General features: G+C 42.1%; 63 protein-coding genes, 1 pseudogene, 2 riboswitches and 1 other annotated feature (1 of these 67 only partly in view). Of the genes and pseudogenes, 56 read left to right on the top strand and 8 right to left on the bottom strand.

All coding sequences use genetic code 11. The annotated features are described in order from the left end of the window. Nucleotides 1-104 precede the first annotated feature (104 nt). The 11 genes from FKZ59_RS00885 (at nt 105) to FKZ59_RS00840 (ending at nt 11207) form a co-directional block, all read left to right on the top strand. Complete coding sequence (locus FKZ59_RS00885) at nt 105-716, top strand: superoxide dismutase (RefSeq protein ID WP_141600847.1); 612 nt, start codon at nt 105-107, stop codon at nt 714-716. Nucleotides 717-842: 126 nt separating this feature from the next. Then, nucleotides 843-1016: a hypothetical protein gene (locus FKZ59_RS14585; protein WP_181733118.1), complete on the top strand. Its 174-nt coding sequence runs from the start codon at nt 843-845 to the stop codon at nt 1014-1016. A 151-nt stretch (nt 1017-1167) separates the two neighbouring features. Continuing rightward, complete coding sequence (locus tag FKZ59_RS00880; protein ID WP_141600846.1) at nt 1168-2052, top strand: patatin-like phospholipase family protein; 885 nt, start codon at nt 1168-1170, stop codon at nt 2050-2052. A 63-nt stretch (nt 2053-2115) separates the two neighbouring features. Then, nucleotides 2116-2535, top strand: coding sequence for a pyridoxamine 5'-phosphate oxidase family protein (locus tag FKZ59_RS00875; RefSeq protein WP_141600845.1), 420 nt, complete (start codon nt 2116-2118; stop codon nt 2533-2535). Nucleotides 2536-2715: 180 nt separating this feature from the next. Beyond that, nucleotides 2716-4911 carry a peptidoglycan D,D-transpeptidase FtsI family protein gene (locus FKZ59_RS00870; RefSeq protein ID WP_141600844.1) on the top strand — a complete coding sequence of 732 codons (2196 nt, stop codon included), beginning with the start codon at nt 2716-2718 and terminating at the stop codon, nt 4909-4911. 202 nt (nt 4912-5113) lie between these two features. After that, on the top strand, nt 5114-6079 hold the full coding sequence (locus FKZ59_RS00865; RefSeq protein ID WP_141600843.1) for a PstS family phosphate ABC transporter substrate-binding protein: 966 nt from the start codon (nt 5114-5116) through the stop codon (nt 6077-6079). 63 nt (nt 6080-6142) lie between these two features. Continuing rightward, complete coding sequence (gene pstC / locus FKZ59_RS00860) at nt 6143-7087, top strand: phosphate ABC transporter permease subunit PstC (protein ID WP_141600842.1); 945 nt, start codon at nt 6143-6145, stop codon at nt 7085-7087. Between the two features lie 4 nt (nt 7088-7091). Continuing rightward, on the top strand, nt 7092-7970 hold the full coding sequence (pstA, locus tag FKZ59_RS00855; RefSeq protein WP_141600841.1) for a phosphate ABC transporter permease PstA: 879 nt from the start codon (nt 7092-7094) through the stop codon (nt 7968-7970). A gap of 12 nt (nt 7971-7982) precedes the next feature. Then, on the top strand, nt 7983-8828 hold the full coding sequence (gene pstB, locus FKZ59_RS00850; RefSeq protein ID WP_141600840.1) for a phosphate ABC transporter ATP-binding protein PstB: 846 nt from the start codon (nt 7983-7985) through the stop codon (nt 8826-8828). A 151-nt stretch (nt 8829-8979) separates the two neighbouring features. After that, nucleotides 8980-9193, top strand: a binding site (T-box leader). Between the two features lie 62 nt (nt 9194-9255). Next, entirely contained in the window at nt 9256-10641 is a 1386-nt protein-coding gene (gene trpE / locus FKZ59_RS00845) for an anthranilate synthase component I (protein WP_141600839.1), read from the top strand. Then, on the top strand, nt 10638-11207 hold the full coding sequence (locus tag FKZ59_RS00840) for an anthranilate synthase component II (RefSeq protein WP_141600838.1): 570 nt from the start codon (nt 10638-10640) through the stop codon (nt 11205-11207). Before trpE ends, FKZ59_RS00840 begins: the two co-directional genes overlap by 4 nt. Before the next feature lie 50 nt (nt 11208-11257). On the opposite strand, the gene FKZ59_RS00835 is transcribed toward FKZ59_RS00840, so the two are convergent. Next, entirely contained in the window at nt 11258-12487 is a 1230-nt protein-coding gene (locus FKZ59_RS00835; RefSeq protein WP_141600837.1) for an MFS transporter, read from the bottom strand. Nucleotides 12488-12630: 143 nt separating this feature from the next. On the opposite strand from FKZ59_RS00835, the pseudogene FKZ59_RS00830 reads away from it, so the two are divergent. Next, a pseudogene (locus FKZ59_RS00830) lies at nt 12631-12963 on the top strand (nitrilotriacetate monooxygenase); the annotation flags it as partial. Nucleotides 12964-13053: 90 nt separating this feature from the next. Here the strand turns inward: FKZ59_RS00830 and FKZ59_RS00825 are convergent. Both FKZ59_RS00825 and FKZ59_RS00820 read right to left on the bottom strand, forming a co-directional pair. Next, a complete protein-coding gene (locus FKZ59_RS00825) occupies nt 13054-13521 on the bottom strand; it encodes an endolytic transglycosylase MltG (RefSeq protein ID WP_141600835.1) in 468 nt (155 codons plus the stop codon). Continuing rightward, entirely contained in the window at nt 13518-13895 is a 378-nt protein-coding gene (locus FKZ59_RS00820; protein ID WP_141600834.1) for a hypothetical protein, read from the bottom strand. The genes FKZ59_RS00825 and FKZ59_RS00820 overlap by 4 nt, the downstream gene beginning before the upstream one ends. A gap of 167 nt (nt 13896-14062) precedes the next feature. Between FKZ59_RS00820 and rpmG the strand changes: the two genes are divergently transcribed. The 4 genes from rpmG to FKZ59_RS00800 all read left to right on the top strand — a co-directional run bounded on the left by rpmG (nt 14063) and on the right by FKZ59_RS00800 (nt 17284). Beyond that, complete coding sequence (gene rpmG, locus FKZ59_RS00815; protein WP_141600833.1) at nt 14063-14212, top strand: 50S ribosomal protein L33; 150 nt, start codon at nt 14063-14065, stop codon at nt 14210-14212. A 62-nt stretch (nt 14213-14274) separates the two neighbouring features. Continuing rightward, complete coding sequence (locus FKZ59_RS00810; RefSeq protein ID WP_141600832.1) at nt 14275-14853, top strand: 5-formyltetrahydrofolate cyclo-ligase; 579 nt, start codon at nt 14275-14277, stop codon at nt 14851-14853. Between the two features lie 4 nt (nt 14854-14857). Continuing rightward, complete coding sequence (locus FKZ59_RS00805; RefSeq protein ID WP_141600831.1) at nt 14858-15076, top strand: YqgQ family protein; 219 nt, start codon at nt 14858-14860, stop codon at nt 15074-15076. A 312-nt stretch (nt 15077-15388) separates the two neighbouring features. Then, nucleotides 15389-17284 carry an LTA synthase family protein gene (locus FKZ59_RS00800; RefSeq protein WP_141600830.1) on the top strand — a complete coding sequence of 632 codons (1896 nt, stop codon included), beginning with the start codon at nt 15389-15391 and terminating at the stop codon, nt 17282-17284. 110 nt (nt 17285-17394) lie between these two features. Here the strand turns inward: FKZ59_RS00800 and FKZ59_RS00795 are convergent, their stop codons facing one another. Continuing rightward, nucleotides 17395-17571: a DUF2759 domain-containing protein gene (locus tag FKZ59_RS00795; protein WP_141600829.1), complete on the bottom strand. Its 177-nt coding sequence runs from the start codon at nt 17569-17571 to the stop codon at nt 17395-17397. Nucleotides 17572-17769: 198 nt separating this feature from the next. Between FKZ59_RS00795 and FKZ59_RS00790 the strand changes: the two genes are divergently transcribed. Then, nucleotides 17770-18414, top strand: coding sequence for an MBL fold metallo-hydrolase (locus tag FKZ59_RS00790; protein WP_408057406.1), 645 nt, complete (start codon nt 17770-17772; stop codon nt 18412-18414). A 63-nt stretch (nt 18415-18477) separates the two neighbouring features. Here FKZ59_RS00790 and FKZ59_RS00785 read toward each other — a convergent pair whose 3' ends face one another. Both FKZ59_RS00785 and FKZ59_RS00780 read right to left on the bottom strand, forming a co-directional pair. Next, a complete protein-coding gene (locus FKZ59_RS00785; RefSeq protein WP_141600827.1) occupies nt 18478-18720 on the bottom strand; it encodes a DUF2626 family protein in 243 nt (80 codons plus the stop codon). Nucleotides 18721-18835: 115 nt separating this feature from the next. Then, nucleotides 18836-19537: a helix-turn-helix transcriptional regulator gene (locus tag FKZ59_RS00780; protein ID WP_141600826.1), complete on the bottom strand. Its 702-nt coding sequence runs from the start codon at nt 19535-19537 to the stop codon at nt 18836-18838. 264 nt (nt 19538-19801) lie between these two features. On the opposite strand from FKZ59_RS00780, the gene comGA reads away from it, so the two are divergent. The 10 genes from comGA to gcvPB all read left to right on the top strand — a co-directional run bounded on the left by comGA (nt 19802) and on the right by gcvPB (nt 28348). Further along, nucleotides 19802-20809 carry a competence type IV pilus ATPase ComGA gene (gene comGA / locus FKZ59_RS00775; protein ID WP_328215456.1) on the top strand — a complete coding sequence of 336 codons (1008 nt, stop codon included), beginning with the start codon at nt 19802-19804 and terminating at the stop codon, nt 20807-20809. Beyond that, nucleotides 20790-21857 (top strand): competence type IV pilus assembly protein ComGB, encoded by a 1068-nt coding sequence (comGB, locus tag FKZ59_RS00770; protein WP_141600824.1) that lies wholly within the window; start codon nt 20790-20792, stop codon nt 21855-21857. The genes comGA and comGB overlap by 20 nt, the downstream gene beginning before the upstream one ends. Before the next feature lie 14 nt (nt 21858-21871). Beyond that, nucleotides 21872-22177: a competence type IV pilus major pilin ComGC gene (comGC, locus tag FKZ59_RS00765; RefSeq protein ID WP_141600823.1), complete on the top strand. Its 306-nt coding sequence runs from the start codon at nt 21872-21874 to the stop codon at nt 22175-22177. A gap of 12 nt (nt 22178-22189) precedes the next feature. Beyond that, complete coding sequence (gene comGD, locus FKZ59_RS00760) at nt 22190-22618, top strand: competence type IV pilus minor pilin ComGD (RefSeq protein WP_141600822.1); 429 nt, start codon at nt 22190-22192, stop codon at nt 22616-22618. Beyond that, complete coding sequence (locus FKZ59_RS00755) at nt 22608-22943, top strand: hypothetical protein (protein ID WP_141600821.1); 336 nt, start codon at nt 22608-22610, stop codon at nt 22941-22943. The genes comGD and FKZ59_RS00755 overlap by 11 nt, the downstream gene beginning before the upstream one ends. Then, nucleotides 22892-23344, top strand: a complete 453-nt coding sequence (gene comGF / locus FKZ59_RS00750; protein WP_141600820.1) for a competence type IV pilus minor pilin ComGF — start codon at nt 22892-22894, stop codon at nt 23342-23344. Before FKZ59_RS00755 ends, comGF begins: the two co-directional genes overlap by 52 nt. Nucleotides 23345-23532: 188 nt before the next feature. Further along, complete coding sequence (locus FKZ59_RS00745) at nt 23533-24045, top strand: shikimate kinase (protein ID WP_141600819.1); 513 nt, start codon at nt 23533-23535, stop codon at nt 24043-24045. Between the two features lie 127 nt (nt 24046-24172). Beyond that, a riboswitch (glycine riboswitch) is annotated at nt 24173-24266 on the top strand. A gap of 3 nt (nt 24267-24269) precedes the next feature. Then, nucleotides 24270-24355: riboswitch (glycine riboswitch) on the top strand. Nucleotides 24356-24427: 72 nt separating this feature from the next. Then, on the top strand, nt 24428-25528 hold the full coding sequence (gcvT, locus tag FKZ59_RS00740; protein ID WP_141600818.1) for a glycine cleavage system aminomethyltransferase GcvT: 1101 nt from the start codon (nt 24428-24430) through the stop codon (nt 25526-25528). A gap of 17 nt (nt 25529-25545) precedes the next feature. Next, nucleotides 25546-26892, top strand: coding sequence for an aminomethyl-transferring glycine dehydrogenase subunit GcvPA (gene gcvPA, locus FKZ59_RS00735; protein WP_141600817.1), 1347 nt, complete (start codon nt 25546-25548; stop codon nt 26890-26892). Beyond that, entirely contained in the window at nt 26885-28348 is a 1464-nt protein-coding gene (gene gcvPB / locus FKZ59_RS00730; protein ID WP_141600816.1) for an aminomethyl-transferring glycine dehydrogenase subunit GcvPB, read from the top strand. Before gcvPA ends, gcvPB begins: the two co-directional genes overlap by 8 nt. An 89-nt stretch (nt 28349-28437) precedes the next feature. Here gcvPB and FKZ59_RS00725 read toward each other — a convergent pair whose 3' ends face one another. After that, a complete protein-coding gene (locus FKZ59_RS00725; protein WP_141600815.1) occupies nt 28438-28824 on the bottom strand; it encodes a rhodanese-like domain-containing protein in 387 nt (128 codons plus the stop codon). A 734-nt stretch (nt 28825-29558) separates the two neighbouring features. Here FKZ59_RS00725 and FKZ59_RS00720 point away from each other — a divergent pair. The 3 genes from FKZ59_RS00720 to FKZ59_RS00710 all read left to right on the top strand — a co-directional run bounded on the left by FKZ59_RS00720 (nt 29559) and on the right by FKZ59_RS00710 (nt 34832). After that, entirely contained in the window at nt 29559-30392 is an 834-nt protein-coding gene (locus FKZ59_RS00720) for a lipoate--protein ligase family protein (protein ID WP_141600814.1), read from the top strand. A 252-nt stretch (nt 30393-30644) separates the two neighbouring features. Beyond that, nucleotides 30645-33212 (top strand): vitamin B12-dependent ribonucleotide reductase, encoded by a 2568-nt coding sequence (locus FKZ59_RS00715; RefSeq protein WP_141600813.1) that lies wholly within the window; start codon nt 30645-30647, stop codon nt 33210-33212. Nucleotides 33213-33461: 249 nt separating this feature from the next. Next, nucleotides 33462-34832 (top strand): FAD-binding oxidoreductase, encoded by a 1371-nt coding sequence (locus tag FKZ59_RS00710; RefSeq protein WP_141600812.1) that lies wholly within the window; start codon nt 33462-33464, stop codon nt 34830-34832. A gap of 82 nt (nt 34833-34914) precedes the next feature. On the opposite strand, the gene FKZ59_RS00705 is transcribed toward FKZ59_RS00710, so the two are convergent. Then, complete coding sequence (locus FKZ59_RS00705) at nt 34915-35844, bottom strand: DUF1385 domain-containing protein (protein WP_141600811.1); 930 nt, start codon at nt 35842-35844, stop codon at nt 34915-34917. Nucleotides 35845-35977: 133 nt separating this feature from the next. Here FKZ59_RS00705 and FKZ59_RS00700 point away from each other — a divergent pair, with 133 nt between their 5' ends. The 26 genes from FKZ59_RS00700 to FKZ59_RS00575 form a co-directional block, all read left to right on the top strand. Continuing rightward, on the top strand, nt 35978-36430 hold the full coding sequence (locus FKZ59_RS00700) for a hypothetical protein (RefSeq protein WP_141600810.1): 453 nt from the start codon (nt 35978-35980) through the stop codon (nt 36428-36430). Nucleotides 36431-36470: 40 nt separating this feature from the next. Then, nucleotides 36471-36899 carry a type II 3-dehydroquinate dehydratase gene (aroQ, locus tag FKZ59_RS00695; RefSeq protein ID WP_141600809.1) on the top strand — a complete coding sequence of 143 codons (429 nt, stop codon included), beginning with the start codon at nt 36471-36473 and terminating at the stop codon, nt 36897-36899. 15 nt (nt 36900-36914) lie between these two features. Further along, entirely contained in the window at nt 36915-37976 is a 1062-nt protein-coding gene (locus FKZ59_RS00690; RefSeq protein ID WP_141600808.1) for a M24 family metallopeptidase, read from the top strand. A 16-nt stretch (nt 37977-37992) separates the two neighbouring features. Further along, nucleotides 37993-38553 (top strand): elongation factor P, encoded by a 561-nt coding sequence (gene efp, locus FKZ59_RS00685; RefSeq protein ID WP_141600807.1) that lies wholly within the window; start codon nt 37993-37995, stop codon nt 38551-38553. Between the two features lie 118 nt (nt 38554-38671). After that, nucleotides 38672-38875: a hypothetical protein gene (locus FKZ59_RS00680; RefSeq protein ID WP_016837737.1), complete on the top strand. Its 204-nt coding sequence runs from the start codon at nt 38672-38674 to the stop codon at nt 38873-38875. Between the two features lie 3 nt (nt 38876-38878). After that, complete coding sequence (locus tag FKZ59_RS00675) at nt 38879-39256, top strand: hypothetical protein (RefSeq protein ID WP_141600806.1); 378 nt, start codon at nt 38879-38881, stop codon at nt 39254-39256. Nucleotides 39257-39268: 12 nt separating this feature from the next. Then, nucleotides 39269-40180, top strand: coding sequence for a stage III sporulation protein AE (locus tag FKZ59_RS00670; RefSeq protein WP_141600805.1), 912 nt, complete (start codon nt 39269-39271; stop codon nt 40178-40180). Continuing rightward, on the top strand, nt 40177-40314 hold the full coding sequence (locus FKZ59_RS14580; RefSeq protein ID WP_181733117.1) for a hypothetical protein: 138 nt from the start codon (nt 40177-40179) through the stop codon (nt 40312-40314). The genes FKZ59_RS00670 and FKZ59_RS14580 overlap by 4 nt, the downstream gene beginning before the upstream one ends. A gap of 71 nt (nt 40315-40385) precedes the next feature. Then, the gene (locus FKZ59_RS00665) at nt 40386-40784 is read left to right on the top strand and encodes a hypothetical protein (protein ID WP_141600804.1); all 399 of its coding nucleotides are present in this window, start codon (nt 40386-40388) and stop codon (nt 40782-40784) included. Beyond that, on the top strand, nt 40781-41323 hold the full coding sequence (locus FKZ59_RS00660) for a SpoIIIAH-like family protein (protein ID WP_141600803.1): 543 nt from the start codon (nt 40781-40783) through the stop codon (nt 41321-41323). The genes FKZ59_RS00665 and FKZ59_RS00660 overlap by 4 nt, the downstream gene beginning before the upstream one ends. A 178-nt stretch (nt 41324-41501) precedes the next feature. Further along, on the top strand, nt 41502-42047 hold the full coding sequence (gene accB, locus FKZ59_RS00655) for an acetyl-CoA carboxylase biotin carboxyl carrier protein (RefSeq protein ID WP_141601062.1): 546 nt from the start codon (nt 41502-41504) through the stop codon (nt 42045-42047). Nucleotides 42048-42058: 11 nt separating this feature from the next. Beyond that, complete coding sequence (gene accC, locus FKZ59_RS00650) at nt 42059-43435, top strand: acetyl-CoA carboxylase biotin carboxylase subunit (protein WP_141600802.1); 1377 nt, start codon at nt 42059-42061, stop codon at nt 43433-43435. 144 nt (nt 43436-43579) lie between these two features. Then, a complete protein-coding gene (locus tag FKZ59_RS00645) occupies nt 43580-44581 on the top strand; it encodes an LLM class flavin-dependent oxidoreductase (RefSeq protein ID WP_141600801.1) in 1002 nt (333 codons plus the stop codon). Nucleotides 44582-44679: 98 nt separating this feature from the next. Then, the gene (locus FKZ59_RS00640; protein ID WP_141600800.1) at nt 44680-45084 is read left to right on the top strand and encodes an Asp23/Gls24 family envelope stress response protein; all 405 of its coding nucleotides are present in this window, start codon (nt 44680-44682) and stop codon (nt 45082-45084) included. A gap of 239 nt (nt 45085-45323) precedes the next feature. Next, entirely contained in the window at nt 45324-46814 is a 1491-nt protein-coding gene (glpK, locus tag FKZ59_RS00630) for a glycerol kinase GlpK (protein ID WP_141600799.1), read from the top strand. 72 nt (nt 46815-46886) lie between these two features. Next, on the top strand, nt 46887-47015 hold the full coding sequence (locus FKZ59_RS00625) for a YfhE family protein (protein WP_141600798.1): 129 nt from the start codon (nt 46887-46889) through the stop codon (nt 47013-47015). Between the two features lie 217 nt (nt 47016-47232). Further along, nucleotides 47233-47616 (top strand): transcription antitermination factor NusB, encoded by a 384-nt coding sequence (gene nusB, locus FKZ59_RS00620; RefSeq protein WP_141600797.1) that lies wholly within the window; start codon nt 47233-47235, stop codon nt 47614-47616. A gap of 42 nt (nt 47617-47658) precedes the next feature. After that, a complete protein-coding gene (gene folD / locus FKZ59_RS00615) occupies nt 47659-48516 on the top strand; it encodes a bifunctional methylenetetrahydrofolate dehydrogenase/methenyltetrahydrofolate cyclohydrolase FolD (RefSeq protein ID WP_141600796.1) in 858 nt (285 codons plus the stop codon). A gap of 111 nt (nt 48517-48627) precedes the next feature. Next, on the top strand, nt 48628-49983 hold the full coding sequence (gene xseA, locus FKZ59_RS00610) for an exodeoxyribonuclease VII large subunit (RefSeq protein WP_181733134.1): 1356 nt from the start codon (nt 48628-48630) through the stop codon (nt 49981-49983). Further along, a complete protein-coding gene (gene xseB / locus FKZ59_RS00605; RefSeq protein WP_141600794.1) occupies nt 49976-50206 on the top strand; it encodes an exodeoxyribonuclease VII small subunit in 231 nt (76 codons plus the stop codon). Before xseA ends, xseB begins: the two co-directional genes overlap by 8 nt. 3 nt (nt 50207-50209) lie before the next feature. Then, nucleotides 50210-51094 (top strand): polyprenyl synthetase family protein, encoded by an 885-nt coding sequence (locus tag FKZ59_RS00600; protein WP_141600793.1) that lies wholly within the window; start codon nt 50210-50212, stop codon nt 51092-51094. Nucleotides 51095-51188: 94 nt separating this feature from the next. After that, entirely contained in the window at nt 51189-53093 is a 1905-nt protein-coding gene (dxs, locus tag FKZ59_RS00595) for a 1-deoxy-D-xylulose-5-phosphate synthase (RefSeq protein WP_141600792.1), read from the top strand. Beyond that, the gene (locus FKZ59_RS00590; protein ID WP_141600791.1) at nt 53090-53908 is read left to right on the top strand and encodes a TlyA family RNA methyltransferase; all 819 of its coding nucleotides are present in this window, start codon (nt 53090-53092) and stop codon (nt 53906-53908) included. The genes dxs and FKZ59_RS00590 overlap by 4 nt, the downstream gene beginning before the upstream one ends. A gap of 104 nt (nt 53909-54012) precedes the next feature. After that, on the top strand, nt 54013-54462 hold the full coding sequence (gene ahrC, locus FKZ59_RS00585; protein WP_141600790.1) for a transcriptional regulator AhrC/ArgR: 450 nt from the start codon (nt 54013-54015) through the stop codon (nt 54460-54462). Between the two features lie 15 nt (nt 54463-54477). After that, a complete protein-coding gene (gene recN / locus FKZ59_RS00580) occupies nt 54478-56205 on the top strand; it encodes a DNA repair protein RecN (RefSeq protein WP_141600789.1) in 1728 nt (575 codons plus the stop codon). A 133-nt stretch (nt 56206-56338) separates the two neighbouring features. After that, on the top strand, nt 56339-56840 hold the 5' portion of the coding sequence (locus FKZ59_RS00575; protein ID WP_141600788.1) for a SpoIVB peptidase S55 domain-containing protein. Its footprint extends 449 nt past the window's final position; only the first 502 of its 951 coding nucleotides appear in the window; the start codon lies at nt 56339-56341; its stop codon lies beyond the right edge, outside the window.

Genomic DNA, 56840 nt, shown 5'->3' with positions numbered 1-56840 from the left:
AATCCTTTCAAACCGGTGCGAAATAATTGAATGGCTACTTTTATTCTGCTAACCTTATAGAAGAGGTAAGAAATTACTGATTTATATAAAAGGAGGAAACTCTCATGGTATTTGAATTACCAAAATTACCTTACGCATATGATGCATTGGAACCTTATATTGATGCACAAACAATGGAAATTCACCATACGAAACACCATAATACGTATGTAACAAATTTAAATGCGGCTGTGGAAGGTACAGAATTTGCAAATAAAGACATCATTGAATTGATTTCAAATCTTGACGCTGTACCAGAAGAAAAACGTACTGCAGTGCGCAACAACGGCGGTGGACATGCCAACCACACATTATTCTGGGAAGTATTGACTCCTGGCGGTGCCAAAGCTCCTGCCGGCGAACTCGCTGCTGCAATCGATGCGAAATTCGGCAGCTTCGATGCGTTCAAAGATGAATTCTCAAAAGCTGCCGCAGGCCGTTTCGGTTCCGGTTGGGCTTGGTTGGTAGTGGATAAAAACGGCGAATTAAAAGTTACATCCACACCAAACCAAGATTCTCCATACATGGAAGGCGAAACACCAATCCTTGGTTTGGATGTTTGGGAACATGCTTACTACTTGAAATATCAAAACCGTCGTCCTGAATACATTGCCGCATTCTGGAATGTTGTAAACTGGGACGTTGTGGCTGAAAAATACGCTGCTGCGAAAAAATAATCCGCTTCTATAAAATCAGGGTCCATACTTCATGTATGGCCCTGATTTTTTTAGGAGAAATTTTGGAGGAACTTCCGCATAAATCGTGGAACTTGAGGCAGATTAAGTTCCATGGAGGTGACCGTTATGGCAAAGAAAAAAGAGAAACCATTGGACAGGGAAGAATACGGCTATGGTTATGATTTGAGCCCTGATGATTTGGATGTCATCGGCCAAAATGAACAGGCAAAAAAAGCCAATCAAAATGAAAACAAAGGAAAACCGTCGAGCAAGCAAAACCCATCCATTTTAAACGAGTAAAATACCGCAAACAAAACCGCAAGCTTCAAGGAAAACGTTTTTCCGGAGCGCTTGCGGTTTTTTAAATTGTCAACAACTTTATGCATCAATAGTTCTAAAATCCCTTATTTTTTCTTAAAGTATACCAATGAAAAGATAAGGGAGAGAGTAGATGGAAATTGATGGCGTTTTTTCTGGCGGTGGAGTAAAAGCCTTTGCCTTTGTCGGCGCCTATCAGGTGCTTACGGAAAAAGGATACACCTTTAAAAGGGTTGCGGGAACGAGTGCCGGCTCCATTGTGGCAGCTTTTATTGCGGCAGGGTACAACGTAAAAGAAATGGAAAAGGCACTCGAAGAATTGGACACAAAATCATTGCTTGATCCACCGAAATGTTCGAAAACTCTTCCCTTGTTAAAATGGTTGAATTTATATTTCCGTTTAGGTTTATATAAAGGAAGGATCCTGGAGAAATGGCTTTGCAAGAAATTGGGCGAAAAGGGTGTCCGTACGTTTGGCGACTTGCCGGAGGGGGCGCTGAAAGTCGTGGCATCGGATTTGTCAAATGGCCGAATGATTGTCATCCCCGATGATCTGCATTTATATGGCCAAGATTGGCGCGAGTTTTCCATTGCCAAGGCGCTGAGAATGAGCTGCGGAATCCCTTTTTTCTTTGAACCGGTGAAATTAAATACTGAAAAAGGGGATTCCATTTTCGTCGATGGCGGGGTATTAAGCAATTTTCCCCTATGGATTTATGATAACGGGAAAAGGGTCCGGCCGTTGTTGGGACTGAAACTCAGCAGCCCAATAACGGAAATCCATCCCCACAAAATAGGTAATGGTCTGCATTTGTTTGAAGCCTTGATCAAAGCGATGATGAACGCCCATGATAACCGGTACATCTCAAGAAGACATGAAAAAAATATCATCTTTATTCCCGTAGAGCATTACAATGCCGCCCAATTTGACCTGGATGATGAAGCGAAAAAGCATTTAATCCAACTGGGCAGAACAAAAACCGAGGAATTTTTGCAAAATTGGAGGCCGGTTGTATGAAATGCTCATAACTGAACGATTTTTTGGAATACTAAATACAAAACAGCAAATGGAGTGTTTGTGATGCCGAAAACAGAAAGGGAAATTGCCGAAAAAATCTTGAACGACAACTTGGTAGGGACGATGGCAACCATTGAAGGAAACAAACCCCATTCCCGCTATATGACGTTTTACAATGATGATTTTACTTTGTACACGGTGACAAGCAAAAAGACCCATAAGGTGGAAGAACTGTCGAAAAACCCTTATACGCACATTTTGATTGGTTATGATGGAAAAGGGTTTGGAGATTCTTACCTGGAAATCGAGGGGAAAGTGGAAATATCATCCGATGAAGGTATGAAAGAAAAAGTGTGGAACAAAATGCTGAGATTCTGGTTTGAAGGACCGGACGACCCGAACATGGTGGTCTTAAAAATTGTTCCTACCCAAATCCGGTTGATGAATTCAAAAGGGAAAGAACCAAAAATTGTTCCGATTTAACAGGTTTTGAAAAATTATCATCCAAACATTGGATGATAATTTTTTATTGTTAAAAAGAGGGTTATTGAAACCTGGAATTTTAACGAAACGTTACAAAAAATGAAAGAGGAAATTCCTTTTTTATCGAATTTAATAGTGTTATACTAAAATTTATGAAATGAGGCAGAAAGGAGGGGACCTATGAGAAAAATAAAGAAAAAAAGCAATAAAGGTTTTTCCGGTGTCAGCCTTTCATTCCGAATGAACGTATTGTTTATTTCGATTTTTATTTTGTTTTCGTTGCTGATTTTGCGCTTAGGGTATTTGCAAATCGTCAAAGGCGAAGAATACGTCCGGGAAGTGCAGCGTCAGGAAGAAGTCACTGTCAATACAAGTGCTCCACGGGGACGAATTTATGACCGCTATGGAAGAATCCTTGTGGATAATGAGCCGCAAAATGCGATTACATATACAAGAATGCCAAAGACGTCGCAAGACGAAATGTTGGAAATCGCAAAAAAACTGGCAAAATTGATTGACATGCCGACAGACCGCATCACAATCCGCGATAAACAGGATTTCTGGATTTTAAATCATAAAGAAGAAGCCTATTCGAAAGTATCCAAGGCGGAAGAAAAAAGAATTTTTGAAAAATATGATGATGAAAAAGCGGCGCAGGCAGAGATTGATAAATTGGTGAGAGAACGCATTAGCGATCAGGAATTGGCGGAGCTTTCCGACTTTGATTTGGAAGTGTTGGCGATTTATCGTGAAATGACATCCGGTTACTTTTTATCTCCTCAAATCATTAAAAGCGAGAACGTAACCGACGAGGAATTTGCCCGCGTGTCTGAACGGCTTTATGAATTGCCGGGAGTCAATACGACAACCGATTGGAAGCGGGTGAAATTGACGCCTTTAGCCATTCTTGGAAGAACCACTGTTCCAAGCAAGGGGATCCCTGAATCCAAATTGAATTATTATTTGGCGCGCGATTATGCCCGAAATGACCGGGTGGGGGAAAGCTATTTTGAAGCTCAATACGAGGAGCTTTTGCAAGGCCGGAAATCCGTTGTAAAAAATGTCACGAACAAAAAAGGGGAAGTGATTGATACAATCACTACCTTTGCCGGAGAACCCGGAAAGGATTTGGTGACAACCATCGATATTGAATTGCAAAAAGCCGCCGAAGAAATTGTGGAAAAATATTTGCGGGAACTAAAAACCTATGGAGGTTCCTCCCTGTTGGACCGCGCCTTTTTCATCATGATGAATCCGAATACCGGTGAAATTCTCGCGATGGTCGGCAAAAAAATCGAAAAGGATCCGGAAACCGGAAAACAATATATTGCCGATTTTTCATACGGCGCTTTCACCACTTCCTATGAGGTAGGTTCCACAGTAAAAGCTGCCACTTTGTTGATGGCGTATAAAGAAGGAGTCATTGAACCAGGCACGGTTTTAATTGACCAGCCAATCAAACTTGCAGGTACAAATCCGAAAAGTTCCATCTTCAACAGGGGAGGGGCAATTCGGATGAACGATTTAGCAGCGCTGGAACGCTCTTCAAACTCTTACATGTTCCAGGTTGCTTTGAAATTGAATGGTACCAGCTATCGATATAACATGGGATTGAGATTAAAAGAAGATACATTGCAAAGAATGAGAAACGGCTATGCCGAATTTGGATTAGGCGTTCCTACCGGGATTGATTTGCCAAACGAGGTGGCCGGCTATAAAGGAATATTGGATAGACCAGGTAAAATTTTGGACTTGGCCATCGGACAGTTTGATACCTATACCCCATTGCAACTGGCTCAATACATTTCGACAATCGCCAACGGAGGCTATCGTGTGCAGCCGCGGCTGTTAAAAGAAATCCATGAACCTTCCGCGGACGGAAAAACATTGGGTCCTCTTGTTGAAGAAATTCAGCCGAAAATCCTGAACCGGATTTCCAATTCGGAAAAAGAAATCAATCATGTTAAACAGGGGCTTCGGAGAGTGTATATCGGCAGCCAAGGTACAGCCCGCGCATATTTTGCCAACGCCCCTTACACTGCTGCCGGGAAAACCGGGACAGCGGAAACGCATTATACCGGTCCAATAAAAGAAAGAATCGGCACGTATACAATCAATGTGGCCCATGTGGGATTTGCACCGTTCGATCATCCGGAAGTGGCTTATGCCGTGGTGATTCCTTGGGCGACGACAGGCGATCGGTATATTAATCAAAACAGCAAAATTGCTCGAGAAATATTAGATAAATATTTTGAGTTGAAATATAAATACGCCAGCAGCAATATCAGCGATCAGGCAGTCAATAAACAAATTTTGCTTCCAACTTCGGAGGAAAAAATAGATGAAAACACAAAAGAGCAAACAGTAAATGAGTAGTGGCCGCAGTACATTGATACTGCGTTTTTTTTTTCTTTAAGAAGACCTTAAAGTAAAACACTATGGCTTTCTATTTTTGTTTCCAACCGTGGAAGAATGAAATCTTTACATTTTCTTAACAAACCGTTTATATGCCATCAATAAATGAACTTTATAGTGGACATTGTAAGATAACTTACTATAGAAGATGGGGGAAACATAGATGAAAAAGTGGAAGTATTTATCAATGACAGCATTACTTGGCTCCACATTGTTAATTGGAGCATGCGGAGGGGAAACAAGCGGAGAAGGGACAAACTCCGGGAATGGGATGGAACAGACGGAAAATGGGGAAGCCCAATTGACAGGTTCTGTGTCAGGGGACGGTTCATCCACAGTTGCTCCGATTACTGAGGCTTTAGTCGAAGAATACAAGGCTGTACAGCCGAATGTACAAGTTTCCGTTGGGGTTTCCGGAACCGGCGGGGGATTTGAAAAATTCATTGCCGGAGAAACGGATTTCTCCAACGCTTCAAGAGAAATGAAGGAAGAGGAGGCAAGGGCTCTGGAGGAAGCCGGCATCGAATTTACAAAATTCGAAATCGCTTATGATGGCATTACAGTTGTCGTCAATGCGGAAAATGATTGGGCGAAGAATTTAACCATCGAACAATTAAAAGAAATTTGGATTGAAGATGGAAAAGCGAAAAAATGGTCGGATATTGATCCATCCTGGCCGGATGAAGAAATCGTTTATTATGCACCCGGAACAGATTCAGGAACATTCGACTATTTCGATGAAGTCGTTTTAGAAGGGGAAGATTTGGTCCGCTCTGCGCAATTATCGGAAGATGACAATGTGATTGTGCAAGGAGTCGCTTCCGATCCATACGCAATTGGCTTTTTTGGATATGCGTACTACCTGGAAAACAAAGACCGATTAAAAGCTGTGAAGGTAAACGGGGTGGAACCGACAAGGGAAGCCATAGAAAAAGGGGAGTATACTCCGCTTTCCCGACCGTTATTCGTATTTGTAAACAATGCAAAAATCAAGGACAGCGAAGCCTTTTATGATTTCATGAAATTTTTGTTGGAAAACGCGGGGGATATGGCTGAAGCTGTCGGGTATATCCGTTTGCCGGAAGAAAAATACGAAGAAGGTCTGAAAAAGTTGGATGCAATCAAATAAATTGTTGAATGTGCGGGGAGACCAGCCTCCTCGTTTTCTTCATCGGGAAGGGAGTTGACATGAATGGCTCAAGATATTGGGAGAGTACATGTGATCCGGCATTTGATAGAGAAATCCCGGGACAGAAAGATCAAAAAAATGATAGAGAAGATGATGCCAATCCTCTTAGTGCTCGCGGCGTCAGTATGTATCGCAACAACATTCGGCATTTTGTTTACGCTTGTTTTTGAGACTTTTGAATTTTTTCAAAGAGTATCCATTATTGAGTATTTCTTCGGAACAGAATGGTATCCCTTTTCAAGCGGCAACCCTTCCTTTGGGGTATTGCCGTTGATCATGGGAACTTTAAAAGTAACGATCATTGCAATGATTGTAGCCGTACCATTCGGTTTAGCCGTGGCAATTTATTTAAGTGAGTATGCATCCGGGAGGACAAGAAAATTTATCAAACCGGTTTTGGAAATATTGGCAGGTGTGCCGACAATCGTTTACGGTTTTTTTGCTTTGACTTTTGTCACTCCGATTTTGCAAATATTCATTCCATCCCTGAAATTATTCAACGCCATTAGTCCGGGAATTGTGGTGGGAATGATGATTTTGCCCAGCATCATTTCATTATCCGAAGACGCCATGAATGCCGTGCCAAACGCCATTCGGGAAGGCGCTCTTGCGCTGGGGGCGACAAAGCTGGAGGTTGCTTTAAAAGTCGTTCTTCCCGCAGCGTTTTCCGGAATCATTGCCTCCATTGTATTGGCGATTTCCAGGGCAATCGGAGAAACGATGATTGTAACTCTTGCCGGCGGCGCAATGCCAAGTTTTGATTTCAGTGTTACCGGATCGATTCAAACAATGACCGCCTATATTGTTCAAGTATCTTCGGGGGACGCCGGTTACGGTACAGTGATTTATTATTCGATGTACGCCGTCGGATTTACATTGTTTATATTCACTTTGCTGATGAATTTCATTGCCCATAAGATTTCGAAACGCTTCAGGGAGGAGTATTAACCGGATGAAATATATGGATGAAACGGCCGTATTAAAACAAATAAAGTCCCGCATCAGAAAAAATAACATTTGGAAAAGCGTTTTTTTCATCGCAACCATTTTAGCGTTGCTCGCACTGGCCATGTTGATTGGAAGAATTATTTCCCAAGGTGCAAGCTTCATAGATTGGGATTTTTTCACTAATTTCAGCTCCCGTTTCCCGGAAAAAGCCGGAATTAAGGCGGCTTTAGTCGGGTCGATTTATCTGATGTTGGTCGTGGCGCCGACATCCGTCATCCTTGGTGTGGCAACCGCCGTTTATTTGGAAGAGTATGCGAAGAAGAATCGTTTCAATGATTTCATACGCGCAAATATTTCCAACCTGGCCGGTGTGCCATCCGTTGTCTTTGGGCTTTTAGGCCTGACAATTTTTGTCCGGATGCTGGGTTTAGGGAAAAGTATATTGGCAGCGGGATTGACGATGAGTCTATTAATTTTGCCGGTGATTATTGTGGCCGCCCAAGAGGCGATTCGCACAGTCCCGAAAGAGCAGCGGGAAGCTTCCTACGCGATGGGGGCCACGAAATGGCAAACAGTCTTCTGTGTCGTGTTGCCTGCAGCCCTGCCCGGAATCCTGACAGGAAGCATCTTGGCTTTATCCAGGGCCATTGGGGAGACTGCTCCGCTGGCCGTCATGGGTATTCCGGTAATTATACATTTCTTGCCAGATGGATTGTTGAGCGAGTTTACCGCTTTGCCGATGCAAATCTATGATTGGGCAAAAAGGCCGCAGGAAGCGTTCCAATCCGTTGCGGCCGCGGGGATTATCGTCTTAATGATCATCCTTGTGTTGATGAACTCTGTTGCGGTGATGATCCGAAATAAATTCCAAAAACGATATTAAGGATGTGTGAAAATGGTTCAAACAATGAGTAATGGTGAATTAAAAATCGTAACTGTTGCCGAAAGGAATCCATATGGACTTAAAGAACCGCGGGCAAAAAAGAAAACATCTGTTTTCTCGGCGAGGAATTTTCAACTTTGGTATGGGGAACACCATGTGTTAAAAGATATCCAGTTAGATGTGAAGGAAAATGAAGTGACGGCCATCATCGGACCATCCGGATGCGGCAAATCCACATTTATTAAATCATTGAACCGCATGGTGGAACTTGTACCATCCGTGAAAACGAATGGCGAAATTATATATCGAGGACGCAATATTTTTGACGCCGATTTTGCTGTGGAGGAACTTCGCACAAAAGTGGGCATGGTTTTCCAAAAACCTAATCCATTTCCGAAATCCATTTACGATAATGTGGCATATGGGCCAAGAATCCATGGAATAAAAAATAAAAAACTGCTGGATGAGATTGTGGAAAAGTCTTTGAGAGGCGCGGCCATTTGGGACGAAGTGAAGGACCGGCTAAACGATCATGCATATCGTCTTTCCGGGGGGCAGCAGCAGCGGCTTTGCATCGCGCGGTGCTTGGCGATTGAACCGGACGTGATTTTAATGGACGAACCGACTTCCGCCCTGGATCCCATTTCGACATTAAAAGTGGAGGAACTCATACTGGAATTAAAGAAACAGTTTTCTATCATAATAGTGACCCATAATATGCAGCAAGCCGCCCGCATCTCGGAAAAAACCGCCTTTTTCCTAAATGGGGAAGTGGTGGAATTTGACCGCACAGATAAAATATTCTCGACTCCCCGCGACAAACGTACGGAAGATTATATTTCCGGACGCTTCGGCTGATGAAGGAAGAGGGGTTCATGAGCATTCGGGATAGGTTTGAATATGAATTGGAATCGTAACCTTATGGCACAGAAATTTGTATATAAATGCCTTTTTCATAGGTTTTTATTGAATTATCAAAAAGTTTATAATAAAATAATTTCAACCATATACGGAAGCAATGATGAAAAAGAGTAGCATGATGGATTTGCTGAAGAGAGCTAGCGGCTGGTGCGAGCTAGTGCAAACCATGATGTGAATGGGCTTTCTAGCTCCGGCGCTGAACTTTCAGTAGGCGTCGGCGTATGGTTGACGTTACAAACCTAAAGTGGACATAAGCATGTCTTATGTCAATAAAGGTGGTACCACGGCTCCCCGTCCTTTGCTGTTCGGGGAGCCTTTTTATTAGATTAGCTTAGAACAGAAGAGTTGAGAGGAGATAGTGGAGATGGCAGTGAAGACAGTGAATTATGCAATGAAAACATTACAGGGGGATATGATTACACCGATTTCTGCTTTTCTCAGTATTGCAGGAAAAAACAAAGTGTTGTTTGAATCTGCTGCAAAACATGAGGAAAGCGGCAGATATTCCTTTATCGCATCGAATCCGATTGCCGAATTGATCGGGGACAACAAAGGTTATTTGTTTAAGAAAGAAGGAAGGGAAGAGAAGGGGGAAGGAACAGTTTTCCAAAAATTAAGGGAGCTTCTTCCTGCTTCCAAGGAATCATTTCCATTTCCTTTCTTTGGTGGAGCCATCGGTTATTTCAGTTATGATACGGCTTTTTATCATGAGAATATTGGTGAAACATTGCCGGATGAATTAAATATGCCGGATGTTCATCTGATGTTTTACGATCGTTTTATCGTCATCGATCATTTATTGCAAAAAGTCACTATCGCATCCATTGACTTGTTTTCGGAGGGCAAAACTGAGGAAGAGCTGGAGGAGTCCATCCGCGAAATTGAAGAACAGTTGAAAAAAGGCTCTACCCTTGTAGACGTGGAACAAACCAAGATCGAATTTCGCCCATCCATCGAAAAAAGCACATTTATCCAAATGGTGGAAAAAGCCAAAAAATATATTGAACGTGGAGATATATTCCAAGTCGTTCCATCCCAACGGTTTACAGCCGATTTTGAAGGGAATCCCTTTTCCCTATACCGCAGTTTGAGAACGTCCAATCCTTCGCCTTATATGTATTATTTGGAGTTTGACGATTGTGCCATTTTAGGTACATCTCCGGAAAGTTTAGTGAAAGTCAAAGACGGAATCATTAAAACGAACCCGATTGCCGGTACGAAACCCCGGGGAAAAACGAAGGAAGAAGATGAAAGACTGGAGAACATCCTCTTGAATGATGAAAAAGAGCTGGCGGAACATCGCATGCTGGTCGATTTGGCCAGAAACGATCTTGGCCGGGTATCGAAAATTGGCACGGTCAAAGTATCCAAATATATGGTAATCGAACGGTACAAATATGTAATGCATATCGTTTCGGAAGTTGCAGGAGAACTGAGGGATGATTTGCATGTGGTCGATGTCATCACAAGCTGTCTGCCGGCCGGGACGGTTTCCGGCGCCCCGAAAATCCGGGCGATGCAAATCATCAATGAATTGGAGCAGCAAAAGCGCGGGGTTTATGCTGGAGCCATTGGCTATATTTCAACAAATGGCAATTTTGACTTGGCCATCGCCATCCGGACGATGATTGTCAAAGACGGAAAGGCATACGTCCAGGCCGGGGCGGGAATTGTATATGATTCCGTCCCTGAGTCCGAATACGAGGAAACCATCAATAAAATGAAGGCGTTGTTGGAGGTGGAACGATGATACTGCTGATTGACCATTACGATTCATTCACATACAATTTGTTTCAACAAATCGCCTCTCTCGGCAAAGAAGTGAAGGTTGTCCGTCATGATGAAATCACGATGGATGAAATTCGCCTGTTAAAGCCTGAAGCGATTGTGTTATCTCCAGGTCCTGGAAGGCCTGAAGACACTCCCCAAACGGTGAGTCTTGTGAAAGAACTTTACAAGGAAATCCCAATCCTTGGCGTTTGTTTGGGCCACCAAATCATCGGAGCCGCATTCGGCGGGGAAATAGTGCAGGCCAGCCGGATCATGCATGGAAAAACTTCCTTATTAAATTACGAACGAAAAGGATTGTTCAAAGAGTTTTCCGATGACGTTGAAGTAATGCGCTACCATTCATTGGTGATCGAACCTACAACATTGAGCGAAGAGTTTGAGATTGTTGCCACATCAAAAGACGACGGGGAAATTATGGCCATCCAACATAAACAATATCCTGTATACGGGGTGCAATTCCATCCGGAGTCGATTGGAACTCCTGAAGGAACAAAATTGATGGAAGTTTTTTTGGGAAGCGTATGACGCGAAAAAAGGGACGCATGCAGATGGCGTCCCATTCTTTTTTAAAAATATTAATTCCGGTTATGAAGGAAAAGTATGGCGGCCAATAGCAGCGATACAATAAGAAAGGCACTGATAAATGAGATGACACCGCCCCAGCCGAAGCTGGACCAGAACAGGCCTCCCGTTGTTCCGCCGACGCTGGAACCGAAATAATAGGCGAATAGGTACAAGGAGGAAGCCTGGGCTTTATTCATTTTGGCCCGGTGGCTGACCCATGAACTTGCGATGGAATGGGAACCGAAAAAACCAAAAGTGAAAACGACAATGCCAAGAATTTTGATGAACAAATTGACAGGCAGCGTCAATAAAGCCCCAGATAGCATGATCAGAATGCCGGAAAGCAGCACCTTTGGCCGCCCGAATCGATCAGACAAGCTGCCGAACCAGGCGGAGCTGAAAGTGCCGACCAGATAGACGATAAAAATCCAACCGACAATGGTTGTGCTCAGGTTGTACGGTTCGCCAATCAGTTTATAGCTGATGTAGTTGTATAATGTGACGAACCCGCCCATCAACGTGAAAGCGATGCCGAAAAGGCATAGGAGTCCCGGATCTTTTAAATGGGAAAACAATGATTTCGTCAAAGAAGCCAATCGCAATGGCTTCGGTTCAAAATGCCTGGATGCAGGAAGAGCCCATACAAAATAAATGCTGACAAGCAAGCTTAAAATCCCCAGAAAAAGCATGCCAACCTGCCAGGAAAAGAAATCGGTGATCGTTCCCATGATGATGCGCCCGCTCAAGCCTCCGACGGAATTTCCGCTGATATAAAGCCCCATGGCGATGCCGAGGCTGGAAGGAGCCATTTCCTCGCCCAAATAAGCCATGGCAATGGCAGGAATACCAGCAAACACAATCCCTTGGACGACCCTCAATAATAGAAGAATTTCAAAAGATGGGGAAAAAGCCAACGCAATGGTTAACAATGATGCGGCAAAGATGGAAAAGGTCATTAACCGTTTCCGTCCCCATGCTTCCGACAAAGAGCCGAATAAAATGAGGCTAAAGGAGAGGGCGACGGTGGCAGCGGATAATGACAGGCTGGCAACCGCCGGTGAAACCCGAAATTCCTCGGAAAATTGGGGAAAGACCGGCTGAGTAATATAAAGGTTGGCAAAGATGATAAATCCGGCGGCAAATAACGCCATATTGGCCAATCGGAATTCCCTTGTCCCTTTCTGGATATACAATGCATTTCGCCTCTTTTGATTTTGACTTTTTTTGAATGATGAATCTATGCGTCTATTATAACAAAAAGCCGATTTTGCAACTTCATTGTTTTCGGAAAATCAAGTTTGAAACCCGAAATATCATAATAATTTCATTCAGATGATTCGGGAGGTTCCATTTGCAAAAACTGAAATTTAAAAAATTGTTTAGCAAACTATTTCAAGAATTATTTGACAGGGGAAATTTGACAATCCGCCAGCTGGCGAAGAAAATTGCGGGTGCAAGAGGGCATCGCATTATTTTTGGTACTCCTGAGGAAATTGCTGACCAATTGGAAGAGTGGTTTCATCAAAATGCTTGCGACGGTTATAATTTATTATTCCAGTATTATCCTACTTTGTTTGAAGAATTTGTGGATCTTGTTATTCCGATTTTGCAAGAACGAGGAGTATTCCGGAAGGATTACGAAGGTTCCACATTACGTGAACATTTGGGGCTGGAAAAAACTCCATTTAGGGATTACGAAAAAATATTAAATCGATGACAATGATGTGGTCCCGATCAGGCAGAGGAAAAACTTCTGCCTGAAATCGGGGATTTTTACCGTAATCAATTTCCAAAAATTTTTGAAGGATTAATTGGATGAATCCGATTTTCCCGTTATTAAATTTGCGATTTCATCGACCGACATGGAAGAATTGACCTCGTATTGGCCAATTTGAATGGAACGGGCATATTCCGGCTGCGCCAAAAAAAGTTCCATCTCGACGGCATTTTGAATAATCCCCATATCTTTTAATTTTTTTGCTATTTCATAAGGGGTTTGGCCGGAATATATATATAATATGCCTTCTTTCACTTGTTTTTTCCCGGATGAATCGGCAGTATTTCGATGTTCAGAAGTTTCATCTTTTGTTGAGGCTTGGTTTTCATATTGCTTTAGTTGCCGCTTTGCTTCCTTCAATTGCAATTCCAATTGTTCAATTTTTTCTTCGTATTTGTCCGTTGAGACTTCCGTGCCGGAAAAGTAATCCAGTCCAGTATACATGATGCCGCTCAGGATGAGGGCCATTCCGAATCCATGCAGTGTCGATCTTTTCATCGTCGGCCTCCCTGTTGAAGAATGTGAAGCACCTGTTCTTTTGTCAATGTGGACATTTTACATATTTCTTCCACGGTACAGCCTTGTTTGTTCAGCTCAATCACTTGCTGGACCAATATTTGATTCACCGGTTTCGCTTGTGAAGTTTTCCGGAAATCTGCAGAATTTTTTGCGGGCTTCACTTTGAAGGAAGAATCCAGCAATAATTCTTCCTCCACCGCTTTTAGTCTCCGCTTGATGCCGTTCATTTCTTGGTAAAATTGAATGGACAAGTCTTCGACATCCTGTTCCAATTTTTTTGATGTATCCTTCAGGAAAAAGGATGCAATAACGCAAAGAATGCCAATAACGATCAGGATTGTTGATAGTGCCACAATCTTTCCTCCGAACTCAAGATTTTCCGTTATTTTACCATAAGGAATTTATTTAACATAATAAATGACGCTAGATTTTTTCTCAATTTATGTTATAATGACTTAGTCGTATAAATCATGCAATCAATAAATTTTCATGATATGATGTAAAGTGGGAGGGTTAAATCATGCGCGTAAACATTACTTTAGCTTGTACAGAATGCGGAGAACGCAATTATATTACTACAAAAAATAAACGCAACAATCCGGAGCGTCTTGAACTAAAAAAATATTGCTCTCGCGATAAAAAAGTTACTCTTCATCGCGAAACAAAATAATTTTTTTGCCAAAACCATTGCCGGTTTTGGCTTTTTATGTATATGTAAAGGATTGATGGTGTTTGAACAAAAAAGAATGGCGGCATAAAATAAAATCCGCCCTGCAGGAATTGTCCAAAGAAGAACATCATATATTCTCTACGATGATTAAAAATCGTTTGCTGAAACAACCTTTCCTCAAAGATTGCCAGACCATTGCCATTACGATATCAAAGCCGCCCGAGGTTGATACCTATGGGATTATCGAGGAATTATGGGGAATGGAAAAAAGGGTCGTTGTGCCGAAATGCAATCCGACATTGCGCACGATGGATTTTTATGAAATTTTGAGTTTTTCCCAACTTGAAACGGTTTATATGGATTTGAAAGAACCGATCCCTTCGGAAACCGTTTACGTATCCCCCGAAGAGATCGATATGGTGATTGTGCCGGGAATTGTCTTCGATCATAAAGGGTATCGGATCGGCTATGGCGGCGGTTATTATGATCGATATTTGTCCGGCTATAAAGGGCGCCTTGTCTCCCTTGCTTTCCATTTGCAGCTTGTTGACGAATTGCCGTATGAGGCTCATGATATTCCGGTCGATGTCATAATTACGGAAAAGGCTTCTATCAATTGCGCAGAAAATCGGAGGGGATAACGAAATGAAAAACATTTTGGATATTCGAAACCTGTTGAAGAGATATGGTTCTTTTATTTATACCGGTGACCGATTAGGAGATTTGATGATGATGGAAGATGAAATCCGCGAATTATATAAATCCCAATTGTTGGATCCCAAGGAATTTCAATCCGCCTTGTTGATTATCCGAAATGAAATGAAGATGGAAGAAGAGCGAAAAATGAATGCAAACAAGCGATAATTGGAAATAAACAATGAATTATTGTTTGACTCCTTTATCCAAAAGATATAGACTTGTATAGTCCAATCGGCGACAGTGGAGAACCACTGTTTTCTTTTTGGGAACTTTTTTGTAAAAAATACGTAAATATTTATGGGTGATTGTAAATGAAAGGTAATATATAATTTTCATAACATCATATTTCCGTTTCTATGATTCTTTCGATTGATTAATATAAAAAAAAGGATTAAGATATATTTTGTTTAAATGGAACATATGTAGTATATGTGAATTTGTTGTGGTTATGTAAACCATTTTTAAGGGGGATATAAGATGAAGTCGTGGAAATGGCCGAAACAGTCAATATTAATAATAGCCATTGTAGCCACATGGATTAAGACTGCAATCGTTTATCGAACCAGCTTTGAATTTGACCTGGAAAATGGAATGCAAGAGTTCATATTATTCATAAATCCGCTCAGCTTTTTGCTTTTCGCTTATGGTCTATCGTTATTTTTTAAAACGGAAAAAGCCCGGAATCGTTGGATTATCTTCACCAGCATTTTGCTAAGCATCGTTTTGTATGCCAATGTTGCATTTTATCGGTTCTTCAACGATTTCATTACACTACCTGTACTGTTCCAAACAAGCAACTTTGGAGAGTTGGGAACATCTGTAGCTGAAATTATCGGCTTCAAAGATCTTTTATATTTTGCAGATGTATTCATCATTCTTTTTGCTGTCAAATTTATACCGAAGTTCAGAAATTCATACAGCGTCCGGAAGGAAGTTCGCCGCGCCTATTTCGTCCTGGCTTTGGCGGTGCTGTTCTTGAATCTGGGGCTTGCTGAAATACAGCGTCCGCAATTGTTGACACGCAGTTTCGACCGCGAATTACTTGTGAAAAATATCGGTACTTATAATTACCATTTATATGATTTATATATTCAATCCAAATCATCCGCACAGCGCGCCCTTGCCGATGGCAGTGAATTGGTGGAAGTTGACAACTATGTGAAAGCCAACCAGGCGGCTGTCAATAAAGAAATGTTCGGCAAATATAAAGGCCGCAACCTGATTGTCATCCAATTGGAGTCATTGCAAAACTTTGTATTGCAAAATGATATGAACGGTTATGAAGTGACGCCATTCCTGAACTCTTTAATTCACGATAAAGATACTTATTACTTCAGCAATTTCTATCATCAAACAGGGCTCGGCAAAACGAGTGATGCGGAATTCATTCTGGAAAACTCTCTTTTTGGATTGGACCGTGGAGCAGTATTCTTTACCCATAGCGGGAATACGTTCAATTCCATGGCTGAAAAATTAGGGAAAAACGGATATTTCACGGGTGTCATGCATGCGAACAATAAATCTTTCTGGAACCGGGATATGATGTATCAATCATTAAAAATGCAAAAATTCTTTGATATCACTTATTATGATGTCAACGATGAAAACTCGGTAAACTGGGGATTAAAAGACATTCCGTTCTTTGAGCAGTCAGCGGACTTAATGACCGAATTGCCTCAACCGTTCTATGTGCGCATGATTACATTAACAAACCACTTCCCGTTCACTTTGGATGAAGAGGATAAAATGATTCCTGAATATAATTCAAATTCGGGTACGTTGAACCGTTATTTCCAAACTGTTCGGTACATGGACGAAGCGTTGAGGGTCTTCTTTGAGGAATTAAAAGAAAAAGGCTTATATGATAATTCCATCATTGTCATGTACGGCGACCATTACGGCATTTCCGAAAACCATAACAAAGCAATGGCGCAGTATTTAGGCAAAGATGAAATTACACCATATGATACAGCCCTATTGCAATCTGTTCCTTTATTCATTCATATTCCGGGTTCAGGCGATGGGCATGTCATTGATAAAGTCGGAGGTCAAATGGATTTAAGACCGACAATTCTTCACTTGTTGGGAATCGATACATCAAACGACATGCAATTGGGTGCCGATTTGTTCTCCGACGAGCATGAAGACTTTGTCATATTCCGTGACGGACGATTTGTGACAGATCAATATGTTTATGCGGATGAAACATGTTTCGACCGCAAGACAGGGGAAAAAGTGGATATTCAAGGATGCAAGCCATATATTGAGCGTGCACAGAAAGAACTCGGATATTCTGATAAAATCATCAACGGCGACTTGTTGCGGTTCTATGACGAGGATACGGGAAACTTGATACAAAACTCGGTTAAATAAAACAACCCGGCTACATGCCGGGTTGTTTTTTGATTATTTAGATTAGAAATTTAAAATTTATCATTAAAAAACGGGATACATTTGAATGTATCCCGTTTTTTATACTTTCATTAGATTGCTGGAGGATAGCCTTGGTGATAAATTGTCATGAATACAAACCAACCAAAAACTATGCCAGCTGCTAGTCCAAAAATAATAGCGAGAACATTTTTTTCTTTAATTGCGCGGAACGCTGCAACTAATGAAAGAATAGCAATTAATCCGAAAAATACCATTAATAAGTTCATGAAAAAAATTACACTCCTTTCGACATCCAACCAGTATGTCGTAAACAATGTTCCCTCTCTATTTTATAGCAACGGTCATCAAATGTCGAGGTATAAAAGTGACGTTTATATGAACAACGCAATTTCTTCGGAAAAAAGACATAAAGCATTTTATGAATGTTCATTTCTTCCAATCCATTGTATAATACGCTAGAGGTGATGAATTTGTTGGATGTAAAAATTTTAAGTGTCGGACCTATCCAGGCCAATTGCTACATCGTAAGCAATAAAGCGAAGGAATGCATCATTTTTGACCCGGGCGAAGAAGGGCAAAGAATCATATCAACCGTTGAAAAAGAGCGGTTGAAGCCGCTAGCCGTCTTTTTAACCCACGCCCATTTTGACCATATCGGCGCGGTGGACGAAGTGAGAAACGCTTTTCATATTCCCGTTTATATTCATAAAGAAGAAGAGGACTGGTTGTTGGATCCGAGTAAAAACGGATCCGGAAAATTTGCCGATCTTCCAACCATCCGTTTACAGCCTGCCGATTCCATTATTGACCGCGAACAAGAATTTGAAATTGGCGGCATGAAATTTCAGGCAGTATTTACACCCGGACATTCGCCGGGAAGCATTTCCTACATCTTTAAAGAAGACGGTTTCGCGATTGTGGGCGATACCCTGTTTCAGGGAAGCATCGGCCGGACAGACCTGCTCGGCGGATCCATGGATATTCTTTTAAAGTCCATTCATGAAAAATTGCTTGTGCTGCCTGATGATTTTATTATTTATCCGGGCCACGGCCCTTATACAACACCCGCTTATGAAATGGAAATGAATCCGTTTTTGCATGGGTTTTAATATTTTAGAAAAATAAAAAAAGCATCGGGCGAAACCGATGCTTTTTATTATTATCATCAATTATTAATGTCCTGCACCAGGTACGTGGATAAAGGTTGCATAATAAGTAAAACCTGCAAAGAATATTGTTAAATATGCTCCAAAAATGTACATATACATGCGTTCTGAAAGGTTTAAGAAGCCCAATAATAAGAATAATACCGAATTACCTACGAATAATAGCGAAACCTCGATCATATCACCAAGGTAGAACATAACGGCAAAAATACCTGTCCAGAATGCCAAAACCTTGTACATATTAGCCATGTCGATTCCCTCCTTTTTGTAACGACACAATAATTACAATGTTTATTATAAATGATAGTTGACAATATTGTAAACTGAATACTTTGATAGATTTGTGACAAACAAGTGTAATATTTCACAGAGCGACATTCGGAACATCGATTTCATATTTGCAAAATTCGCAATCATGAATCATGCTTTCAAACTGGACAAAGCTGTTCTCTTCAAACAATGCATCGATTTGTCCTTTGATGTATGATTGATGCAAATCACAGATGATGTCGCTATGTTCTGCAATTTGGCTTCTAAAAGGACAATTATAAATCGTCAAAATTACTTTTTTTCCTTTTTCTGTATCGACAACTTTCGGAATGTAGCCGATAAGCAAAGCGGCTTCGGACAAGATTTCAAGTTTTTCTTCAAAATTGATTGGGGAGTTCATTTTTGCCAACCGGTTCCGCATTTCTTTGAAGCCGTCTTCATAACTGATTTTTTTTGCTTTTTCCAACGCTTCCGGCCCTAATTCATAGACAAGTTCTATGGCCCATTTAATCAAATGTTTATCTTCGCGTTTCGGAAAGCTTAATTCGACTCCTTGTTCGGATACTTTATAAATGCGCCCCGGTCTTCCGCCTTTTCCTGATTTCAAGAAGTCGGCCGTAATGAGATTGATTTCGGCAAGTTTCGTCAAATGCAGTCTGGCCACATTTGGATGGATTTTAAATTTATCCGCAATATCTTGCACAGTGAATGTTTTTTTCTGCTGCAACATGTATTCATATATTTGAAAACGCGTTTCGTCCGCCAAAGTGCTCGTAATTTTTAATGGATGCAACATTCTGTTATCCCACCCTTAGTAATATTCTGCTATTACAATTGTATCTTTATTTTTAATGAAATGATAGTGAAAATGCATAAATAATCCGCAAGTATAGAAAAATATTCAAAATTTGTAATAAAAATTGTCAAATTCTTTTCGCAAAAGTAGTTTTCTGTGAAATGAAAATTTTCAGAAAAAGTCTTTTCGAATTGCGAATTTCGTTTTATACTATTACTTAAATCAGCGGTCACAAATTATGGGGAGAGGTGATAGTGCTTGAATGTGGAGTCTGTCATCGAGACGAAATCGACCCAGCTGCTCCTGAAGGCTCTGCATTTTGGTGCCAGCGATATTTATATCGAACCGGCGCCGAAACAATACAACATACAATTCCGTAAATACGGAAAGCTGTTTCCTGCCGGTCATTTCCCCATTGATTTAGGCGACCGAATCATTTCGTATTTCAAATTCAAATCTTCTTTGGATATCAGTGAGAAGCGGAAACCGCAAAGCGGTTCCTTTGAAGAAAAGCTTTCGGATTATTTGTACGCCTTCCGAGTTTCCACTTTGCCTTCCGTCTTTAAACGTGAAAGCCTCGTTATTCGCATATTTCTTCAGAATGCCTCATTTCCGATTACCTCTTTAAGTTATTATCCGCAATCAGCCGAAAAGTTATTACGATTAGTTTCAAAAGGACAAGGACTTATTCTGCTATGTGGCGCAACCGGTTCAGGGAAAACCACCACTTTGTATTCATTGATGAACTACTGCAGTGAAACGTTGGCGCGGCATGTCATTTCGCTGGAAGATCCCGTGGAAAGCAGCCAGTCCCACATTCTTCAAGTCCAGGTGAATGAACGTGCCGGAATCACATATGCAAGCGGTTTAAAAGCGATTTTAAGACATTCCCCGGATGTCATCATGATCGGGGAAATCCGGGACGAAGAAACGGCGGAAATTGCCGTCAGCGCGGCGCTTTCGGGGCATTTGGTGCTGTCGACAATTCATGCAAAAAACTCGGTGAACTGCTTGTACCGTCTGATGGATTTAAATATTTCCATTGAAGAGATAAGACAGGCGGTGATCGGGATTGTTGCCCAGTGTTTAATCCATTTGAGGGAACTTGACAGCCGTAAAGCCCTTTATGAAATTTTGGCGGAAGATTCTTTGGAGATGGCCATCAAATTCACAATGGAAGGAAAGGAGTACCGTCTGCCTATTGAGGAAACGTTGGAATACCAAAGGGCTTTTATTGAATCGGGAGAGCATCATGTTTCAACGAATCGATAAAAGGACCGTTGCCGCCCTTATTAGCGACAAAAACAAAAGGATGCGGGATGTGCCTTCGTTTTTGAAAAGGACGAGCGATTTATTAAAAGAAGGATATACTTTTCCGGAAGCGCTGTTCATGCTGCTCCCTTATCATGCCGAAAAGGCGGAACTATGGGGCGTACGGATCCAGCAGCAATTCAACAGCGGTTCATCCGTTGCGGATATATTGCAACAGTTTTCCATACCCAGACATTTTCTTTTGCTGACCAAAATCGCGGAAGAAAAGGGTGGGTTGGCGGATACTTTGCAGTACATCAGCGAACAAATGAGATTTCAGGAGGACATGCGAAAAAAATTCATAAAACTTCTCATCTATCCGGTTTTTCTAATTGCCATCCTGGCAACGGTTTTTGTTCTATTCCGGAACTACTTCCTGCCAAATATGCAGCAAATTGCCGTATCTGCCGATTCGCAAAGGATTGCCAGCCTGAAGCTGGCCATGGTATTACTGCATTTTCCCGATTTTCTTATCGGCTTCCTTATCCTTTCCATACTTCTTTTATTTTCAATCATCCATTTTATAAGAAAAAAAGATATCGCCGATCAATTGAAGATTATTTTGAAAACGCCCGTTGCCAATTCTTTTTACAAATTGAACATCACAAGACAATTTTCCCGTCTGCTTGGAAGTTTGCTGGTATCGGGCGTATCCCTCCAACATGCACTGACGATATTGGAAGAACAGAAATTGAGCCCCCATTTGTCTTATATCGCTTCTTTGCTAAGAGAAAGGGTGATTTTTGGAGATTCGTTGTCGGATGCGGTGAACATCCTTCAATTATTTACTCCAAAGTTTGACGAGTTTATCAGGCACGGGGAGAAAAGCGGCTATCTTGGCCGTGAAATGCTGATTTTCAGCGATCTGCTCAATGAACGGATCCATTCAATGCTGAAAATTTGCCTGTCAGCCATCCAGCCTTTCTTCTTTATTTTGATCGCCATTTGCATTGTTGCTGCTTATTTGAGCATGCTGCTTCCGGTATACGACTTAATCGAAATTCTGTAAAAGGAGTGGTGCCGATGAGAAATCAAAAAGGTTTTACGCTGATTGAGATGTTGATTGTTCTGTTTATTATTTCCATCTTGATTCTGATTACGGTCCCTAATGTGACAAAACATATGAATTCCATCGACGATAAAGGATGCGAAGCCTATATAAAAATGGTTCAAGGCCAGGTGGAATCTTACAGAATTGACCATAAAACGGTGCCTACTTTGACTCAATTGATTAATGAAGGTTATTTAAAAGAAAATATGGATAAATGTCCAAACGGAAAAGGGATTGCCATTCAGACGGACGGCACCGTGACTATCATCAATAATTAAGGGGAGGGAGAAATGAAAAATGAAAAAGGATTCACTTTATTGGAAATGTTGTTGGTGCTGATGATTGTATTATTGATCGGAAGCGTCAGCTCAACTTTTTCAATCAAAATGACGGAGAAAATGCTGGTGGACCAATTTTTTCACCAATTAAAATTGGACATTCAGATGGCGCAAATGTGGGCGATGGAACATCAAAAGAGCTGTTTTGTTTCATTCTCGTCCTCAAACACTTATAAGGTCCACCATCAGCTGGATGAAGTGATATTGGAAAGGAAACTGCCTGACACGATATCGATCGATCCCGACAGCAATTTATTGACCCTTCGCATCGGTGCGGATGGATCGGTTGACAATTTTGGGACCATTACTTTCCAAACCGGTTTGGGAACAAAATATATTATTGTCAATATCGATAAGGGAAGAATCCGTTATGTGGAATGAAAAAGGGGTTTCCATGATTGAATCGATGCTGACAGTATCCGTCATTTTCGTTTTGGTCAGTTTTATTCCCGCCGTTTTCCAGCTTAAGTCTTCCCTCCACAATCAAATGCTTGAATTGCATGCTTCCCAGGCGGCCTATGAAGGGGTGCGCATCGCAAAAACGACCGGGAATACGGAAGGGAGGATATGGATTGATGACGTGGAATATACCTGGCATTTACAAAACGATACAATTTGCGTCCAATACAATCATTTGGATGAGGAACGATTAAAATGCGTCAATGCCGACGGGGAGTCCAAAACAATCAAAAAGGCTTTACATTGATTGAAGCGCTGCTTCAATTGCTCGTTTTCGGGCTGTTCGTCCAAATGGTGCTCGCTTTTTATTTCCTGATTCAGCAATGGAACCAGGTTTTTTTTACTGATGAACATATCAAATGGGAAATGTTTATCCAAGATTTTCAGCAATATTTAACGGGTGTGGAAGAACTTTATACGGCCGGGGACTCACTATATATTGAAGAGTCCCCGACAAAAATCATAAAAGTAAATAAAATTTCGGATGTTATCCGGCTCCAGATAAATGACCGCGGATATGTACCGCTTTTGATCGGCATCCGGAATGCAAAGTTTTCCGTGTCGGATGATCGTGTAACAATAAAAGTGGAATTTTTAAACGGAATGGAAAAGGAGAGGACGTTGTTTGTTCAATATGCTGAAGAATGAAAAAGGCATCATGTATCCCATTGCAATCCTGCTGCTGTTTTTTATTCTCTCCATCGTGATATTTTATAGCTCATCCTATTTAACTCAATTTTCGATCATTAATTCATTGGAAAACGTCAATGTTCGTGCTACGATAAACTTATTGAATAGATAAATGGAGAGTTTGAGCTTTAGAAAGGTGTCTTGAAATGAATAAAATATATTTGGTAGGGTTCATGGGATGCGGCAAAAGTGCGGTTGGCCGCCAATTGAGCTATGCTTTGCGTCTGCCCTTTTATGATATGGATAAAGAGATTGTCAAACAACAAGGCATGTCGATTCCAGAAATTTTTGAAAAATATGGGGAGGAACATTTCCGGAATTTAGAAACGGAATTTCTGAAAAATTTCCGGGATGAGGCATGTATCATCTCGACAGGCGGAGGGGCAGCGATGAGGCAGGAAAACCGGGAAATCATGAGACGGACAGGCCTGGTCTTTTTTCTGGATGCCCCTTTTGAGGATATTTACAAAAGAATCAAAAATGATGCAAATCGGCCAATTGCACAACGCTCGACTAAAAAAGAGCTGGAAAGACTATATTATTATAGAAGGAAATTTTATAAGCGGGCAGCCCATATCCGGGTGTTTACGCGCAATCGGAACATACGGCAAATCGTAAATTATATTGTATTCCAAGTGAACCGCTTGAAAGGCGAATGAAAAAAATATTTTTTTAATAAAACGTTCGCTTTTTTATCACTTTTTTAAAAAAAGGTTGCCATTCAATACGTTCAATGTTAGGATATTGGCAAAGATGTGTATTTTGGAAAAATTTCATAATGTGCGGATGATTGTGCGGGGAGAGAACGTGTTATACGTCGCCGAAGGAGCAAGTAGCGGAGAGCTATGAATCTCTCAGGCAAAAAGACTCGTACGGGACGCAACTCTGGAGAGCGCTGATTTTCAGCCACCCAAGGGGAAAGCCGGCTATTTTGCTTAGCTGGTGTAACTTTCAGGTGCAAGGACAGAGAATTCCCTGAACAGGGGGGATTTTCTGTCCTTTTTACCTATTATTGCTTAATCACTCAAGGGAGGTTTAACGATGGGAGAATTAAAGAGGACACCATTATTTGGAGAGTATGCGAAATACGGGGCAAAAACCATCGATTTTGGCGGGTGGGAATTGCCGGTTCAATTTTCATCCATCAAAGAAGAACATGAAGCGGTCAGAAAACGGGCCGGACTTTTTGACGTATCCCACATGGGGGAGATTTTGGTGGAAGGGGAGAATGCCCAGAAATATCTTCAGAAATTATTGACCAATGATATTTCAAAAATCCCGGACGGTGGCGCACAATATAATCTGATGTGCTATGAAAATGGTGGTGTGGTTGACGATTTAATCGTTTATAATCTCGGCAACAGCCGGTATTTGCTTGTGGTGAATGCCGCCAATATTGAAAAGGATGTCGAATGGCTGAAAAAACATGCTGAAGGTGATGTCGCCATCACCAATCAATCAGATCAATATGCCATGATCGCTCTTCAAGGACCCCTATCCGAAAAAATATTGCAATCATTGACAGAGGAAAATTTATCAGAAATCAAACCTTTCCATTTTAAAGCGTCCGTGGAGATTGGGGGCTATCCGGTTTTACTTTCCCGGAGCGGATATACCGGAGAAGACGGTTTCGAATTGTATGGAGAGCCTGATGCCATCGTTTCCTTGTGGAATAAAATTTTGGAGGCAGGAAAAGGAGACGGCCTCATTCCATGCGGCCTGGGGGCACGGGATACGCTGCGCTTCGAAGCCTGCCTGCCGCTTTATGGACAAGAATTGTCCGAATCGATTACTCCATTGGAAGCGGGTCTCGGCTTTGCGGTAAAGCTTCAAAAAGAATCGGATTTTATCGGAAAAGAGGCCCTCATAAAACAGAAAGAAGAAGGGCTTCAAAGAAAGCTTGTCGGCATTGAGATGATCGACAAGGGAATTCCCCGCCACGGCTATAAAGTTTTTAAAGGCGACCAGGAAATTGGCGTTGTTACTACAGGAACCCAAGTTCCTTCTACAAAACGGAATCTGGGTTTGGCATTATTGGACATCCAATATACGGATCTTGGAACTGAAGTGGATGTGGAAATCCGGAAGAAGAAGGTAAAAGCCCAAGTGGTGCCGAAACCTTTTTATAAACGGGAAAAATAATACATGGAGGTCAAACAATGAAGCATCGATATCTTCCAATGACGGAACAGGACAAAAAAGAAATGCTCGAAACAATCGGAGTGGAAAGCATTGACGATTTATTTGCGGATATACCGGAGAAGGTCCGCTTTAAAGGGCTATACAACATTAAAGAGGCCGTTTCCGAGTCCGAATTATTGAAAGAATTGCAAGAACTTGCTGATAAAAATACAAATACAGAAAAAGCCGTTTCGTTTCTTGGTGCAGGAGTTTACAACCACTATAAACCTGCAATCGTGGATCACGTCATTTCCCGTTCAGAATTTTATACGGCATATACTCCTTATCAGCCGGAAATTTCCCAGGGCGAATTGCAGGCCATTTTCGAGTTCCAAACAATGATTGCGGAATTGACAGGATTGGATTTGGCAAACTCATCCATGTATGACGGCGGTACGGCTCTTGCAGAAGCGGGGATGCTTGCGGCAGGTTCAACTAGACGCAAGAAACTGCTTATATCCGAAGCCATTCATCCGGAATACCGTGAAGTCGTAAAAACCTACGCTTATGGCCAATCCATCGAAGTCGTGGATATTCCAATAAAAGACGGAGTAACCGATATTGAAGCGTTACAAGGGCTGATTGATGAACAAACCGCTGCAGTCATGGTCCAATATCCGAACTTCTTTGGACAAATTGAGGATATTAAAAAAATCGGCGAATTGGCCCATGAGGCGAAAGGATTGTTCATCGTTTCGGCGAATCCGTTGGCGCTTGGCATTTTAACGCCACCTGGAAAACTTGGCGCGGACATCACGGTTGGAGATGTCCAGCCATTCGGCATTCCGGAAAGCTTTGGAGGACCTCACTGCGGATATTTCGCCACAACTTCCAAATTAATGCGCAAGGTGCCTGGACGCCTTGTCGGCCAAACGGTGGACCAGGATGGACGGCGCGGATTCGTGTTGACATTGCAAGCCCGCGAACAGCATATTCGCCGCGAAAAAGCGACTTCCAACATCTGCTCCAATCAGGCTCTGCTTGCCCTGGCCGCTTCTGTCGCCATGACCGCCTTGGGCAAACGCGGTATCCAGGAAATGGCAAAGCAAAATATCATCAAAACCCGCTATGCCAAAAACGCTTTTGAGAAAGCCGGTTTTACGGTGCCATTCCAGGGCGCCCACTTTAACGAGATTGTTGTGAAAGTCAACAAGCCGGTCAGCGAAATCAATCAAAAACTGCTGGAAAAAGGCATTATCGGCGGCTACGATTTGGGCCGGGATTATCCGCAGCTTGAAAACCATGTATTGATTGCCGTAACGGAATTGCGTACAAAAGAAGAAATTGACCAACTTGTGCAAGAAATGGGGGCTTACAATGCATAACGGAAATCAACCGCTCATTTTTGAATTGTCGAAAGAGGGCCGCATCGGCTACAGCTTGCCGGAATTGGATGTGCCGGAGGTCGAATTATCGGAATTGATTCCGGAAGAATATTTGCGGAAAGAACCTGCGGAATTGCCGGAAGTTTCGGAATTGGATATTATGCGCCACTACACTGCCTTGTCCCGCCGCAATCACGGGGTGGATTCCGGATTTTATCCGTTGGGCTCTTGTACGATGAAATATAATCCGAAAATTAACGAAGAAGTTGCACGCTTCTCCGGATTCGCCAACATCCATCCATTGCAGGATGAATCGACGGTGCAAGGTGCAATGGAATTGATGTATGAACTTCAAACGGCCTTAAAAGAAATTACGGGCATGGATGAGGTGACGCTCCAGCCTGCTGCCGGCGCCCACGGTGAATGGACGGCGCTCATGATGATCCGGGCATATCATGAAGCTAACGGGGAAGGGCATCGGAATAAAGTCATCGTTCCGGATTCTGCCCACGGAACAAACCCGGCCAGTGCGGCTGTTGCAGGATTTGAGATCGTAACAGTGAAATCGGACGAAAACGGTTTGGTCGATTTGGAAGATTTGCGCCGGGTCGTTGGAAATGATACAGCGGCACTGATGCTTACAAACCCAAATACCCTAGGTTTATTTGAAGAACATATTGTCGAAATCGCCGAAATCGTCCATAGTGTAGGCGGCAAAGTATATTATGACGGTGCCAACTTAAATGCGGTGATGTCCAAAGCGCGTCCTGGAGACATGGGATTTGACTGCGTACACTTAAATCTGCACAAAACCTTTACCGGTCCGCACGGCGGAGGAGGTCCAGGCTCCGGTCCTGTCGGCGTAAAAAAAGACCTGATTCCATTCCTGCCGAAACCGGTACTTGTGAAAAAAGAGGACGGCACTTTCCATTTTGACTACGACCGTCCGCAATCCATCGGCCGCGTAAAACCGTTCTATGGGAACTTTGGCATCAATGTGCGTGCTTATGCATACATTCGATCCATGGGTCCTGAGGGCTTAAAACTTGTGACGGAATATGCGGTATTAAATGCCAATTACATGATGAGAAGGCTGGCGCCATATTATGATTTGCCTTATGACCGCCATTGCAAACATGAGTTTGTCTTGTCCGGCCGCCGTCAGAAAAAACTGGGCGTCCGTACATTGGATATTGCAAAACGGCTTCTTGACTTCGGCTACCATCCACCGACTATTTACTTCCCGTTAATTGTGGAAGAGGGCATGATGATCGAGCCGACGGAAACAGAATCGAAGGAGACTTTGGACGCTTTCTGTGATGCGCTAATCCAAATCGCGAAAGAAGCGGAAGAAAATCCTTCCATTGTACAAGAAGCGCCTCATACAACGGTGGTAAGCCGTTTGGATGAAACGCTCGCTGCAAGACGTCCGGTTTTGCGCTACCAAAAACAATAAAAATAAAAATATCCATGAGCCAAGCTCATGGATATTTTTGTTTTTGAAAATGAAATGGCTTTTTATTATCAGCGGGCTAAACATGAAAATTAATTTTTTGTTTTAATTTTTCCTGTCCAAGTTTTAAATCCGCCCTGCAGCTGATAAATTTGGTTGTAGCCTTTTTTCTTCAAAAAAAGGGCTGCGCGGGAACTTCTTGTCATATTTTGGCAATATAAATATACCGGAAGATCCGGACGGATTTCTTTATAGCGGTAACGCAATTGGGAAAAAGGAATATTGCGCGCCCCCAAAATATGACCGGATTCAAATTCCTTCGCTTCTCGCACATCGATCAACTGAGCTTTCCGGTAGCCTTTAATGAATTCTTCTTGGGTTAAATTTGTGACAGCTTTTTTCAATCGGAAGGAACTGATGATTACGTAGATAATGATAAGGCCTAGAATGATTGCAATCGTATATAATACTGTCGCCACTTCAAAATATCTCCTTTCTATTTACATAGAACATTATAAATAAGAAACTTGCATAATGCTAGGAATTTCTTCGGGGTCAAGGGATCATCGTTTTTTAATTTTTCAACTTTATTTTCAATTAGATGGTGTTTTATTTGAATAATTAAGAACGTATGTTCTATAATAAATTATATAGGTGTTCCGTCCGGAATGTTGTATATTTGAAAAAATTGTGAATAGGATAGAAAGTTTCATTTTTTTGTCGATAAAATGACAGAGAAACAGAAGATGTTCGGATGAAAAGCATGGAATATTTTCTTAAGTTTTATGCATAAATGTTTTTCTCGGAATTCAACTCAATCTTAAAATAGAAAATATCTAATAAGAAGAAAATTTTGTACTGCATTTTTTTATTTTTGCACGGGGGTTATAAATCGCAAGGCTTATGAGAGACGTAAAAACATAAAAGGGCGTTTTATGTAACATTTTGCGAAGATTGTTGCCGGAATGCCGATTCGGCGAAATTCATGAAAAAAGACGCAACATTTTGTCGCTTTCCCAACCAGTGCGCGCTTAAATCATTTGCCAAACTGCGCTTCCTTTTGCCCGGGCTTTTGTATGTCCTTGTATTCCTAATAACATCCAATAAATTGGTTGTATCCCGCTTTTTTATTTAGGATTTATGAAGAAAAATAAGAAAGTAGCATTCGTTCATTCAGTTTGATACAATGAGTAAGTTGTGAGGTGGGATTGGAATGAAAACGAAATGGTATTTTATCAATTCAGGGCCATGCAGCCCCTCCTATAATATGGCATTGGACGAAGCGTTGCTTGAATTCCACAGCAAAGGGGAAATCCCTCCGGTGATTCGGTTCTATCAATGGAATCCACCGACTCTTTCCATCGGGTATTTCCAAAGAGCCCATCGGGATATCGATTTTCAAGCTTTGAAAGCGCAAAATATCGGATTTGTCCGGAGACCGACTGGCGGCAGGGCCGTATTGCATGATAGCGAATTGACATACAGCATTATCGTGACGGAACAATATCCAAATTTGCCGGAATCGGTGACCGAAGCTTATCGCTTTTTAAGCGAGGGTTTATTGAAAGGATTCCATCATTTAGGATTGGATGCGTATTTCAGTGTTCCGGATACGGAAGAAAAACAGGAAATATTGAAAAAGCCGAAAAGTGCGGTTTGCTTTGATGCCCCAAGCTGGTATGAGCTTGTTGTAGAAGGGAAAAAAGTGGCCGGAAGTGCGCAAACGCGCCAAAAGGGAGTTGTGTTGCAGCACGGGGCAATCCTTTTGGATCTTGATGAGGACAAGCTGTTATCTTTATTCAAATTCCCTTCGGAGGAAGCGAAACAAAAAATGCGGGAGCAGCTGCCTGAACGGGCTGTTGCCATTAACCGTTTGACAGACCGGCGGATTACCATTGAAGAATGTATTGAAGCCTTCAAAAAAGGTTTCGAGGAAGCCCTTCAAATTGAGTTGGTGCCATATGAATTGACAGAAGAACAAGAGCGGCTGGTAAAACGTTTAGAAGAAGAAAAATATGCAAATGATGAGTGGAATTTTAGAAGATAAAGATAAAAAATCGATTACTAAAATTGTGATTAAAATTTAATATTTAGCTGCAAAGCTAGAATTTTCTATGTTTCATAGATTTTAAAAAAAGTCAACCCCTTGAATCCTTTTAGTTTATGAGGTAATCTTTTCTAAGTAAAACAACAATATATTGTGTATCTATAAATCAGTAGGTACAATATATTGTGTTTCGAACGATAAATAATGGGTAAATACTAGAATAATGATATATGGGCAAAGGGAGGCTGGCAGATGGTAGTGGTAGAGAAAACGTATTCGACCACCCTCATCGATCAATTAAACAAAGATATTGAGGAATTTCCGCAAGTACATCCGATTACACCGGATATGCATATAACGCATAAAGGTGTTTCGAGACTGGTCATGATTGACCGGTATTCATTTAAAGATACGGAAAAGAAAACGTTAAAACCCAGCGATTTTGTTGTATTAACAATCAAAGAAGACCCGAAATTCCCAGCCCGTGGTTTAGGATATATCCAATCAATCAACTGGGAAGAAAATAAAGCGGAAATATTGATTGAAGAAGAGTACCGAAATGTGCTCGATGATCCGGAAGAACAAGAGACGGGCATCATTGTAAAATCCCTTGACGTGGTTGAAAAACCGCTTGAAATTTTTTATGAACAAATCGCAAAACGGAACGCGACCGGTTTGGCCGCTGTCGAGAAAACGGAAGAGAAGCGCAAAGAATGGTTCCAAAAGTTTTATGAACAATTGGCTTCTTTAAAATTTGTGCCAGCTGGACGAGTTCTTTACGGAGCAGGATCCGGAAAACAAGTGACATATTTTAACTGCTATGTGATGCCTTTCGTTCCTGACAGCCGTGAAGGAATCAGCGAACACCGCAAAAAAGTAATGGAAATCATGAGCCGGGGCGGCGGGGTTGGTACGAACGGTTCCACGTTAAGACCGCGCAACACGCTTGCAAGAGGGGTCAATGGAAGATCCAGCGGTTCTGTATCGTGGCTTGATGATATTGCGAAATTGACCCATCTTGTGGAACAGGGAGGATCGAGACGCGGTGCCCAAATGATCATGCTCGCCGATTGGCATCCGGATATTGTGGAATTCATCATTTCCAAGATGCAGAACCCGCGCATTTTGCGTTATTTGATTGAAAATATGGAAGATGAATCCATCATTCGTCATGCAAAAGAAAAATTGAAATTTACTCCTTTAACTCCTCTTGAAGAAGCAATGTACCAAGGAATCGTCAATTATAAAAACATTCCTGGTTTAGGCGGATTCAGCGAGGCGGTCATCAAAGAAGCGGAAGCGAAATTGCGCGATGGCGGAACATACAGCGTGCACAATCCGGATTTCTTAACAGGAGCGAACATCTCGGTTACGATTACAAATGAATTTATGGAAGCGGTGGAAAAAGATGAAGAATATCCGCTTCGTTTTCCGGATGTGGAAACTTATACTCCGGAAGAAATGGCCATTTACAATGAAAAATGGCACAAAATCGGCGATGTGAGAGAGTGGGAAGCTCTCGGCTACCGGGTTCGCACTTACCGGAAAATCCGCGCGAGGGAGCTTTGGAAACTCATCAACATTTGTGCGACTTACGCAGCTGAGCCTGGAATTTTCTTCATTGACAATGCAAACGAAATGACAAATGCCCGGGCTTATGGCCAAAAAGTCGTTGCAACAAATCCATGCGGTGAACAGCCTCTAGCGCCATATTCCGTATGTAACTTGGCGGCCATCAATCTGGCAAATTTTGCTTTAAAAGATAAAAAGACGGTGGATTTCGAGGCATTAAAGGAAACAGTCCGTATAGGCGTCCGCATGCAAGACAATGTCATTGATGCAACACCGTATTTCCTTGAAGAAAACCGAAAGCAGGCCCTTGGAGAGCGTCGCATCGGCCTTGGAGTAATGGGATTGGCTGATTTATTGATTTACTGTGAAAAAGAATATGGTTCAAAAGAAGGAAATGAACTTGTGGATAAAGTGTTCGAAACGATTGCAACAACCGCTTATGAAACTTCCATTGAACTGGCAAAAGAACGTGGCAGCTTCCCATTCTTGGTAGGAGAGACGGAAGAAGAAACAAAACGTTTGCGCGAAGCCTTCATTAATACGGGCTACATGAAACGTATGCCTGAACATATTCGTCAAGGGGTATTGAAATACGGAATACGGAATTCCCATTTGCTTACTGTTGCGCCAACCGGATCAACGGGTACAATGGTGGGAGTTTCTACAGGATTGGAACCATACTTCTCCTTCACATATTATCGTTCCGGCCGCTTAGGAAAATTCATTGAAGTGAAAGCGGATATTGTTCAAGAATATTTGAGAGAACATCCGGAAGCGGATGAAAACAATCTGCCTTCTTGGTTTGTAACGGCGATGGATTTAACGCCGGAAGCCCACGCGGATGTACAATGCATCATCCAACGCTGGGTAGATTCGTCCATTTCGAAAACCGTAAACGCTCCAAAAGGATATACGGTAGAACAGGTACAAAAAGTGTATGAACGCCTGTATAAAGGCGGAGCGAAAGGCGGAACGGTTTATGTTGATGGCAGCCGCGATTCGCAAGTATTGACATTAAAAGCTGAAATGACCCATGAAGAACAATTATCCTTTGAAGAGCTGGAAGAAGAAAAGGTGGAAAAACCGGTCGTTCTGGTAGAAACGATTGCACCGCTTCAACAAACCAATGTGAATATCGGTTCGGAAGTGGGCGATACATGTCCTGTCTGCCGCCAAGGTACGGTGGAAGAAATCGGCGGATGCAACACTTGCACGGTTTGCGGCGCCCAATTGAAATGCGGATTGTAATAGCATAAAGAATTAAAAAAATAAATTATAATCCCCCTTTAGATTGTCTAAAGGGGGATTTTTGTACAAAAAACCTATTATTGGGCTACCGGCCGGTTCTATTGAAATGTTATGACAACACACAGGCACCCTCCCGAGATGCGATGCGGGAGGCGTTTGTTTTAAGGAAGTTTAAAGAATTTTCATTTGATTTTCTTTCCAATAAAAGATTTTTTATGTTAAAACTAGTTTACAAGGGAGGAAATAATAATGAAAAATTATAAAGAAATCGAACGGCGATTGCTCGAGTTTTTATCGAAAGAACAAGTGACGACCAATGAAACGGTTCGGCAGCTCCATGGTCAAGATGAGTCCTATCATGCACCTGCTTTGCCGGATATCGTGGTATTTCCTCATACGGCGGAAGAAGTGAGCAAGATTTTGAAAATTGCCAATGAATACGAAGTGCCTGTAACCCCGTTTGGGGCGGGTTCGAGTTTGGAAGGACATGTGATTCCATATGAAGGCGGCATTTCCATTGATTTCAACGAAATGAACAAAATTCTTGAAATCGATCCGGAGAGCTTCATTGTCCGGGTGCAGCCGGGGGTTCGGCGTTTGCAGCTAAATAAAGAATTGAAAAAGTATGGCCTGTTTTTCTCCGTAGATCCCGGTGCGGATGCAACGTTGGGCGGAATGGCGGCAACGAATGCCAGCGGGACAACGGCCGTAAAATATGGGGTCATGCGGGACCAGGTGCTGGATTTGGAAGTGGTGTTGGCAAACGGAGACATCATCCATACAGGAAGCAAAGCGAGAAAATCCTCGTCCGGCCTGCATTTAAATGGTTTGTTTGTGGGATCGGAAGGCACTTTGGGATGCATTACGGAACTTACGTTAAAAGTATACGGCATCCCTGAGTTCGAAGTGTCTGGACGGGCAGTGTTCAAATCCACACATGACGCGGTCCGGGCGGTGACAGCACTAAAACAGGCAGGGATACCGATTGGACGGGTCGAGTTTGTCGATGCGGAATCCATTCATGTCGTGAATAAATACAGCGAAACCGATTATGCAGAGGCTCCTACGTTATTTTTAGAGTTCCAAGGAAATGAAGCGGGACTGCAAAGCGACATAGAGTTTGCCACGGAAGTGTTAAAAGATTTTGATTGCGAAGATATTCAATTCGAAAAAGATACGGCTGCACGCAATACCCTTTGGCATGCGCGGCATCATTTGGCTTATGCATACAAACATGCCTTTCCTGGACGCAAGCTGATGACGACGGACGTTTGTGTGCCGATCAGTGAGCTCGCAAACAGCATCGATTACGCCCGTTCTCTATTAAAAGAGCTGAAAATTCATGGCGGTCTATTGGGACATGTGGGCGATGGCAACTATCATGCATGCATTATGATCGATCTGTCAAATGAAGATGAAGTGGACCGGGCGAAGCGCTTCAATGAATTGATTGTAACGGATGCCATCAAGCGGGGCGGTACATGTACAGGAGAGCATGGTGTTGGAGTCGGCAAAAAAATATACCAGGAAATGGAACATAAAAATGCCTTGCAAGTGATGCGCGCCATCAAACAGGCGCTCGACCCGAAAGGCATTTTGAACCCCGGAAAACTTCTATGATTATTCATTTATCTAAAATCGGATATTTTGGCTTAATGAAAAGGCTTAGAAGCGGAGGAATTTCAGCTTCTAAGCCTTTTTGTCAATCATGATGAAGACGCAATGCGATTTCCGGATTTTTTTCGATTTCATGCAGTTTTTTGAAGGAAGCGATGGACACTTCCACCATTTGGTCATCCGGTTCTTTCGTTGTTAATAATTGCAGCCATAAACCGGGATAACCCATGAACCGCAGTACCGGCACATCCCTCAATGAATTCGTGAATTGCAAAACTTCATAAGAAACGCCCAATACAACGGGAATCAGCAGGATGCGGATCAATACTCGGAACCATAGCGGTTCTACAGGGAAAAGCAGATAAATGAACATTCCGATGATGACCGTAAACAGGATGAAGCTGGAACCGCAACGGTAATGCAATCTTGACTGCTTTTGGACATTTTCGACGGTTAATTCTAGACCTTGTTCATAACAATTTATCACTTTATGTTCTGCCCCATGATATTGAAACACCCTCCGAATAATAGGAGTCAGGGAAATAAGATATAAATAGGTAAGGAGCAGGATGAGTTTGATCCCCGTTTCCAAAAAGATTTGGGGATATTTTCCGGAAATCCATGGAGAAAAGAGCTCGGCAAGAAATACCGGAACCAGCGTAAAGACAAACTTTCCGAATAAAAAGGAAAGGATGCCGACAATGGCCACTCCAAAAATCATTTCAAGCTTTGACAGTTCTTGACCTTCCTGCTCCTCTCCTGGAGCGACATCATAACGTTCGCTGGAAAATTGCAAATGTTTGGAACCGATTCCCGCGGCTTCGATGATTGCTATATTTCCGCGGATGAATGGTACTTTTTTCAGCTTGTTCATCCATGGCTTCACTGTTTTTTTTGCATAATAATATTCTATCGATTGGTCGTTTCTTCGAATGGCAGAAACGGTATGTTCTTTTCCCCCGAACATAACCCCTTCCAGAATTGCCTGTCCTCCATATATAGGTGTTTGGCTCATAAATGTTGACACCACTCTCTGTGATTATTTTTCTACTAATTTTTTATTGTACTAAATTTTAAGCAAATGCACTACGTCAACGCATATGAAATTTTGCTGTTGGCAAAAATGTATAAAAAAAGGGGTGTGCAACATGCTGTATTTGGCGTTTGTGACAAGCATATTCGGTTCGATTCTCCTCACCGCCGGCTTAAAAATGTTATCTTGGTTCCATTTCATTCAATGGAATCCAATCGGTTTTTCAAAAAGGTACGAATTATTTGAAGGAAGTCATCCGTTTATCAGCTGGCTGTTTTTGGCTATATTAATTTTTATTGCGAATTTTATTCTTTATTTGTTGATGCAATATGTCCAAAATGTACCGCCGTTTATCACCTCCCTTGTGATTGGAGGGCTTTTTGCCATCGTTGCGGAATGGATCATTTACGATTTGCCGGCTGAAATTTATTCTTTCAAAAAATTATCCATTCCTTTTATCGTGACGGTTGTCATCGCTGCAAGATTCATCATTGAGACCGCTTCTTTCCATTATAAAGCTCAATTGGAACGAAATAGGTTGCCGTACAAGGAGACTGTGATAAAATAAAAGTGTTCATTTCTTCGACTTTTTTAAAGGAGAATCCATCATGAAGATATTGGTGTTAAATGGCCCCAATCTAAATCGGCTCGGAAAAAGGGAGCCGGAAATTTACGGGACAGAAACGTTGGAGGATGTCAAAGAACGATGCGCTGCTCTGGCAAAGGAATTTGATGCGGAAATTGAATTTAAGCAATCCAATCATGAAGGGCAATTGATCGATTGGATTCACGAAGCGGAAGATAAGGGCATCGATGGAATCGTTTTTAATCCAGGGGCTTATACTCATACAAGCATCGCATTGAGAGATGCCATTGCCAGTGTAAAAGTTCCGGTCATTGAAGTTCACATATCCAATATACATAAGAGGGAGGAATTTCGGCATAAATCTCTGCTTGCACCGGAGTGTGTCGGACAGATATGTGGACTTGGTACGTTCGGGTATGAATTGGCATTGCGCAAGTTTTTACAAGGATAAAGGAAGGAAACGTATATGAATAAACTTGACAAAGCGAGAAAAGAACTGGAAGATCGCCAAGTGGATGCCTTGCTGATTACAAATCCGTACAATCGCCGTTATATGACCGGCTTTACGGGAACTAGCGGAGCGGCAATGATATCCAAAAAAGATGCGGTATTCATTACGGATTTTCGATATACGGAGCAGGCGAAAAAACAAGTAAAAGATTTTCGCATTATTCAGCAAGAAAACTCCATACTAAAGGAAGTAGCGAAAATTGCCGATGAGTGGAAAATCCAATCATTGGGTTTTGAAAAAGATACGGTAACCTATGGAGAGTTTGAGACTTTACAAGAACTCTTGAAGGTGGATCTTGTACCATTATCCGGTGTAATTGAAAAAATTCGCTTGATTAAGACCGATGAAGAGATTAAGATTATAAAGGTTGCATGTGAAATTGCTGATGCCGCATTTTCCCACATTTTGAATTTTATTAAACCTGGTGTTACAGAACTTGAAGTGTCGAATGAGCTTGAATTTTTCATGCGCAAGCAAGGTGCAACGTCTTCATCCTTCGATACCATTGTCGCAAGCGGTCTACGAAGCGCTTTGCCTCACGGTGTTGCGACGGACAAAGTCATCGAAAAAGGCGATTTGGTCACGCTCGATTTCGGCGCCGTTTATAACGGATATGTTTCCGACATCACCCGTACAATCGCCGTTGGGCAGCCCAATGAAAAATTGATAGATATGTATAATGCGGTCCTGGAAGCGCAAATGTTGGCCCTTGAAAAAATAGGACCGGGGATGACGGGCATCGAAGCGGACAAAATTGCAAGAGATTATTTAACGGAAAAGGGTTATGGCGAGGCTTTCGGACATTCCACAGGCCACGGAATCGGTCTGGAAGTCCATGAAGGACCGAACTTATCTTTCCGTTCCAGTCATGTGCTCGAGCCTAACATGGTGGTTACGGTTGAGCCCGGGGTCTATTTGCCGGGAATCGGCGGAGTCCGCATTGAAGACGATATTGTCATCACTGAAGCGGGCAATGAAAGATTGACTCATTCGGCGAAAGAACTAATTATTCTATAATGATGGAGGAATATTCATGATTTCAGTGAACGATTTTCGTACAGGACTAACAATCATTGTAGATGGGGAATTATATCGGGTATTGGATTTCCAACACGTAAAACCTGGTAAAGGTTCTGCTTTCGTCCGTTCCAAATTGCGCAATTTGCGCAACGGAAACGTTGTAGAAAAAACATTCCGCGCAGGCGAAAAAGTGGAAAAAGCGATGATCGAAAACCGCAAAATGCAATATTTATACGCAAATGGTGACTCCCATGTCTTCATGGATTTGGAAACATATGAACAAATCGAATTGGATGCAAAACAAATTGAATATGAATTGAAATTCTTAAAAGAGAACATGGAAGTCTACATTATGACATATCAAGGAGAAATGCTCGGTGTTGAACTTCCAAACACCGTGGAATTGAAAGTGGTCGAAACGGAACCGGGCATCAAAGGTGATACTGCATCAGGCGGTTCTAAACCGGCGACATTGGAAACAGGCCTTGTCGTACAAGTGCCATTCTTCGTAAACGAAGGAGATATCTTAGTCATCAACACAGCTGACGGATCTTACGTTTCCCGCAAAAACTGATAGGAAATCGCACAAGTGGAAGGAAAAGTGGACGCTTATGGCGCGTCCACTTTTTTTATTGTCTTTTGGTCTATTTGATTGAACAAGCTCATATATTGCTTTCACAAGGAGGAGTCAAATGGAATTACAGGATGTATTAAGGGTGGCAGGAGTAGGACTAATCATAGCACTGTTGCATGTCTTTTTTGATCAGGTAGGGAAAAAAGAATTTACGTTCTATATATTTTTCATCGCATATTTATACATGGCTGCAGAACTGATCAGATTCTTACGGCTTTTTTTCGGCGAAATTATGCTATTTTTCCAATGGTTGACGAATTGACATATGACAATTTTGGTTTATGCCGTAATTCTACTACTGATTTTACTACTGATTAAAGAAGCGGTTCCAAAACTCTATTCGCTTATTGCCATCATTTTCTTTTTTATCCTATTGCATTTCCTCTTGTCGAAGTCTGTACTTCCATTAATTGGACAAATCCTGTCATATGTAAATTCGGTGCCATATGTTTCCCAGCTCGTCTATTCTGCTCTTTTTTATCAAATGGGCGTGTTCTTTAAGATGTTATTTGTCGAACAGGAGCAGGAGACGATGGGGGAATTTGTAATGTTTTCGGTCCGGATTGTGCTGCTCACTTATTGGGTGGGCGAATTGGCTAAAGTACTTTCAAGCTTTTCTTCAATTTTAGAGAAGCTTCAATAAGGGGCCTTCACAATGGATGAACTATTGAACATTTTTACCGATCCATTAAAAATTGCAGGCAGATCCATTCTACTTGTAGTCACTTACACCATTCTATTCCTGATTTTGGAAGCCTTTGTGCCTCAATTTAAAAAATGGGGAGACGCGTTATTTATCATCGTCCTCGTGTTGACACTTGGACAAACTGTGATGGATGCGTTCAGTTTAATGGGAGATATTGTGAATATTGCAAGCGACTTCTTTTTATCCATCACCCCCATCCTCATGTCCATCATTGTTGTTTTAAATGCGGTGTTTTCTTTCATTGCTTGGAGCCCAATTGTTTTGGCAATTTTTGAATTTTTGATCTTGCTATGCCAAAAAGTGCTGATACCGGGGATTGTCATTGCGCTGCTTCTTGATTTTTGTTCCAGGTTCATCCAGGAAATATCTTTTTCAAAAGCTTCGGATCTGATTCGGGGCACGGTCATGACATTGATCACGGCATCGCTTTTGTTGATGGTCGCCTTTTTATCCTTTGCGGGTGTCGCCTTTTTTACGGTGGATAAAGCGATTGCAAGCCCTGTGAAAAAAGTGATTGAACAAACCATTCCGATTGTCGGATCGCTCATTGTTGAAGGGTTTTCCATCTTCCAAAAATATCAATCGGCAGCCACGACCGTTGCTGGCTTCAGTGCAATGACCGCCTTTTGGATGGCCGCTTTTTATCCTGCCGGAAAGCTGTTGATCCATGCAATGACTTTTAAAATTCTGGCTGCCATTGTCGAACCCTTCAGCGGAGGAACCATCAGCGGCTTTTTGGATGATGTAGGGAAGTCTTTGCTTGTCCTATGCGCATCAGCCATTCTTTTGGGGATTGCTTTTGTATTCATTTGGCTGATTTTAATGATCATCTTGCAACTAGGGGTGGGAAAAAACTTTTGATCAAATTAATCGCCGTTATATTAATCGGAAAGTGTCTGCTGCTTTTAGCCGAGGAAAGTGAAATCGTGGTATATGTCAAACTGGCGACTCTATTAATCGTCATCACGGCTTTGTTAGATTTTCTAAAGCTGTAAAGCATAGAGCTTGTACTTCATTCATACAATGTTTTGAGAAGTTAGGGAAAGGGGGCCGCTGAGAACGTGAGGTGGAAAAGAAATGGACAAAGTTAAACATATTAATTATTCCAATCGCAATTTTCGCATTCATTGCTTACGTTTCAGTGACGGGCAATGCATCCAGCGAGCAATATGACACGCTTTCACCTGAAGGCAGACTTGAACAGGCTTTAAGTGAAATAGAAGGCGTTGGAAAAGTAAAGGTTTATTTTCATTACGACGAAACCCCTTCAAATGCGGAAGATAAGTTAAGCAACTATTTTCGTTCAAGCAACAACACAACCGTATCAGGATTGCTCATCGTTTCGGAAGGTGCAAAAGATCCCAAGGTTCAGATGCAGCTTCTTGAAACTGTAAGCAAAGTCATGCAAATGCCTGCTCATAGAATTATGATTGTACCGATGGAAAGTAAAGGAGATGAAAAATGAAGGTAAAAAGAAGAACAATTTGGCTTTTGACGCTGTTAAGCTTAGCTGCTGTCATTTCCGTTTATTATGTTTTTGAACCGAACCGTAATGTGGATTTAATGACAATCTTTACAGATGGCACCCTTGAAGAAACGACGTTAACAAATGTGGATGAAGAATTAAAAACGCCTACTGTATCATCCGAAAGTCATTTATTCGATGATTTGAGAATGGAGATTGCGAACGAACGCAGCCAATTGAAAGAGCAACTGACCCAAAAAATTGCCTCTGATGATTTAAGCGCGGAGGAAAAAAATAAAGCCTTTAATGAAATGAATAATCTGATTAAGAGAGAATCAGCGGAAGCAATGCTTGAAATGCTGATTGAATCTCTCGGCTATTCTGATGCGTTGGTGCATGTCAAAGATGACAAAGTGCAAGTGACAGTGTTATCCGACGAGCTCTCCAAAGCCCAGGCGAACGAAATTATCTATCTTGTCCGCCAGAAAATAGATGATGTTCAGGATGTCACAGTGAGCGTACAATCAAATTATTATTAATAGAAAATAGCGGATATGGAAGTAATGTTGTATAACAGAAGTCGAACAGTGCTTCGTTTACGTAACGAAAGCACTGTTTTTTGCTTATTTTATAGAAAAATTAAAAATATTGTTTCAAAATTTGTCGAAAGGATATAAAATGGATATTGTACTGAAAAAAAAAGAAGGGGTGTCTATTTTGTTTAAGGTACAAGAATTAAGAGAGATTATTAAACTGGTTGACTCATCTTCTATTGACGAATTTGTATATGAAGTAGATGGGGAAAAAATTAAATTGAAAAAACATAATAACGTGGTAACTGAAGTGGTTGCACCTAAAGTGCAAACTGTTGTACAACAAGCTCAGCCGCAAGCACAAGCTCAGCCGCAAGTACAACAACCAAAAGAAGAGCCAAAAGCTGAAGAAAAACCAAAAGTAGAAGCCAAAGCTGAAGAAAGCAAACCGGCTGCTCAAAAATCCAGCAATTTAGATGATCCTACTTTAGTAAAAATTACATCTCCAATGGTAGGAACATTCTACCGCGCACCATCTCCAGATTCACCTCCATACGTTCAAGTAGGTGACAAAGTAGAGCCAGATACAGTTGTTTGTATCGTAGAAGCAATGAAACTATTCAACGAAATCGAAGCCGAAGTAAAAGGTGAAATCGTTGAAATCCTAGTAGAAAACGAACAACTTGTTGAATTTGGTCAACCACTATTCCTAGTGAAACCTGCTGAGTAAGGGGTGCCTAAATGTTAAAAAAAGTATTGATTGCTAACCGCGGTGAGATTGCGGTTCGTGTAATTCGAGCTTGCAAGGAATTAGGAATCAAAACAGTTGCAGTTTATTCCGAAGCCGATCGCGATGCTTTGCACGTAAAACTTGCGGATGAAGCGTACTGCATCGGTCCAAAACTTTCTAAAGATTCTTATTTAAGTTTTCCGGCAATTTTAAGTGTTGCCGAAAAAACAGGTGCTGAGGGTATCCATCCGGGTTATGGATTCTTGGCGGAAAATGCAGATTTTGCTGAAGCATGCGAAAATGCCGGCATTAAATTTATCGGCCCTTCTTCCAAATCCATCCGCATCATGGGTATCAAAGACGTTGCCCGTGCAGAGATGCAAAAAGCCGGAGTGCCGCTCGTTCCTGGTACAGGCATTGTTCCTGATATTGAAACAGGTAAAAAATGGGCAGCTGAAATCGGCTATCCAGTCATCATCAAAGCGACTGCCGGTGGCGGCGGTAAAGGGATCCGGGTTGCACGAAATGAAGAAGAGCTCGTAAAAGGCATTGAAATTACACAAAAAGAAGCTCAAGCCGCATTCGGTAACCCTGGCGTATATTTGGAAAAATACATTGAGTTCTTCCGTCACTGCGAAATTCAAGTATTGGCGGACGCATACGGAAACGTAATCCATCTTGGAGAACGCGACTGTACGGTACAACGCCGCATGCAAAAACTAGTGGAAGAAGCTCCATCTCCAGCCCTTTCTCCGGAAAGACGCGCCGAGATGGGTGAAGCAGCTGTAAAAGCGGCAAAAGCTTGCGGATACGAAGGTGCCGGAACAATCGAATTTATTTACGATTATAATGAGGACAAGTTCTACTTCATGGAAATGAATACACGTATCCAAGTAGAACATCCGGTAACAGAAATGGTTACGGGAATTGACTTGGTTCAACAGCAATTAAAAATCGCATCCGGCGAAAAATTGACTATAAAACAAGAAGATATCAAATTAAATGGATGGGCAATTGAATGCCGCATCAACGCAGAAAACGCATATAAAAACTTCATGCCTTCTGCCGGAACGGTAGAAACTTACATTACACCTGGCGGACCTGGTGTACGCATTGACTCTGCGGTTTATCCTGGATACACAATTCCACCATACTATGATTCAATGGTGGCAAAATTGATTGTGCATGCGGATACTCGTGAAGAAGCGATTGCACGCATGAAACGCGCATTAAGCGAATTTGTTGTGGAAGGACCTGGTATCAACACGACAATTCCTTTCCACTTGGCATTAATGGATAACGAAGTGTTCAAATCAGGTAAATTCAATACGAAATTCCTTGAAGAGAACGATGTATTGAATATGAATAAAGAAACTGTAAAAAACTAAATTTGTCGGAGCCTTCTTTATGAAGGCTCTTTTTTGTTTTTCAAAAAATAAAGATAGTTTTTCGTTTTGGGACCCTTTAAACCTTTGTATTTTGTTTTTTCTTTTCGACGTTATATACTAAGTTCATCAGAAAGGAGTGGGAACATGCATCCAAAATTATCGGTCCTCGATTTGGCGCCCGTTTTGGAAGGAGAAACGCCTGCAGATGCTTTTCGCCATAGCAGGGATTTAATTCAGGCGGCGGAAAAGTTCGGCTATCATCGATATTGGGTGGCTGAACACCACAATATGGAAGGGATTGCCAGTTCGGCAACATCTGTACTGATTTGTTATTTAGCGGGCGCTACCAAAAAGATTCGGGTAGGGGCAGGGGGCATCATGCTTCCGAACCATGCACCGTTAATCATTGCCGAACAGTTCGGAACCTTGGAGTCCATGTATCCCGGTAGAATCGATTTGGGATTGGGACGCGCCCCAGGAACAGATTTGCTTACGGCAAGGGCTTTAAGACGGGATGAAGCGGGTGCTTATCAATTCGATCAATTGGTCGATGAATTAATGAGCTATTTTGATGATCAAGATAGGGCGGTGATTGCGGTGCCCGGAAAAGGCCTGAACATTCCGATCTGGCTTTTGGGCTCCAGTTTATACAGCGCAAGACTCGCCGGAGTTTTGGGACTGCCTTTCGCCTTTGCCAGCCATTTTGCCACGGATTTATTGGACGATGCACTCGATACATATCATCGGAATTTTAGGCCTTCCAATTCTTTAAAAACCCCATACGCCATGGTGGGGATTAATGTCTTTGTGGGAGATACCGATGAGGAAGGGGAATTTTTGGCAACAACCCTCTATCAGCAATTTTTGAGAATGATCAGGGGAAAGCGCGGGAAAACGCCGCCTCCAACAAATATGGAAAAATTGTGGACGGATGATGAGAAAAAGCAAGTTCTCCAAACATTGAAATTTACCTTTGCCGGCAACAAAGAAACTGTTTTCCGCCAAATCAGTGAGTTTTTATCACAACGAAGTAGACCCGTTAATGAACTCATCATTAACAGTCCCATTTATGATCAAGGAAAAAGACGTCATTCCTTTGAACTGCTCGCCAAAATCTTCAGAGAATCTCCGGACGATCTTTCATGAAATCTTTGTTTCAATACAGGAATGTATAAAATTTTGTATAATATATAAATAAATGTGTATTTCATTACCGACAGGTCTGAAAAGAGAGGATGAACAAAATGGCTGAAAAGTCAGTGCATGCATTTGTACAATCTGCTCCTTCCGGAAAAGAAGAACTTGGAAAAGTAGAGGTTGCTCCTGAAGTGATTGAAGTGATTGCGGGGATTGCAACAAACGAAGTGGAGGGCGTTGCTTCCACACGGGGGAATTTCGCATCCGGAGTGGCAGAACGTTTTGGCAAAAAAGTGCATTCCAAAGGCGTAAAAGCAACCATTACAGATGAAGGCGAAATCATCATTGATGTCTTTTGCTCAGTGAAATTCGGATATTCCATTCCGAAAGTGGCAAAAGATATTCAAGCAGCCATTCGCCAAGCCATCTATAACATGACCTCAATTGAAACGAGCGAGGTAAATGTCCACATTGTGGCAATCCAATTCGAAAATTCGGCAGCAGAAGAATAAGTCGAACAACATCAAATGGGATTTATTGCTCCCTTTTGATGTTTTTTTTTGCAAATTTTTCGCTTTAAATCGGGCAAAGGATTCCTTGATATATCAAAATGAAAAAAATATGGATTTTTTTATGCCGGCAACCATCATTCCATCCTCCGAAGAAATTTTTGAAGGAACAAAGGAATGGAAAGAATTCTGAAGAATAAAATAGATAGTCCCAATTAACATCCTTTAAGGAGTGACGCTGAATGGAGAAATATATTTTGGCTTTGGATCAGGGAACTACCAGCACCCGTGCCATTTTATTCGATAAAGATGGTGAAGTGGTCCATATTGCTCAAAAGGAATTTAAACAATATTTTCCGAATCCGGGATGGGTTGAACATGATGCGAATGAAATCTGGAGTTCGGTCTTATCGGTCATTGCCTCCGTATTAAATGAAAAAAACATCCAACCGGAGCAAATCGCTTCCATCGGCATTACCAATCAGCGGGAAACGACAGTGGTGTGGGATAAGAAAACAGGGAATCCCGTGTACAATGCCATCGTTTGGCAATCCAGACAAACTGCGGATATATGCGGGAAATTGAAGGAAGAAGGCCTTGAAGAACTGGTCAGAAACAAGACCGGCTTATTAATCGACCCTTACTTTTCAGGAACAAAAGTAAAGTGGATTTTGGATCATGTGGAAGGGGCAAGAGAAAAGGCGGAAAAAGGTGAGTTGCTGTTCGGCACGATCGACACATGGATCATTTGGAAATTGACGGACGGGGCAGTGCATGTAACGGACTATTCCAATGCGTCCAGAACATTAATGTATAATATTTATGATTTGAAGTGGGATGAGGAATTGCTTGAAATTTTGAATGTACCGAGGGCAATGCTTCCTGAAGTCCGGCCGTCTTCCGAAATCTACGGAGTGGTTTCCAGGAAGAATTTCTTTGGTACAGAAGTGCCGATTGCCGGCATTGCCGGGGATCAGCAGGCAGCCCTTTTCGGCCAGGCATGTTTTGCGCCAGGGATGGTGAAAAATACATATGGCACGGGCTGTTTTATGTTGATGAATACCGGGGAGAAGGCGGTCAAGTCCAAACATGGACTTTTGACAACCATCGCCTGGGGCATTGACGGCAAAGTGGAATATGCACTGGAAGGCAGCATCTTTGTAGCCGGATCCGCCATCCAGTGGCTGAGGGACGGGCTCCGGATGTTCCAGCATTCAAGCGAAAGCGAACATTATGCGGAAAAGGTCGATTCGACGGAAGGCGTTTATGTTGTTCCTGCGTTTGTTGGATTGGGGACCCCATATTGGGACAGCGATGTGCGAGGCGCCGTCTTTGGATTAACCCGTGGAACGACAAAAGAACATTTCATCAGGGCCACCCTTGAATCCTTGGCGTATCAAACAAAGGATGTATGCAGTGCCATGGAAACAGATTCAGGGATTCAATTAAAATCTTTGCGGGTCGATGGGGGAGTTGTAAAAAACAATTTTCTCATGCAATTTCAATCGGATATTTTAAATGTGCCTGTCGAACGCCCTTCGGTGAATGAAACAACGGCTTTGGGAGCCGCTTATTTGGCCGGAATCGCCGTCGGTTTCTGGAAAAATAAAGAGGAAATTGAAAAACATTGGAACTTGGATAGAAGATTTGAACCGAAGATGAGCGATGAGCAGAGGGAATCATTGTATCAGGGATGGAAGAAAGCTGTAAATGCGGCAAGAAGTTTTAAATAGATGCTTGTTGTGAATACCTCTCCTTCAACAGTTCAAACTAACAAAAAGCATGGTTGAAAGGAGAGAGCAGCAATGAAAAAACCGGTTCACGAACGCCTTGCAGAAAAAAACAATGGATTGACAAAGGCGCAGGAAGTGCTTTATAAAAAAGATTTTAAACAGGCGAAAGAAACAGCCAAAAATATTGAAAATGGAAAATAAATCGAATATATAGACCAGGAAGCTCCATTTGTCAAAAGGACGGATGGAGCTTCTTTCGTCTGGAAAGATGTTTTTTATTTCAATCCATTGAACCCCTTTTTTGATGAAATGTTATAATAGAAAATGTTGTAATGAAAAGAAATTGTGATTTGCTAATGTATTTTTTGCAAACAATAGTTATAATATGTACGAATGTTAGAAATGAAGGAGTCATTTTATGAAACGGCACGAAATTCGTGAAAAAGCGTTACAAGTTTTGTTTCAACTTGATAATACGGATTTGACATTGGAAGAAGCTATAGTCCATATTTTTGAAGATCAGGAGTTGGATCCGTTTTTTAAGAAGTTGGTATATGGAGTTGTTGAAAATCTTCAAGAAATTGATGAACAGCTTGCAGAGAAATTGGAAAATTGGTCATTGTACCGTTTGCCGAAAGTTGAACGGACGGTTTTACGTTTAGCTTTATATGAATTGCAATATATGGATGAAACCCCTGCTGCTGTGGTGTTGGATGAAGCCATTGAGCTGGCAAAAACTTATGGGGATGAAAAATCAGGGAAATTTGTGAATGGTGTGCTCTCGAAATTTGTTGAACAATAACTTTGACAATAAATAAAAGAGTATTGGAATTGAGGAGGAAAACTGATGGCTCAAATCATTAACGGAAAAGAAATAGGGGAAAAAATCCGAAAAGAAATCGCTGAAAAAGTAAAGGAATTAAAGGAGAAGGGAGTAACACCAGGGCTTGCGGTCATTTTGGTCGGCGATGATCCGGCTTCCCAAACTTATGTGCGCAACAAACATCGTTCCTGTGAAGCGATTGGAATTTATTCCGAAGTCATTAAATTGCCTGAAAGCACAACAGAGGAAGAACTCTTGGGGAAAATCCATCAATTGAATGAGCGCAAAGATATCCATGGCATTTTAGTGCAATTGCCGCTGCCAAAACATATCAATGAAGATCATGTGATTGCGGCGATTTCGCCTGAAAAAGATGTGGACGGCTTTTCGCCGGTCAGCGTGGGCAAAATGATGCTGGGACAAGACACATTCCTTCCATGCACTCCTTATGGCGTCATGAAATTATTGGAATACTCAGGAATTGAAATTGCAGGCAAACATGCCGTTGTCATCGGCCGCAGCCACATTGTCGGAAAACCGATGGGGCAACTCTTGTTGCAAAAAGATGCTACGGTTACATATACCCATTCCAAAACGAAAGATTTGCCATCCATTACAAAACAGGCGGATATTTTGGTTGCTGCCGTCGGACGCCCTAAATTCATCAAAAAAGAACATGTGAAACCTGGCGCCGTTGTCATCGATGTGGGCATCAACCGCGATGAAAATAATAAATTGGTGGGCGACGTGGATTTTGAAGAAGTAGAGCCGATCTGCTCCTATATAACACCGGTGCCTGGCGGAGTGGGACCAATGACCATTACGATGTTATTGTACAACACAGTAAAAGCGGCCGAAAAAACACTAGGCGACAAATAACGACGAAACATGTACAATAAATGTGGGGAAGCTGTTTTTCTAGAAAAACAGCTTTTCTAATGGGCTGATTCATTGTGTTATAACAGAATATCGAAGGAGAGATAGAGCTTGATGCCATCTTCCTATTTAACGGTGAAAGCATTAACAAAATATATTAAAAGAAAATTCGATGCAGATCCCCATTTAAGGGACGTTTATGTAAAAGGAGAGCTGTCGAACGTCAAAATTCATCCATCCGGCCATATCTATTTCACATTAAAAGACGATTCTGCGCGGATCAATGCATTGATGTTCCGCTCCCAGGCAAGTCAGCTGAAATTTAAACCGGAAGATGGCATGCAAGTGCTGATTCGCGGCGATGTCAATGTGTACGAAGCGCAAGGGTCTTATCAATTGTACGTGCTGACGATGGAGCCGGACGGAATCGGTAGCCTTTTCATCGCCTTTAACCAATTAAAAGAAAAACTATATAAAGAAGGTTTATTTGATCCAAACTATAAAAAACCGATTCCAAAATTTCCGAGAGTCATCGGTGTTTGTACGGCGACATCAGGAGCGGCAATCCGGGATATTTGTACCACCATCAAAAGAAGGTATCCTCTTGCTGAAATTATCATTTATCCGACCCTTGTCCAGGGAATCGGGGCAGCGGAATCGATTGTCAAAAACATCCGGCTGGCGAACAAGCACGGTTATGCGGACGTTTTGATTGTGGGGCGCGGCGGAGGCTCCATTGAAGATTTATGGGCATTTAATGAAGAGATGGTAGCCAGGGCGATTTTTGAAAGCCGGATTCCGATCATCAGTGCAGTCGGCCATGAAACCGATACCACCATTGCCGATTATGTTGCCGACCTTCGGGCACCGACACCGACTGCTGCAGCCGAGCTGGCAGTGCCAAACATCCAGGAACTATATCAACGCATTTTAACCTGTCAATCTCAAATGCATCATATCGTACGAAATCGTCTTATATATGAAAGAAATCGGCTGAACAAATTACAACAATCCTATCCGCTTTCAAAACCGGACCGGCTGTTCCGTCCGTTTGCCGAACGGCTGATCCAGGCAGATCTCGTCTTGCGAAGAGCCGGCCAAATGTATTTGATGAAAAAGAAAAATGAGTTGTCACAAATGGAAGGAGCACTGAAACTTTATTCGTCGCAAAATTCCATCGTTTATTATAAAAAACAAATCGAACACCTATCGGGTATGCTGACTCGTGCAGTTTTTCAATCATTGAACCGAAAAAAAGAACAGTATTTATTTACCATCCGCACCCTTCAGGCATTAAATCCGTTGTCCATAATGGAGAGAGGGTTCAGTGTCACTTACAAAGACGGAAGGGTCGTTAAATCGATCTCTCAATTAAAGAAAGACGATGATGTTTCAATACAATTCCATGATGGTATGGTAAAAGCAAAAGTGACGGAAATACGAAAAGAAGCTGGTGAAAATGATGACTAAACAGACGTTTGCGGAAGCAATGACGGAATTGGAGGAAATTGTCCGGAAGTTGGAACAGGGAGATGTTCCTTTGGAAGAAGCGATTGATTTATATAAAAGAGGAATGGAGTTATCAAAATTTTGCCACGAGAAGTTGCAGAGCGCTGAAGAACAGTTGATTTCCATTGTGAATGAAAATGGTGAGAAGAAGCCTTTTGAACCAACGAACGGAGAGGAACTATAAACGATGGCTGAACGATTGAAACAATTTATGAATGTACATCTGGATTTCATTAACCGGGAAATCGAGTATCAAGTGGAACGGCTTAATGCACCGCAAATTTTAAAAGAATCTATGTTATACTCATTAAAAGCAGGAGGAAAGCGCATACGCCCGCTGTTTGTTGTGGCGGTTTCAGAAATGTTCAACAACAAACAGAAAGAAGTGTACACGGTCGGTGCCGCTGTCGAAATGATTCATACCTATTCCCTTATCCATGATGATCTTCCCAGCATGGATAATGATGACCTAAGACGCGGTAAACCTACGAATCATGTCGTTTATGGAGAGGCGTTGGCGACCCTGGCCGGAGATGCTTTAAACACGTTGGCTTTCGGCGTCCTGGCCCGAATGGAAAATGTCTCTCCTGAAAAGAAGGTGGAGCTGATCAACTTATTGAGCATCGCAAGCGGTGCAGAAGGCATGGTCGGAGGACAAGTGTTGGATATCGACGGGGAAAAAAAGCGGTATAATTTGGCTGAATTGGAACAGGTCCATGTCCGCAAAACGGGCGCCATCCTCCGTTTCAGCATTGAAGCGGGCGCCGTTCTGGCCGATGCAACATCGGAAGCGCGCCGGGCGTTAATAGAATATGCCCGCCATATTGGGCTCGCCTTTCAAATTCAGGATGATATTCTTGATGTGGAAGGCACGTCCGACCAATTAGGGAAAACGGCAGGAAAAGATGAGGCAAGCAATAAAAACACATATCCTGCATTATTGACAATTGATGGCGCAAAACAAAAATTGGAGGAACATTATCAAAGCGCGCTGAAGGCGTTGGATAATTTATCGGAAGATACAACTCTTCTTAGGGAAATCGCAAATTATATCATTTCCCGAAATCATTAGACGGCCGAATGGATTGCTTTTGTCAGTGGATTTACCTTGTTATAATGAAATGACAACCTCAAAGCGAATAAACTGAAGAAAAGGTGTGTGAGAGATGGATTTAACGACAATTACTGGTCCATCCTTTTTAAAAAAACTCAATCGACAACAACTGGAGGAATTGGCTCAAGATATTCGGGATTTTTTGATTGAAAAATGCTCAAAAACCGGTGGACATATCGGACCGAATTTAGGTGTTGTGGAACTGACGATTGCGTTGCATCGGGCGTTCAACAGCCCTTTCGATAAAATCTTATGGGATGTAGGGCATCAAGCCTATGTCCACAAAATATTGACGGGCCGTGCCGCCCAATTTGATACGCTGCGGCAATATAAAGGTTTAAGCGGCTTTCCGAAACGGGCGGAAAGCATCCATGATGAATGGGAAACAGGACACAGCTCCACTTCTTTGTCTGCCGCGATGGGAATGGCCATAGCGCGGGACATTAAAAAGGAAAATCATTATATTGTACCGATTATTGGAGATGGCGCTTTAACAGGCGGAATGGCTTTGGAGGCTTTGAACCACATCGGCCATGAAAAAAGAAGAATGATTGTGATTTTAAATGACAATGAAATGTCCATCGCTCCGAATGTCGGGGCTTTGCACAATATTTTGGGAAGATTGAGAACGGCAAAAGAGTATTCAAAGGCAAAAGAAGAATTGGAGTCGATGATGAAACGGATCCCTGTTGTGGGCGGCAAGCTTGCCCAGGCTGCCGATCGGGTAAAGGACAGTTTGAAGTACTTGGTCGTATCCGGCGTATTTTTCGAGGAAATGGGATTCAAATATTTAGGACCGATTGATGGACATGATTTTGATGCGTTGGAAAAAACGTTGGAATATGCGAAAAAAGTGGATGACCGCCCGGTTCTAGTCCATGTGGTTACAAAAAAAGGGAAAGGTTATAAACCTGCGGAAGAGGATAAAATCGGCACATGGCATGGAACGGGACCATATAAAATTGAAACAGGGGCATTTATACAAAATAAAGCGAAAGGTCCTTCCTGGTCGAGCCTTGTTTCGGAAACAGTCCGCAAATTGATGAAAGAGGATCAGCGGATTGTGGCCATCACCCCTGCGATGCCGGTCGGTTCAAAGATGGAAGGTATTCAAAAGGACTTTCCGGACCGTTTCTTTGATGTAGGCATTGCGGAACAACATGCGGCAACGATGGCTGCGGGGCTTGCGACCCAAAATATGAAACCGTTTTTAGCGATTTATTCGACATTTTTGCAACGCGCATATGACCAAGTATTGCATGATATTGCGCGACAAAAGCTGAATGTGTTCATCGGCATCGACCGCGCCGGTCTCGTCGGCGCTGACGGCGATACGCATCAGGGGGTTTTTGATATTGCATTTTTGAGACATATCCCTAATGTCGTCATCATGATGCCAAAAGACGAAAATGAAGGTCAACACATGGTAAAAACGGCCATTGACTATAATGAGGGGCCAATCGCACTCAGATATCCACGCGGCAATGGACTCGGCGTTCCGCTTGATGAAGAGCTGCACACGATTCCGATCGGTACATGGGAAGTGCTCAGGGAAGGAAATGATGCAGCGATCCTGACTTTTGGTACAACGATTCCGATGGCTATGGAAGCGGCAGAAGAATTGTCAAAACGGAACATTCATGTAAAAGTGGTGAATGCCCGTTTCATCAAGCCTCTCGATGAGGAAATGCTGCACGAAATCATGGGCCGAAACATCCCGATCTTGACAATTGAAGAAGGGGTGTTGAAAGGCGGTTTTGGCAGCGCCATTTTGGAATTCGCCAGCGACAATCAATACCATCACATAAAAATTGACCGGATTGGAATTCCGGACCGGTTCGTAGACCATGGCAGCGTCGACTTGTTGTTGGAAGAACTGCATATTACGAAAGATGAAACCATTGCCCGCATCGAATCTTTAGTAAAAAATAAAGCGTTGGGTAAAAAGACCGTATGACGAAAACGCCGAAAGAACGGGCAGATGTGCTGCTCGTTCAACGGGGATTGTGTGAAACCCGGGAAAAAGCCAAAAGGGCTATTATGGCGGGCATAGTTTATTCAAAAGAAGCGAGAATAGACAAACCGGGAGAAAAAATTCCGGTCGATGCGCCTTTGGAAATCAAGGGTGAGCAATTAAAATATGTAAGTCGTGGCGGATTAAAACTGGAAAAAGCGTTGAAAGAGTTCGATTTAAATGTGGAAGGAAAACTGGTGCTTGACATCGGAGCTTCCACCGGCGGATTTACAGATTGCGCACTTCAAAATGGGGCGAAACATTGCTATGCATTGGATGTAGGTTCCAATCAATTGGCCTGGAAGCTGCGGAAGGACGAACGGGTTACCGTTATGGAAAAAACGAATTTCCGCTATTCAAAACCGGAAGATTTTACAATGGGATTGCCGGATTTTGCGACAATCGACGTATCATTTATTTCTTTGTCGCTGATTTTGCCGGTATTGTATAATATTTTGCTTCCTGGAGGGGACGTCGTTGCCCTTGTCAAACCGCAATTTGAAGCGGGAAAAGAGAAAGTGGGAAAAAAAGGGATTGTCCGCGATCCCAAAACCCATTTGGAAGTGTTGGAGAAAACGGCAAGAATGGCTGAAGAAACCGGCTTTGCCGTAAAAAATGCAACTTATTCCCCGATTACCGGGGGAGAAGGGAATATTGAATTTTTATTCCACTTGGTAAAACCTCAGGAAGGGCAGGAAGTGATTCCATTTACAGATTTTAAAAAAGTTGTGGAACAGGCCCATCAAGAATTCCGTTAATACTGGCAGGGAATGGCAATGGTCATTCCCTATTTTTACTTGATGAATAAACAATTGTAATGATAGTATAAATATACATTTATATTCATTAAGAGGTGCTAGGTATGAGTAAAGGTCAACGGCATATGAAAATACGTGAAATCATAGCAAACAATGAAATTGAAACTCAGGAAGAACTGGTGGCAGCTTTAAAAGAAGCAGGTTTTAATGTGACGCAAGCCACTGTATCCAGGGATATTAAAGAATTGCACTTGGTCAAAGTTCCTCTTCCGGATGGGCGTTATAAGTACAGCTTGCCGGCAGATCAGCGGTTCAATCCGCTGCAAAAATTGCAAAGGGCGTTAACGGACTCTTTTGTCAGTATTGATGGCGTGGCCCATTTTTTGATGCTGAAAACTTTGCCGGGCAACGGAAATGCGGTTGCGGTGTTGATTGACCATTTGGAATGGCCTGAAGTATTGGGTACGTTATCCGGAGATGATACAATCTTGATTATTGTCAGGGAAGAAGAACAGCGTGAAATCATTAAACAGCGAATTTTAGATTTACTTTAATTCGAGGTGGTCCGTTTGTTGAAAGAGCTGAATATTCGAAACTTCGCCATTATTGAAGAATTGGCCGTCACTTTTGAAAACGGTTTGACGGTTTTGACGGGGGAAACAGGCGCGGGTAAATCGATTATCATCGATGCTGTCCATATGCTGACCGGCGGCCGTGCAAGCCAGGAGTTTGTCCGTCATGGGGCGAAAAAAGCGGAACTTTCGGGTTTATTCTTTGTACCCGACCATCATCCGGTGTTTGAAAAGTTAACGGAAGTGGGGATCGATGTTGAAGAGGATGAAGGGACAATCATTTTGCGACGGGATATCAATGAAAATGGAAAAAGCGTTTGCAGGGTGAACGGCAAACTGGTTCCTTTATCCGTTTTGAGGGAAATCGGCTCCACATTGGTGGATATTCACGGACAGCATGAAAACCAGGAATTGATGGATGAAAAACGGCACATATTTTTGCTTGACCAATTTGCAGAAAAACAATTGCGGCCGATTAAAGAAAAATATCATCGGTTATATGAAAAATACCGTTCATTAAAAAAAGAAGTGCAGGCGATCAATATCAATGAACAGCAAATTGCCCAGCGGATTGACTTATATCAATTCCAGATTCAGGAACTCGAAGATGCCAAATTGTCTGTAAAAGAAGAAGAAATGTTGTTGGAAGAAAGGAAACGATTGCAAAACTTCCATAAGATCTATGAGCATGCCATCAATGCATACGAAGCAATTTCCGGCGAAATGAAAGGCCTGGATTATATTGGTGAAGCCATGAGCGCTTTGGAAGACATTGTACAGCTGGATGAACAGTTCATCGATTCTTATGAAGCGGTATCTTCTTCTTTTTATGCACTGCAGGATGCATCCTATCAAATCAAAAGCGTAATCGACGAACTTGAATTTGATCCGGAACGTTTAAATGAAGTGGAATCCCGCCTTGCCCAATATCAAATGCTAAAAAGAAAATACGGAAGCACCGTCGAAGAGATCATTACATATTATGAAAAAATCAAGAAAGAGTTAAACACGTTGCTGCATCGTGATGAAGCCCTTCAACAAAAAGAACAACAGTTGAGAAAATTGGAAGAGGAATTGGAAAATTTATGCGATGAGTTAACGAAAGTACGCAAAAAATGTGCAACCCAGTTAAGTGAAGCCATCATGAACGAACTTCGTGATTTGCATATGGAAAAGGCGAAATTTATCGTTCAGTTTGACCGGTTAAATAATTTCGACATGAATGGGAAAGACTATATATCATTCTACATCTCCACTAATGTCGGCGAACCGCCCAAATCTTTGCCAAAAATTGCCTCTGGTGGGGAATTATCGAGAATTATGCTTGCGTTAAAAACGATTTTTTCATCAAAATCCCAAATCACTTCCATTATTTTTGATGAAGTGGATACCGGAGTAAGCGGTCGGGTTGCGCAGTCGATCGCAGAAAAAATCGCCAATATTTCCCTTAATTCTCAAGTATTATGCATTTCCCATTTGCCGCAAGTCGCAGCAATGGCTGACCAGCATTATTTAATTTCCAAACAAGTGGAAAAAAATCGCACCTATACAACCGTCGAAAAAATAGTTGAAGAAAAACGGGTGGAAGAAATCAGCCGAATGATGAGCGGCACGGAAATTACGGAATTGACCATGCAACACGCCCGTGAGTTATTGCAGCTGGCGAATGAAAAGAAAAACGAAATAAAACATGGATTGGCATCCAAAGGTTCACTTCCGGTTTAGCAATACGGCCATCAGCAGGCGAATATACTGTTTTTTCTAGAAATGAAAGTACCTAAGCGACAAATATTTACCTCACATTAATAAAAGAAGAGTTACACATAGTAAAGTTACATACATTTTGAGGAGGTGGACTATGAAATGCCGTTTGCATAATCTGTTGATTTATCTTGTGCTTGTCATCGCCTTTTTAACACCTTCAGCAGTGGCCGAAGCGAAAAAATTGATTCCAATGGGGGAATCGATCGGTATACAGCTGGAGCTGCCATTTGTTTATGTGGCACATGATGTGCTGTTGCCCAATGGCCAGTGGCTGAAAAAAGGGGAAATCATTAAGGAAGTCAATGGGAAGCATATCGAATCAATTGAGATGTTAAAGGCATCCATCACGGAAAATCAAAATACGCTGACCATCAAAAAAGACTCCGGTCAAACGAGAACCATCACCATCACAAACGAACAGGCGAATAACATCCTTCCTTTTATAAAAGATGAAACGGATGGTATCGGAACATTAACATTCATCGATCCCGAAACTAAAGAATATGGAGCATTGGGGCATCAAATCATCGACGGGGTTTTAAACAAACCCCCTGAGTTCACGGAGGGCTCTATTTTTTTAGCCTCAATTGAGCAAA

This window comes from Ureibacillus terrenus (assembly GCF_006569205.1).
GTDB classification, from domain to species: domain Bacteria; phylum Bacillota; class Bacilli; order Bacillales_A; family Planococcaceae; genus Ureibacillus; species Ureibacillus terrenus.
The sequence above is the reverse complement of the archived record's forward strand: the minus strand, read 5'-3'. Positions and strand labels throughout refer to the sequence as shown.

Excerpts from the sequence above, each read along its gene's own strand:
- trpE (WP_141600839.1), top strand. The coding sequence starts at position 9,256 with ATGGCAGTGAAGACAGTGAATTATGCAATGAAAACATTACAGGGGGAT.
- gcvT (WP_141600818.1), top strand. The coding sequence starts at position 24,428 with ATGGGAGAATTAAAGAGGACACCATTATTTGGAGAGTATGCGAAATAC.
- comGC (WP_141600823.1), top strand. The coding sequence starts at position 21,872 with ATGAGAAATCAAAAAGGTTTTACGCTGATTGAGATGTTGATTGTTCTG.
- FKZ59_RS00660 (WP_141600803.1), top strand. The coding sequence starts at position 40,781 with ATGAAGGTAAAAAGAAGAACAATTTGGCTTTTGACGCTGTTAAGCTTA.
- FKZ59_RS00865 (WP_141600843.1), top strand. The coding sequence starts at position 5,114 with ATGAAAAAGTGGAAGTATTTATCAATGACAGCATTACTTGGCTCCACA.
- FKZ59_RS00710 (WP_141600812.1), top strand. The coding sequence starts at position 33,462 with ATGAAAAATTATAAAGAAATCGAACGGCGATTGCTCGAGTTTTTATCG.
- FKZ59_RS00720 (WP_141600814.1), top strand. The coding sequence starts at position 29,559 with ATGAAAACGAAATGGTATTTTATCAATTCAGGGCCATGCAGCCCCTCC.
- efp (WP_141600807.1), top strand. The coding sequence starts at position 37,993 with ATGATTTCAGTGAACGATTTTCGTACAGGACTAACAATCATTGTAGAT.
- FKZ59_RS00880 (WP_141600846.1), top strand. The coding sequence starts at position 1,168 with ATGGAAATTGATGGCGTTTTTTCTGGCGGTGGAGTAAAAGCCTTTGCC.
- pstB (WP_141600840.1), top strand. The coding sequence starts at position 7,983 with ATGGTTCAAACAATGAGTAATGGTGAATTAAAAATCGTAACTGTTGCC.
- pstC (WP_141600842.1), top strand. The coding sequence starts at position 6,143 with ATGGCTCAAGATATTGGGAGAGTACATGTGATCCGGCATTTGATAGAG.
- gcvPA (WP_141600817.1), top strand. The coding sequence starts at position 25,546 with ATGAAGCATCGATATCTTCCAATGACGGAACAGGACAAAAAAGAAATG.
- FKZ59_RS00590 (WP_141600791.1), top strand. The coding sequence starts at position 53,090 with ATGACGAAAACGCCGAAAGAACGGGCAGATGTGCTGCTCGTTCAACGG.
- FKZ59_RS00870 (WP_141600844.1), top strand. The coding sequence starts at position 2,716 with ATGAGAAAAATAAAGAAAAAAAGCAATAAAGGTTTTTCCGGTGTCAGC.
- FKZ59_RS00645 (WP_141600801.1), top strand. The coding sequence starts at position 43,580 with ATGCATCCAAAATTATCGGTCCTCGATTTGGCGCCCGTTTTGGAAGGA.
- gcvPB (WP_141600816.1), top strand. The coding sequence starts at position 26,885 with ATGCATAACGGAAATCAACCGCTCATTTTTGAATTGTCGAAAGAGGGC.
- xseA (WP_181733134.1), top strand. The coding sequence starts at position 48,628 with ATGCCATCTTCCTATTTAACGGTGAAAGCATTAACAAAATATATTAAA.
- FKZ59_RS00680 (WP_016837737.1), top strand. The coding sequence starts at position 38,672 with ATGGAATTACAGGATGTATTAAGGGTGGCAGGAGTAGGACTAATCATA.
- FKZ59_RS00675 (WP_141600806.1), top strand. The coding sequence starts at position 38,879 with ATGACAATTTTGGTTTATGCCGTAATTCTACTACTGATTTTACTACTG.
- FKZ59_RS00840 (WP_141600838.1), top strand. The coding sequence starts at position 10,638 with ATGATACTGCTGATTGACCATTACGATTCATTCACATACAATTTGTTT.
- FKZ59_RS00825 (WP_141600835.1), bottom strand. The coding sequence starts at position 13,521 with ATGAAAAGATCGACACTGCATGGATTCGGAATGGCCCTCATCCTGAGC.
- FKZ59_RS00670 (WP_141600805.1), top strand. The coding sequence starts at position 39,269 with ATGGATGAACTATTGAACATTTTTACCGATCCATTAAAAATTGCAGGC.
- comGD (WP_141600822.1), top strand. The coding sequence starts at position 22,190 with ATGAAAAATGAAAAAGGATTCACTTTATTGGAAATGTTGTTGGTGCTG.
- FKZ59_RS00625 (WP_141600798.1), top strand. The coding sequence starts at position 46,887 with ATGAAAAAACCGGTTCACGAACGCCTTGCAGAAAAAAACAATGGATTG.
- FKZ59_RS00785 (WP_141600827.1), bottom strand. The coding sequence starts at position 18,720 with ATGGCTAATATGTACAAGGTTTTGGCATTCTGGACAGGTATTTTTGCC.
- FKZ59_RS00875 (WP_141600845.1), top strand. The coding sequence starts at position 2,116 with ATGCCGAAAACAGAAAGGGAAATTGCCGAAAAAATCTTGAACGACAAC.
- glpK (WP_141600799.1), top strand. The coding sequence starts at position 45,324 with ATGGAGAAATATATTTTGGCTTTGGATCAGGGAACTACCAGCACCCGT.
- dxs (WP_141600792.1), top strand. The coding sequence starts at position 51,189 with ATGGATTTAACGACAATTACTGGTCCATCCTTTTTAAAAAAACTCAAT.
- FKZ59_RS00690 (WP_141600808.1), top strand. The coding sequence starts at position 36,915 with ATGAATAAACTTGACAAAGCGAGAAAAGAACTGGAAGATCGCCAAGTG.
- FKZ59_RS14585 (WP_181733118.1), top strand. The coding sequence starts at position 843 with ATGGCAAAGAAAAAAGAGAAACCATTGGACAGGGAAGAATACGGCTAT.
- xseB (WP_141600794.1), top strand. The coding sequence starts at position 49,976 with ATGACTAAACAGACGTTTGCGGAAGCAATGACGGAATTGGAGGAAATT.
- FKZ59_RS00780 (WP_141600826.1), bottom strand. The coding sequence starts at position 19,537 with ATGTTGCATCCATTAAAAATTACGAGCACTTTGGCGGACGAAACGCGT.
- rpmG (WP_141600833.1), top strand. The coding sequence starts at position 14,063 with ATGCGCGTAAACATTACTTTAGCTTGTACAGAATGCGGAGAACGCAAT.
- FKZ59_RS00600 (WP_141600793.1), top strand. The coding sequence starts at position 50,210 with ATGGCTGAACGATTGAAACAATTTATGAATGTACATCTGGATTTCATT.
- FKZ59_RS00805 (WP_141600831.1), top strand. The coding sequence starts at position 14,858 with ATGAAAAACATTTTGGATATTCGAAACCTGTTGAAGAGATATGGTTCT.
- FKZ59_RS00705 (WP_141600811.1), bottom strand. The coding sequence starts at position 35,844 with ATGAGCCAAACACCTATATATGGAGGACAGGCAATTCTGGAAGGGGTT.
- FKZ59_RS00640 (WP_141600800.1), top strand. The coding sequence starts at position 44,680 with ATGGCTGAAAAGTCAGTGCATGCATTTGTACAATCTGCTCCTTCCGGA.
- FKZ59_RS00800 (WP_141600830.1), top strand. The coding sequence starts at position 15,389 with ATGAAGTCGTGGAAATGGCCGAAACAGTCAATATTAATAATAGCCATT.
- FKZ59_RS00795 (WP_141600829.1), bottom strand. The coding sequence starts at position 17,571 with ATGAACTTATTAATGGTATTTTTCGGATTAATTGCTATTCTTTCATTA.
- FKZ59_RS00745 (WP_141600819.1), top strand. The coding sequence starts at position 23,533 with ATGAATAAAATATATTTGGTAGGGTTCATGGGATGCGGCAAAAGTGCG.
- FKZ59_RS00700 (WP_141600810.1), top strand. The coding sequence starts at position 35,978 with ATGCTGTATTTGGCGTTTGTGACAAGCATATTCGGTTCGATTCTCCTC.
- nusB (WP_141600797.1), top strand. The coding sequence starts at position 47,233 with ATGAAACGGCACGAAATTCGTGAAAAAGCGTTACAAGTTTTGTTTCAA.
- FKZ59_RS00755 (WP_141600821.1), top strand. The coding sequence starts at position 22,608 with ATGTGGAATGAAAAAGGGGTTTCCATGATTGAATCGATGCTGACAGTA.
- comGF (WP_141600820.1), top strand. The coding sequence starts at position 22,892 with ATGCGTCAATGCCGACGGGGAGTCCAAAACAATCAAAAAGGCTTTACA.
- FKZ59_RS00885 (WP_141600847.1), top strand. The coding sequence starts at position 105 with ATGGTATTTGAATTACCAAAATTACCTTACGCATATGATGCATTGGAA.
- aroQ (WP_141600809.1), top strand. The coding sequence starts at position 36,471 with ATGAAGATATTGGTGTTAAATGGCCCCAATCTAAATCGGCTCGGAAAA.
- accC (WP_141600802.1), top strand. The coding sequence starts at position 42,059 with ATGTTAAAAAAAGTATTGATTGCTAACCGCGGTGAGATTGCGGTTCGT.
- comGB (WP_141600824.1), top strand. The coding sequence starts at position 20,790 with ATGTTTCAACGAATCGATAAAAGGACCGTTGCCGCCCTTATTAGCGAC.
- FKZ59_RS00790 (WP_408057406.1), top strand. The coding sequence starts at position 17,770 with ATGAATTTGTTGGATGTAAAAATTTTAAGTGTCGGACCTATCCAGGCC.
- ahrC (WP_141600790.1), top strand. The coding sequence starts at position 54,013 with ATGAGTAAAGGTCAACGGCATATGAAAATACGTGAAATCATAGCAAAC.
- FKZ59_RS00715 (WP_141600813.1), top strand. The coding sequence starts at position 30,645 with ATGGTAGTGGTAGAGAAAACGTATTCGACCACCCTCATCGATCAATTA.
- pstA (WP_141600841.1), top strand. The coding sequence starts at position 7,092 with ATGAAATATATGGATGAAACGGCCGTATTAAAACAAATAAAGTCCCGC.